This window comes from Chryseobacterium sp. HNCC26DJ238 (genome assembly GCF_057180465.1).
The window spans coordinates 57,672-115,342 of record NZ_JBXUGI010000003.1 but is presented as its reverse complement, the minus strand read 5'-3'; the positions used below and the strand labels follow the sequence as shown (position 1 = coordinate 115,342).

Below are 57,671 nucleotides of genomic sequence, written 5' to 3'. Positions count from 1 at the left end.
TTAGATAATTCATCAGGAAAAGGAAAACCGCAATTCCTAATGAGAGCAGAATATACATCCAGTGGATCTGCTCGGTATAAAATACGGCAATTACCAGAATTGCTCCAAGGTCATCTACTATTGCTAATGCAGCTAAAAATATCTTAATCGAATTGGGAACTTTTTTCCCGAGCATTGAGATGATTGCCAGAGAAAAAGCAATATCTGTAGCCATAGGAATTCCCCATCCGCTTCCGTATTCTGTCCCATAATTGAATACCGTATAGATAAGTGCCGGAACCAGCATTCCGCCGACCGCTGCAAATATAGGCAGCGAAGCATTTTTAAATGAGGAAAGTTCGCCTTCCACAACTTCTCTCTTGATCTCAAGACCTACCAGGAGAAAAAAGACTGCCATTAGTCCATCATTGATCCAGATACTGACAGGATATTTCAGGTGGAAAATATTAATTCCGATTTCTTTATCTAAAAAGTTCTGAAAGTTTTCAGCCAGAGAAGAGTTGGCAATTCCCAAAGCCATGGCAACGCAAAAGATCAATATGATTCCTGATGACTGACTGCTTTCGAAAAACTTCTTAAAGTAAATGCTTAATCTCAAATGTAGTTTCCTTTATAAGTTAAAATCATCCCGGATAGCCGGGAAAAGTATTTGATTTCCTGTGTTGTGGCTTCCAGTGTAATAATTTGATTTTATGCTTAAATCCTGATAACCTTGGAAACGCCGTTAATGTCTTTCAATTTCTTAAAAGTTTCATCAAGCTGGCTTCTGTTTTTGACCTCAAGGTTGATGTTCCCTGTAAAAACACCATCATTAGATTCAATCGACATGCTTTTCATATCCATTCCCATGGCTCCACTGATCACTGTTGTAATATCGTTGATCATACCCATTCTGTCAAGGCCTTCGATTTCTATTTTAATACGGTTTTTAAAGCTTTCTTCATTAACCCATTTTGCAGGAATTACACGGTAATCATACTGTGCCCTGAGATTAATTGCATTGGGACAGCTGTCACTGTGTACTTTTATTCCTTCTGAAATAGTAATGAAACCGAAAATTTTATCGCCGGGAATTACGGTACAGCATTTCGCGTAGCTGTAATTGAGCTTTTCCTCATCTTTTCCGAAAACAATCATGTCAAGATTGATTTCTTTAGGCTCTACATAATGCTGATTTTTATTGGAGCTACGTTTGAATCTTGAAATTAAATTGTTAAATACATTTTTACTCTCAATGTATTTTCTTAAGCTGCTTACATCCAGCTCATTCGTCTGGAATTTTAAAAATAATTCCTGAGAGGTCTTCAGATTGAAAAACTTTTGAAGTTTATTAATCTCCTCATCATTAAAGTTGATTTTTGCATGTCTCAGTTTTCTTCGCAGGATCTCCTTTCCTTCATCAACCAGGGAGTTTTTCTCGGAATTAAGGTAGCCTTTTATCTTTGATTTGGCTTTTGAAGTCACTACAAAATCAAGCCAGTCAAATTTCGGTTTTTGATTCTGGGAAGACAGGATATCTACCTGATCACCATTCTGGAGAACATATGATATCGGAACCAGTTTTCCGTTGATTTTTGCTCCCAGACATTTCATTCCCAAATCGGAGTGTACAGAAAATGCGAAATCCAAAGCTGTTGCATTGGTGGGAAGGATTTTAATCTCACCTTTTGGAGTAAAGACAAAAACTTCTTTTGAATATAAATTGAGCTTGATGTTATCTAAAAGTTCAGAAGTGGTAAGATTCTGCTGCTGCTCAAGAACATCACGGATTTCAGTTACCCATTTTTCAAAATTCCTGTCATCGCTGCTCTGCTTATATCCTTCTTTATATTTGTAGTGAGCAGCAACACCTTTTTCAGCAATGTCATCCATTCTGTCAGAGCGGATCTGGACTTCAATCCATTTTTTATCGGGACCTAAAACAGTAAGATGAAGACTTTCATAACCTGTAGAACGGGGCTGTGTGATCCAGTCACGCATTCTGGACGGGTTACTGTGATATACATCGGTTACAATCGAATAGATCTTCCAGGCCAGGAACTTTTCGTTTTTAGCGTCAGATTTATAAATAATTCTGATGGCATAATTATCAAAAACCTCTTCAAAGGTAACGCCCTGCTTCAGCATTTTCCTGTAAATAGAGGAGATTGCTTTTGCACGGCCTTTGATGGTTACGTTAAGACCTTCATCGGTTAATCTTTCTGAAACCTCTGTTTTAAATTCCTCTATGTAACGTTCCCTGTTTTCTTTGGCGAGCTCGAGTTTCTGAGTGATTTCATTAAAAACCTCCGGATTATTATATTTCAGTGAGAGGTCTTCCAGTTCAGATTTAATATTGTATAGGCCCAAACGGTGAGCCATAGGAGCATATATATAGACAGTCTCAGAAGCTATTTTTTTCTGCTTGTCAGGAGCCATACTTTCCAAAGTCCTCATGTTATGAAGACGGTCGGCAATTTTAATCAGAATAACACGAAAATCTTCTGAAAGCGTCAGCAGCAGTTTTCTGTAATTTTCAGACTGTACAGAAATGTTCTGATGATTCATGATCGATATTTTCGTCAGTCCGTTCACAATTTCGGCAATTTTTTCTCCAAAAATTTTCTTCAGATCCTCATAGCTGTAGTCAGAATCTTCAATCACATCATGAAGCAGTGCGCATGCAATAGACGTTGCTCCCAAGCCAATTTCTGTCGCAACAATTTTAGCAACAGCAATGGGATGGTAGATATAAGGTTCACCGGTCTTTCTTCTCTGGTCTTTGTGTGCATCTAATGCAATATCAAAAGCCTTTCGGATGAGTTTGTTATTCTCTTCATCCAAAGTTCTGTAGGTGTTAGAAATCAGGTCTTTATACCTCGCTAAGATTTCTTTATTTTCTTGTTCCAAGTCGTAACTCATTCGCGTAAAAGGCTTTGTTTAAACGAAAATACGAAAAATAAAGCTATTTTTCAATGCTAAAAATTAAAAATCCGCAGAAATAAATTCTGCGGATTCGGCTATAAGTTTTTTGTTGTTTGTTTAGGATTTCACTTCAGAATTTATTCCGTCATGCTGCATCTTAATTCTTACATCGGGACTGCTGTGAATTTCAGCTTTATTTCTTGCTTCGATGTATTTTTTGACCGTACTGTAGGATGCCTGATCAATCGTCATATTTTCAAAAACATAGGTTTTGACAACAGAATTCTCAATAAATATATTCTGTGCCGCCCTGTTTTGTTCGCTGTCTTTAACTTCTACACTTGCCATGTACTTTGAGTGATGATGATCATCCGTTAAGTATACGATATAATCAGAGTCTTTAAATCCGAAACTTTCAAGTTCCTGTTCAAGTCTCTTATAGTCACTGTGGCGTTCGAATATTCCTGCTAATATGCTTGACATGATAATTTTGTTTTGGTATTTAAAGTTAAAACAAAATTTTATAATATTGATAAAAATTTAATAAAAATGCAAATGTTTTATTTTATCTATAAATAATTAATGAAAATTAAGAAACTGTCTATTTTTTTTTAGAAATTATTTTTTAACTGCTTTTTACTTTATTTTACACCATTGTTGATGGTCCGTTAAATAATCAATCATTTCATAGAACTTTACAAGACTTAATGTTCCTCTTTCTCCATAGTCATGAATTGTCTTGGCCTTACCATTATTAAAAATAATTTGAGTTTGGATAGCGGGACAGTCATTACATTCAGTGCTAAAGTGATCTTGTAGCTTATTAAAATTTATATCATTGAGATAGTGTGATAAATGTTCAAAGCTTGAATCGGTAATTCCAAAATAGGTTCCCATTAATTTTTTAAAATAATCTGACTGAAGAATAATTGAATCCCTTTTTATTGTCAGCCGATATTCTGTTCCCGGCGCATAGCCTCCAATTTGAGTGAAAATTATCTTTTCAATTTTATGTTGATTTGTCGGTTCTGTAAACTCGGTCAGTTGATTGTCTTTAATCATTAAAGTGTCAGATTTCAAAATATCATCTTTATTTACAATAGATGTTTTAAAGCTTAATAACTGAATTAGATTTTTATTTTTGTGAGATATTATTTTCGCACCTACAATGTCATAAACCCTTCCTTTCCCCAGATTTAACAGCTGATAATCTTCTGTGCTGCTTAACAGTAAGAAATTGTGAAAGAAGTCCTCATCAAAAAAAACTTTTATAATATCATCTTTTTCAGTTTCAGCATATCGAAGATTGACTAAGTAATCCAACTTGCCGTCATTATTAAAATCAGCTTCGTAAATGGGTTTGAAATTTTCTCTCCTGACTGTTTCTTTAAAAGTTTTTATAGAATCAATGAAATCATAACCCTAAGTAAAATCTGTTTTAAACTGAAGGTCTTTGTATTTTTCCTGCGAATGGATTTTTGCTAAAAATTTCATTCTCACTAAGTTTTTTTTTCTCACAGGACTGCAGGAAAATTAGTACTGTTAGGAGATACATAAACTTCATGATTATGATTTTGGGTAGTAAAAGAGCCTGTTTGAATGTAAACAGGCTCTATATTTAATAAAATTAAATTCTCTCATTTTTAATTTCCTCTACAATTTCAGGATTCAGCAGGGTAGAAGTATCTCCGAAATTAGAAAAGTCACCTTCTGCTATTTTTCTTAAAATTCTACGCATAATTTTTCCTGAGCGTGTTTTAGGAAGTCCGGAAACGAATTGTATCTTATCAAGTTTAGCAATCGGTCCGATCTGATCTGAAATCAACTGATTGATTTCCTTAACAAGATTTTCCTGCTTTCTGTCTGATCCTGAATCTTTTAAAATAACAAAACCATACAAAGCACTTCCCTTGATATCATGAGGAAAACCTACAATCGCAGATTCTGCCACTGCCGGATGTTCATTGATGCTGTCCTCTATAGGTGCTGTCCCCAGGTTATGCCCTGAAACAATCACCACATCATCGACACGGCCTGTAATTCTGTAATAACCAACCTCGTCTCTTAAAGCACCGTCACCTGTGAAGTATTTTCCCGGGAACGCCGAGAAATAGGTTTCTTTATATCTTTGATGGTCACCCCAGATTGTTCGTGCAATTCCCGGCCATGGAAAACGGATGCACAGATTTCCGGTCACCTGATTTCCTGTAATTTCATTGCGCTTGTCATCCATTAAAACCGGCTGGATTCCCGGTAATGGAAGAGTTGCATAGGTGGGCTTTGTCGGAGTTACAAAAGGAATAGGAGAGATCATAATTCCGCCGGTCTCTGTCTGCCACCAAGTATCCACAATCGGACATTTCTTTCTTCCCACGTGATCGTTGAACCAATGCCATGCTTCATCATTAATGGGTTCCCCCACGGACCCGATCACCCTTAAAGAACTTAGATCATGTTTGTCAACCCATTCTGCACTTTCTTTGGCTAGAGAACGGATGGCAGTTGGTGCGGTATAAAACTGCGTGACTTTATGTTTTTCGATCACCTCCCAGAATCTGTCAGGTTCCGGATAGGTCGGAACACCTTCAAAAATAACGGTGGTTGCACCATTCAATAACGGTCCGTAAAGAATATAAGAATGTCCGGTAATCCATCCGATATCTGCAGTACACCAGTAAATATCATTTTCCTGATAATTGAAAACATTCTTGAATGTGTATGCGGAGTACACCATATATCCTGCTGAAGTATGAAGCATTCCCTTAGGCTTTCCTGTAGATCCGGAAGTGTATAAAATAAACAGCGGATCTTCGGCATCCATGATGATAGTAACAAAATCAGAAGAAGCATTCTCATACAGATCCTGCATCCAGAAATCTCTGCCTTCTTTCATCTTTACTTCGTTGTGGGTTCTTTTTACCACCAGCGTTTTCTCAATCGTAGGACATTTCTCCAGGGCTTCATCAATAATTGATTTCAGGTCTAAAACCTTATTTCCCCTGTAACTGCCATCGGAGGTGATCAGCATTTTTGCCCCGCAGTCATTTACTCTTGAAACGACTGCTGAAGCTGAGAATCCGGCAAAAATAACAGAATGAACTGCCCCTATTTTTGCACAGGCCAACATCGTTACAGCCAGTTCAGGGATCATTGGAAGATAAATACAGACTCTGTCCCCTTTTTCGATGCCCATATCCTTGAGAACATTGGCCGTTTTATTGACTCTTTCGTATAATTCGTTATAAGAAATGTGCTGGGCTTCTTCTTTTGGATCGTTAGGTTCCCAGATAATAGCTGTTTTTTCCCCTCTTACGGATAAGTGCCTGTCGAGACAGTTTTTGGTGATATTCAGTTTAGCATCTTTAAACCATGTGATTTTTGCCTCATTCATATCGTATTTTACCACCTTGCTCCATCTCTGATACCACACGAAATTCTGGTCAGCTACCTTATCCCAGAATTTCTTAGGGTTTTTAATTGATTTTTTGTACTCTTCAAAGTAGTGCGGTAAATCTTCTATCACGTAATTTCTCATACTTTTTCTTTTTAGAATTATTATATTATTTAATTTTTTATGTTTGAATTAACAGCTGGTTTTTAAAGCCAGTTTCGCTAAGATTTCATTTATATCAATCTGCATAATTTTCATTTGCAAAGCTATTTTATTCAGTAAAGGTCGATTTAAGAAATCATAATTTGAGTTCCATAACTGGTAAGAATCTATCCTTAATTGACGTTTCGACATGGCCTACTTTTATAAATCCGAAACTCTCATAAAATTTTTGTGCGTTCGGATCGGCATCCAGAATTATTCTTTTTGCTTTACTCTGTTTTATTTTTAACAAGAAATCTATCATTAATAGTTTACCATAACCTTTGCCGATATTTTCTGGCAAAACAAAAAGGTTATCAAGTCTCACAGTCTGTTCATCTACATTAAAATAAGAATAATAGGCTACGATTAAATCGTTGACCGATAGTTTGTAGACTTGATTGAATTGAATATAATCTGAGCTGACGGTTAATAAAGCAGACCATTTATTCATCTGTTCTTCAGAATATCCCCAATACGCCTTTGACTTTTTGGTAATTTCAGTTAACGTTTCATGCTCATTGGCATTTACCTGACTAATTTCTGTCATTACATATCATTTACTTTATCATGTTTTTTGTACTCTTCAAAAGAGTTATCTTACTTACGTAGGGAACAGATTCGTTTAGAAAACAATTTACAATTTAGCCGAGTTTCCAAGTTTATAATTTAGTTTTTGTGTTTCAAGACAAAAGAAAAACCTTCTCTAATCCAATAAGTTTAATCAGGATTTTTGTATTGATGAATTTTCTCTCTGATTTCATCGATAATTTTCTCATCATCAATCGTCGAAGGAATCTGAAATTCCTTATCATCAATAATCGTTCTGATGAGTTTTCTTAAAATTTTTCCTGAACGGGTTTTTGGAAGTCTTTTAACCACCATCACAGATTTCAAAAATGCAACAGCGCCGATTTTTTCCCTTACTTTGAGAATGATTTCCTTTTCAATATCTGTGTCTGAAATTTCAGCACCATTTTTTAAAACAACGGTTGCAAAAGGAACCTGTCCGCGCAAGTCATCATCAATTCCTACCACGGCGCATTCTGCAACATCTGGATGAGAGGAGACTATTTCTTCCATTTCTGAAGTGGAGAGCCGGTGTCCTGCAACATTGATGACATCATCAACCCTTCCCGTGATGAAAATATAATCATCTTCATCTTTTATTGCCCCGTCTCCCGAAAAATAATATCCTTTGTATTGTGACAGATAGCTTTTCTCAAAACGTTCATAATCATTCCAGATTCCCAACATCGCTCCCGGGGGAAGCGGAAGTTTAATAACTAAATATCCTTCTTTATGTTCGTTTAATTCGTAACCGTTTTCATCAAAAATTTTAATATCGTAACCGGGAATCGGTTTTCCCGCAGAAGCTCTCTTAATGCTATAATCATCATTGAAAGTCATCAGACCCAGCATCGGTGAGCCTGATTCTGTCTGCCACCAATGATCAATAGCAGGAACTCCGATGTGCTTTTCAAACCAGTCTAAAGTCGCCACATCACACCTTTCGCCTGCCAAAAACTGTTTTTTAAAACCTGTTAAGTCATATTGCTTTACCAATTCTCCATCAGGATCCTCTTTTTTTATTGCGCGAATGGCTGTAGGAGCTGTAAACATAGCAGATACTTTATATTCCGAGATAATTCTCCAGAAAGTTCCTGCATCAGGAGTCATAATAGGTTTTCCCTCAAAAATGATGGTGGTATTTCGATTAAGCAAAGGCCCGTAAACGCTGTAACTGTGACCAACTGCCCAGCCAAAATCGGAAGCTGCCCAAAATGTTTCGCCCGGCTCAATGCCATAAATATATTTCATTGAAAATTTCAGTGCCGTAGCATAACCTCCTGTATCCCTCGTGATTCCTTTCGGCTTTCCAGTTGTTCCGGAAGTGTAAAGAAGGTACAATGGATGATTTGACTCTACCGAAACACATGCTGCAGGCTCTGACTTCCCGACCAGTTCTTCATAATCAATAATGCCTGCAAACATTTCGTCCTGATTATCTGCTAATTTCCTGTTGAAAACAATAATATTTTCAACTTTATCCTGCGCCAGTTCAATTGCTTTTTCCACTAAAGGTAAATAAGGAATTCTTTTGGCAATTTCAATGCCGGCGGTAGCTGTGATCAATGCTTTCGGCTTACAGTCGTCAATTCTCACCACCAGTTCATGGGGTGCAAAACCACCGAAAACAACATTGTGAATTACCCCAATCCTTGCACATGCCAACATCGAAAATAACGTCTGCGGAATCATTGGCATATAGATAACTGCAGTATCACCTTTTTTCAGACCCAAAGAAACCAAACCTCCCGCTAATTTTGAAATCTCTTCCTTTACCTGATTAAAAGTATATTTTATTTTCTGATCAGTAACCGGAGAATCATAAATGACCGCAATTTCTTCCCCGAAACCATCTTCAATATGTTTGTCAACGCACAGATAAGACATGTTTAATTTTCCATCCTTAAACCATTGATTATAGCTGTTACCGTCTTTTGAAATAATCTGATCCGGAAATTCAAACCATGAAATTCCATGAGCCTGATCTTTCCAGAACTGCTCTCTGTCCTCTATGCTTTGTCTAAATAAATCGTCTGTATTCATAATTGTTGTGTTTGTTTTTAAACACTCATTGAAGTAATTTTTTTACGAATTTCACCGATCTTTCAACTGATTCGTTTACATCCGTATTAATATTTGTGTTTAATGATTAAGCAGTTCTTCAATCTGAGAAATCAGTTTTTTTATTGAATAAGGCTTTGTCACATACGCATCAGCGCCCATATCCATCCCTTTTTCAATATCTTTCGGATTGTTTTTAGCGCTCAGGAAAAGGACTTTCGTATCACTGAGTGCTTCATTTTTTTTAATTTCTTCCAGCGTACTGTAACCATCAAGATTCGGCATCATGATGTCAAGTAAAATAACATCAGGAATCAGGGTCTTCAGGAATTCCAAAACCTCCGTTCCATCCCTGGCAATAAAAACTTCGTACCCAATTTTTCTGAAACTGTATTCCAGCGACATTAATATTTTATGTTCGTCATCAGCAATTAAGATCTTTTTCATTTATTTTCCCTTTTTTATTTTAGAGAACCCAAAGGTTCAATTTCAACTGTCCTTAGATAAAACGATGACATTCTATAATTCATTTAGATTCTAAACCATGTTTTTTCAATAATTCCATGAACTCTCTTTCGTAGCTTTTATTCTTATGATGTTGTTTCTGTTTTTTTATATAATTAATCATCATTTCTTTCTCTCGGTATGAACAGGTAAACGCTCCGTAACCTCCCTGCCAACCGGTAAATTCAGGAAATAATCCCGATCCTTTAATCCATAAATTGCTCGCAACCTTAATGTCTTTTACCAGACTGCTGAGATTTACACCTGGATGCAAATCGCATAAAATATGGATGTGATCCGGCATTCCGTTAATTCGGTATAATTTACATTTTTTATTGTTTAAAATACCCCAAATATATCTGTAAAGTTCTAATTCATTCTTTTCATTAATCGTCGGTTTTCTGTATTTTGTCCCGAAAACGATATGATAAAATATTCGTCGATATGTTCCCATTTGTGTTTTTTTTATCTACTGTTGTTGAACCCTTCGGGTTCTGTGTCTCCGAGAGGTTTTACCTTCGGTTATTGCTGTTGAACCCTTCGGGTTCCTCCACAGGTTTTCACCTTTAGTTACTGTTGTTGAACCCTTCGGGTTTTGTGTCTCTGAGATGTTTTATCTGCGGTTACTGTTACTGTTGTTGATTCCTTCGGGTTCCTCTACAGGTTTTCACCTTTAGTTACTGCTGTTGAACCCTGCGGGTTATGTTTCTTCCATAAGTTTTTACCTTTAGTTACTGTTGTTGAACCCTTCGGGTTCTATGCTATCATCACCTCATCTTTTATCTGTCTTTGTCTTTGGCAGGATGATGGTAAAGGTTACGCCGAGTCCGCTGTTTTCTGCCTTTATGGTTCCATGATGCGCTTCAACAATTCTCCTTGATATAGCAAGACCAAGTCCGCTCCCCGTAGGTTTGATGATATTTTGATTTTTAGACTGGTAAAATTTATCAAAAATCATTTCTAAATCCTCTTCAGGAATGTTTTTTCCCGTGTTAAAGATTTTGATGACTAAAAAATCTTCTGCTTCGGAAAATTTTGTCTGTATTGTTCCCTGTTCATCTGTAAATTTTAATGCATTTCCCAGGATATTCTGAAACAGCTGAATCAATCTCGCTTCGTCGTATTCAAACACATAACGATTGAGCAGATCAACTTCACTCACATGAATTGATTTCTGGTGAATTAAATGCAGGATCGGGTTTAAAGATTTTTTATACGTCTCAATAATGTTATTTTCCTGAATGTTTAAAGCAATTTCTCCATGCTGAAGTTTATCCAGGTATAAAATATCATTAATGATTTCACTGAGACGGTCAGATTCAGTGATAATGTTATTTAGAAATTCCTTTTTGATCTCTAAGGGGATATCATCGTCATCAGCCAGAATTTCTCCGGCGGAACGAATTGCCGTAATCGGAGTTCTCAATTCATGCGCTACAGAATCCAGAAAGTCATCTTTCTGACGGTCCTTTACAATTAAATTTTCGTTTGCGGCACTCAGGTCATTGGAGAGCTGTTTCAGTTCTTCAGATTTCTCCGTGAGTTTTTTGTTTAACGTAATATTTTCTTTGGATTCTTCCAGGATATTTAAAACTTCTTTTAAAGATATTTTATCTTCTTTAGTTACGCCCTCAATAAGAATTTTCGCAGAAGCCGTTCCTATTCTTCCTGCCAGGAGATTTTCTGAAAATTTGATAAATCTTGAATCTGCAGTTTCGGTCTGTGAATCAATGTTGTATTTAATGTTGAAAATCCGCATAGCCTGCACGGTTTTCTTTTTGCCTAAAAACCGTTCCAGAATATTTTGGATATCAGATACATAGGCTGTACCTCTCCAGATAAACGCATTTTCATGATTTTGAATATATTTATCTATGTCAACATAGAGTTCAGCGAAATTTCTTTCCCTGTAGTTTCCTTTCATACTGACCGACAGTATCGTAAACAAACCTGTATTGACTAAAAGAGACCAAAAGAAAATTTCCGGAATTCTGCTGAGATACGGAATACTGAAAAAGTCGAAAACATCATACATATCACGCAAAACACCCTTTAAATCCGAATTATAGGAAAAATAATACTGCGGAATAATCAATCCGAAGTAACAGATGATCAATCCTGCCAGCAATCCTGTCACTGCACCCTTATAGCTGCCCCTTCTCCAGAATATTGCCCCGAAAAATGCGGGTGCCAGTTGGGCTATGATGACAAAGGAAATTAATCCTACTGAATCTAAAGAAGTCTTCAGTATAAAATATTTGTAAAACGCAAATGCCATGATAATTAATCCGAAAATCGAAAATTTACGGATATTAGTAATATTTCTGGTATTCCGAATCTCATTTTCAGCTTTGAATTTCCCCAGCAAACCGTAGGGAATGATCAGGTTATTTGAAAGCATAATGGAAAGTGTTATAGCTGATATGATAATCATTGATATACATGAGCTCAGGCCTCCCAGAAATACTAAAACGGTGATCAGCGTATTGTCAAAATACTGAGGGATCAGGATAGAGTAGAATTCAGGATTTACGTTCTGTCCGGCGAAAATCAATCTTCCGCCCCAGGCAATCGGAAAGATGAAAACAGTAAAAATTAAAAGATAGAGCGGGAAAAACCAGATCGCCGTTTTGATATGTTTCTCCTGCCTGTTTTCAATAATGGCAGTATGAAACTGTCGGGGAAGAATGCAGATGGCTGATCCTGAGATCATGCAGAGCACCATCCAGTTCATGGCGCCTTCAACTCCGTTGAATGTATTTTTTGCCTTGAAATCCGGAAATTTGGCAGCTTTCTGATAAAGATCAGAAAATCCGTCAAAGGCGTAAAAGATTACGAAGAATCCCAGAATAATGATGAAAAATAACTTTAGGAAACTTTCAAGAGCAATGGCTGAAATAATTCCCAGGCGTTTTTCAGATGCATCGACATACCTGGTGCCATAATACGAAGAAAATACAGCAATTAAAATCACGACAAAAGTAGCGCTGTCCGTCAGGATATTTTGAGAAACTTTTGTTTCGGTAACCAGGTGAAAAGTTTCAGAAATCGCTTTGATCTGTAATCCGATATAAGGAATAATTGCAAAAAGGCAAACCAAAGTGATGATCGCGCTGAAGCTTCTGCTGTTGCCGTAACGCAAAGAAATAAAATCTGCCAGACTGCTGATTTTATTGACTCTCGATATTCTAACGATTCTTGTATTGATGTAGATCCAGGCCGGAATGACCATGATCGGACCGATGTAGATCGGTAAGTAGTTGAGTCCGCTCGTTGCTGCCACGCCGATACTCCCATAGTAGGTCCATGCTGTACAGTATACGGCAAGGGATAATGCATAGATGTAAGGATTATTGATCCAGATCTTGCTCTTTTTCTTCTCTGCCAGGTGAGCAACTAAGAATAAGAGGGCGAGGTAAATAAGGACAACGATAAATAATGCGAAACTACTCATCATATTTTTTTACGATTACAAAGGAAATCAGGATAGAGATCATCCATACAGCAAACAGGTAAATTAAAATCATCGGATAACCAAAAACTTCCTTTTCACTGTTGAAAAGCAGCGAAACCGGAATGCTGAAAGCGATAAGGAGGCCTACGCTCAGAATGATCAGTTTTTGTTCGTGACGTTTTTTCATATTTGATTACTGGTAATTGATTGATTTGAATGTTTGATGATTCCTTAATTTAAAAACACCTTTGTTTTATGTATCTGAATCAACTAACTAAAATTTAAATCTCTGTAATTTTTCACTAAATGAGGTGCTGATGTTATTTCAATATGCTCGAAGTTAAATTAAAAAATAGGTTAGTCCTAATAAAAGATAATTGATGAACAGACCTCAGTCATTCATCAATTATCATCTATGATTTATATTTTATCTCTCATCAGAATATTCACCTGTTAAAGAATAATATCCGAAGATTGCCATCCCGCCTGTGACGATCGGAACCAATACAAAAAGTATGATGATACCGAATACCAGGTCTTCCTGTTTTCCTGAGGTTATTTTAGGAATTCCCATCACTGTAATTCCGAAGTAGGCTACTACAAGGGCAACCAGAATCCATACAATGCCTAATATTTTTTTTAATCCGTTCATTTTAGTAGATTTAAAATTAGTAAATTTTTAAGTGATTATCCCTATTAGTCGTGGATATTGTTGTTCTTGTTTTTAAGGTAGATCAATCCGATCACTAAGCAGACTGCGGCAACCCCTATCGGATACCAGAGTCCTTCCAGATACCATGTGGGATGACCTGCGTCTTTTCCTGAAGTTACCAGATACGTAGCAACCGCGGGAAGCAATCCTCCAAAAACCCCATTACCAATGTGATAAGGTAAAGACATTGAGGTGTAACGTATTCTCACCGGGAACATTTCAACTAAAAATGCTGCAATCGGACCGTACACCATAGTTACAAAAATTACCTGAATAAATACCAGGAATACCAGATACCATCTTGTATCGTCGTTCAGGGTAATGGCTGTGGTAACTTTTGGCTCTTCTGCTTTTCCGTCTTTCATTACAGGACCTGTGGCTGACCAGTGTACAATACTGTCTTTTTTGATTAATGTTCCGTCTGTAAAAGCAGTTTCTTTGTGAAAACTTATTAAACTGTCTGATGCAATAGTTTTGTGGACAGTTGAAGTTCGTGTTTCTTTGATACCCTCACCGGCTACAGTTTTAGCTTCAATGTTAACACTTTTGTACATGGCGTCGTAAATAGGTCTGTAGGCCAGGATCGCAACCAGCATTCCTGTCATCATAATTGCTTTCCTGCCGATTTTATCAGAAAGCCATCCGAAGAATACAAAGAATGGTGTTCCCATCAATAATGCTGTTGCCATAAGGTAATCAACCTGCATCGAATTGATGTTCATTACTTTTTGAAGGAAACTCATGGCGTAAAACTGCCCTGTATACCATATAACTCCCTGTCCCATTGCAGCTCCGAATAACGCCAGTAACACAAATTTAAAATTGAACTTATTTCCGAAGCTTTCTTTTAAAGGATTTTTAGACGTTTTCCCTTCACTTTTTGCTTTGGCAAAAAGTGGAGATTCCTTCATGTTTTTTCTGATAAAATAAGAGACTCCAACCATCAAAATAGAGATCCAGAAAGGAACCCTCCATCCCCATGAATCAAATTCTTCTGCAGAAAGTGTATTCTTGGTAATTAGAATTACAATCAGGGAAATAAATAATCCAGCTGTTGCAGTAGTCTGTATCCAGGAAGTCCAGTATCCTCTTCTATGGGGCTGTGAGTATTCTGCTACGTAGGTTGCAGCACCTCCATATTCTCCACCTAGTGCCAGTCCCTGTAGTAATCTCAGGATCAGAACCAAAACCGGAGCCATAAATCCTATGGTCTCATATCCCGGAATACATCCGATCAGGAAGGTCGAAAATCCCATGATTAATAAAGTTACAAGAAAAGTATATTTTCTTCCGATAATATCTCCCAGCCTGCCAAAAAACAGAGCTCCGAAAGGTCTTACTACAAATCCGGCAGCAAAGGTTGCCAGGGTAGATAAAAATGCTGCGGTAGGATTATCTGAAGGGAAGAATTTTGTCGCCAGTACAACGGCTAAACTTCCAAAAATATAGAAATCATACCATTCTATCAAAGTTCCGAGAGACGATGCAGTGATGACACTCCAAATGGTGCGGTTTTTCTGCTTATCGGTCATATTCTCGTAAGCATCATGGTGTTGTTCGCTCATATCACTAGATTTTTTTTATTAATTATTAAATGGATTTTGTTTTTATAAGTAAATCTGAAGTTGTATAATAAACTCTCCCTTGGATGTAGGGCTTTCAGTTGGGCTTGTGTAAACAGGTCTTGTTGAATATTGAGTGGTGATTTTTGCGTGATGACCGTCTAGGAACCAATTGGCTCCAATGTCGAGTTGTGAAGAAGGTTTGTCAAACGCTTCGAAATCTTTGTAGGTATATGCGGCAAAAGGCTGGATTCTGATCTTCGGTTTCTCTGACTGGTTCGGCAGAAGTAAGCCTGCCTGAGCGTAAACAACATTTCCTGTTCCGATCATCGGCTGTAGATTTCCAGGACCTGCCAAAGCTCTCTGGCCGGTGAAATTAGGATCGTTGGCAGCGATGTTCATAGTTCCTAAATTTCTTATATAATTGGGCCCGAAATTATAATTATAAAATCCTGCATAGGCAGAAACGGCCATTTTGTTTTTGGCTTCACCAAGCGGAATGTCTGCAAAAGCATCTACAGAAAGCAGGGTAATGTCATGTTTTTCAATACTTGAATTCACTGAAGTTCGGGTACCTTCAGCCTGATGATAAAATCCTGCGCCGATATTGAATACTTTTTTTGTTCCTAGGTAGGATCCTACTTTAAAAGGAAGGAGATTGGATTCTGTATCTAAAAACTGGTATTCAAAATATCCGGCCTTAGACCAGTTAGGATTTCCGTTATTGTCTACTGCGACTTCATTTCCGGGAATTAAAGTGTTGACCGGAGCCAAATCTGTTGCGAAAGGTTTGTTTAAGCTCATCCGGTATTCAAACTTTCCGTATTTACCTTTGGCAAAAACTCCCATCTGTCTTGCAAACTGATCTGAATTATCAATCAGTGGCCAGCTGAAAACCGGAGAATCTAAAGTAAGAAAGTTAAGGGTTGATGCCATCGTCATCCGTGAAAGTCCCATATAGTAGTGAAGTCCGCCTCCTAAGGTTAAGCTGAATTTTCCTGCTTCACCCGGCATTACCACTGCATATTCATTCCATGCATCATGAAAGAACAGCTGTGGTTTCTTCCCATTACCATAGCCACCGGTTCCTGTGCTTCCTGTTGCGCCTCCGTTGATAAAAGTTTGATTATTGATTCCGATATGTGTCAAAATCATATAACGCTTCGTGATTTGAGCATATGCCAAAATACGTGCTCTTCGGTTTCCTACGTTCCATGTATTATCTGTGGCTTCACCACCAACCATACTTCCCGGGTTCATTTCTGTATTTCGTATCCAGAACTGATCCCATAAAATAAATCTGACATATTTATCTCCGTCCGGATTAAGATTTATTTTTAAACCATTTCCATAATCCGGAGAACCCTGACCATATACAGAACTGCTGATTAAAGCTAATCCAATAAAACTTAATATTTTCTTCATAAATTATTAATTTTTTGGCTGTTATTTTGTGAAAGCCAAATTGTAATTAATAATTTAGGTATGAAAATTTAATATATATTAGTGGTAATAGTATAGTTATTTGATAATCCTTTGATTTTATTAAGTCCTTTCGGGTTTCATATTAAGTAAGCATCATTAAATGGTTGCAGAAAAATTTTCCGTCTGATCTTCGCTGATAAAGAATGAATCTCCTGTGGCTAAGACTTTTTAATGAAATGTCTGAAGTTTTCGAATCCGGCGGCTGAGGTTCTCAAATTTTGGCAGCTGAGGTTCTCGAATCCGGTAGCTGAGGTTCTCGAAGCTGGTGGCTGACACTTCGAATCCATTGATAAGGCTGTTGGATCACTTGGCTGAGGTTTTTCAATCTGGTGTGTGATATTCTCGAATCTGGTGTGTGAAGCTCTCAAACCTGGTGGCTAAGTCTCTCAAATCTAGTGTGTGATGTTCTCGAAGCTGGTGTCTGACACTCTCGAATCTGGCAGCTGAAACTCTCGAATCTGGTGGCTGAGGCTCTCAAATCTGGTGGCTGAGGCTCTCGAAGCCCCGTTATTTCTTAAACCTCTCCCATTTAATCAGCATATACTTGTCTGCAAACTGAGTGATAATCAACCCTGAGTCTTTGATGTTTTCTTCTCTGGAAATATATTCGATCAACTCGTTTTGTTTTAAAACTTTATATACCGGATGGAATTCGGAATGCGGAGGTCTGGTGATGTTATATTTTTTGATCCATGAGCTGACGGTAACATGAGAAACACCGATAATACGCTCTATTTCACGGAAACTCAATCCTTCGAGATAGAGTTGGAGTGCTTTGGTGACGTAGTAGTCATCTATTTTTTTTCCTAATTTTTTTACGGTGAAATAATAGTTACAATCTTTACAAAGGAATCTCTGCTTCTCATTGATGATGCCGCTTTTAACGACCTTTTCACTTCTGCATTTCGGACATAGATTTTCCATATATATTATTTTAGCAAATATATAACAATTTAGCAAATTGGTATTTTAATATTAAGATATATTATCTTTAAATAATAGTTAATACGATAAAATTATCTTTTTTATTTGCATTTTAAAGTTATTATGTTTTAAATTTGCTGAAAAATTCAGATAAATAGATGGAAATACAAGTTTCCTCATGCGAACACTTAGTGTATGTGAGTGAAATACAGCAGGAGATGTATGATTCTGCTCAGCGTCGGGGAACGGGGATCGCAAAACGTTCTGTCGAATATTTAAGTAAAAAAATTTCAGAGGGCAACGCAGTGGTGGCTACTGAAAACGGAGCGTGGGTAGGATTTTGTTATATAGAAACCTGGTCACATGGTCAGTTTGTAGCTAACTCCGGTCTTATCGTATCTCCTGATTTCAGGCACCGGGGAACGGCAACGCTTATTAAGGAAAGGGTGTTTGCATTATCACGGGAAAAATTTCCCAATGCAAAAATATTTGGTTTGACTACGGGACTTGCGGTGATGAAGATCAACAGTGATTTAGGGTATAAGCCTGTCATTTATTCTGAATTAACTCAGGATGAGGATTTTTGGAACGGCTGCAAAAACTGTGTAAACTATGAAATTTTAATGAAAAAAGAACGTAAAAACTGTCTCTGTACAGCGATGCTTTTCGTTCCTGATAATAATAAAGTAAATGAGTTGGTGAAAGATCAACCCGAAAATGAATATAAAAATGAGCAAGAAGGTAATCTTAGCATTTAGTGGAGGGTTAGATACTTCCTACTGTGCTAAATATTTGAGTGAGACTCTTGGCTATGAAGTCTATGCAGTTACTGTAAACACCGGCGGTTTTTCTAAAGAAGATGAAAAAGAACTGGAAAGGAAAGCCCTGAATCTTGGGGTGAAACAATACAGGTGTGTAGATGCTCAGGAAGATTACTATAATTCCTGTGTGAAATATCTGATATTCGGAAATGTATTGAAAAACAATACTTATCCTTTATCTGTAAGTGCAGAGCGCACCATTCAGGCTCAGGAAATAGCAAAGTATGCCATTGAAACAGGTGCTGACGCTATAGCTCACGGAAGTACAGGAGCCGGAAATGATCAGGTTCGTTTTGATCTTATTTTTCAGGTGATGTGTCCGAATGTAGAAATTATCACACCTATCCGTGATCAGGAACTGTCACGTGAAGAAGAAATCGAGTTTCTGATAAACCATGGTTATGAAATGGAGTTTCATAAAGCACAGTATTCAGTGAATAAAGGACTTTGGGGAACTTCAGTAGGAGGAAAAGAGACGCTAACTTCAAGAAATTATCTGCCTGAAGAGGCGTTTCCTTCTCAGGTTAAAGAAACTCAATCATCAGAACTCGAAATTGAGTTTGAGAAAGGAGAAGTTACAGCGGTAAATGGAGAAAGTTTTGAGCATCCTGTTTATGCGATCCAGAAAATTGAAGAACTGGCATCGGCTTATGGCATCGGACGTGATATTCATGTCGGAGATACGATTGTCGGAATTAAGGGCAGGGTAGGATTTGAAGCGGCAGCGGCATCCGTTATTATCAAAGCCCATCATTTACTGGAAAAGCATACCCTTTCGAAATATCAGCAAATGATGAAATCCCAGTTATCCGATTGGTATGGTAACTGGCTTCATGAAGCACTTTTCCTGGATCCTGTAATGAGAAATATCGAATCATTTTTAGTGGATTCTCAAAAATCGGTAAGCGGAAAAGTTTTTCTGACCCTTCATCCTTACAGGTTTATCTTAAATGGAATTGAATCTCAACATGATTTAATGTCTGACAAATTCGGAAGTTATGGAGAGGCCAACAAAGCATGGACGGGTGATGATGTGAAAGGTTATACAAAAATTGTTAGCAATTCCCTGAATATCTATCACCAGATCAATTCAGGGTTATGACAGACCATACAAAGGTTCAATAAAGTTACTACAGATATTGCCCGTGAAGGTGAATTTAATCCTTCAAAAAACCCGTAGGGTTCAATAGTAGTAACCATAGGTGGAAACCTATGGATAAAGCATGAAACTCCAGAGGGACCAATAGTTATATCCTATGTGTATGAAATCTAGTAGGTCATCTACCAACAAACCCGTAGGGTTCAATATACTGACGGCGGATGAAACCTGTGGATAAAGCAACGAACCGGGAGGGTTCAACTATAGTAACGACAGGTAAAACCTGTAGATAACAGGTAAAACCTGTACAGAAGAAAAATGAAAAAACAAATAGGAATCATCGGAGCCAACGGTTATACAGGAAGTGAACTGGTACGCTTACTGGCTTTTCATCCCCATGTGACATTGAGTTTTTTATATAGTCGTTCGAATTCGGGGACAAAAATTTCGGATTTGTACCCGGATTTAACGACGGTTTGTGAAATGGTTTTGACTGATAAGCCCGAAGAGGTAGATGTTCTTTTTTTATGTCTTCCGCATAAGGAAAGTCAAAAGTGGTTAACTGAAAATTCAGTTAATGATGAGACTCTGGTTATTGATCTGGGAAATGATTTCCGTTTAGAAGGGAATTTGGAAAACAGATATTTTATCTATGGATTGCCTGAAGTTAATAAAAAACAACTGGCAGGCGCAAAAAGTATTGCCAATCCGGGATGTTTTGCAACAGCCATTCAACTGGCTTTGCTGCCATTAGCAGAAAAAGGACTGTTGCAGGAAGTCTTTACTACAGGGATTACGGGCTCTACAGGTGCCGGACAGTCTTTGCAGGCAACGACTCATTTTACCTGGAGAAATGATAATGTTTCGGCGTATAAAACTTTAACTCATCAGCATGTAGATGAGATTTTACAACAGCTGATTTCATATAATAATAAAGAAGTAAATCTGAATTTTGTTCCATGGAGAGGCGATTTTGCGAGAGGAATTTTTACGAGTTCCACAATGAAGACGGATCTGGAGTTGAAGGAAATAGAACAATTGTATCAGGATTTTTATGCAGAGGAGCCTTTTGTTACGGTAAGCAGCAGGGCGGTTGATTTAAAGCAGGTTGTCAATACCAATCGCTGTGTGATTCAGATCGAGAAGAGTGGAAATGTTGTTGTTATTCACTCAGCGATTGACAATTTGTTGAAAGGGGCTTCCGGACAGGCAGTACAGAATATGAATCTGGCCATGGGCTGGGAAGAGAATGCAGGCCTGAATTTGAAGCCAATAGCCTTTTAAATTGACAATAAGTAATTGAGAATTTTAAACAGGAAGTACATCCGACTTAGGAAAATGGGGGCAGTAGAAAATTAATTCTATGAGTGTTAAGAGAATTTTACAGTTTGAAGTGCAGGGAGAATAAGAATTAAAGAGTGCCTTCGGATTTTGTGCAAGTTTTAGAATTTTTTAGAGAGCAGAACTAATTTTTAGCGGAAGTTTCCAGGTTTTGAACTTCGGTTTCTTTTGAGACAAAAGAAAATTTTTTAAAAAACAAAAAATGAATTTATTCAACGTATATCCATTATTCAATATCAACCCGGTCAAAGCTCAGGGATCATTTCTTTGGGATGATAAAGGTATTAAATACCTTGATTTTTACGGGGGGCATGCGGTCATTTCAATCGGACATAATCATCCACACTATCAAAGTCAGCTGAAGAATCAGTTAGATAAGATATCTTTTTATTCAAACTCTGTTCAGAATGATTTGCAGACAGAGCTGGCTGAGAAATTGGGAAAACTTTCCGGCTGTGAAGATTACAGCCTGTTTCTATGTAACTCCGGAGCGGAAGCCAATGAAAATGCATTGAAACTGGCTTCCTTCCATAATGGGAAAAGCAAAGTGCTGTATTTTTCAGGTTCATTTCACGGCAGAACTTCGGCAGCGGTCTCAGTGACCGACAATCCAAAAATAGTAGCTCCTGTGAATTATGACGAAAGATTTATCAGGTCTGAATGGAATGATATCGGACAGCTTGAAGAAGTTTTTGAACAACAGGGAGATGAAATTACTTCTGTGATCATCGAAGGAATCCAGGGAGTTGGAGGAATTATGATTCCGACAGTTGAATTTTTAACTAAAGTAAAAGAATTATGTGAGAACTATAACGCTGTTTTGATTATGGATGAAGTCCAGTCAGGTTACGGAAGAAGCGGATATTTCTTTGCTCATCAGGAATTTGGAATTGAAGCGGATATTATCACTACAGCAAAAGGAATGGGAAACGGTTTCCCGATCGGAGGTGTGTTGATCCACCCGAAATTCCAGGCAAGTTATGGATTATTGGGGACAACTTTTGGTGGAAACCATCTGGCGTGTGTGGCTGCAATCTCTGTTCTGGATGTTATGAAAGAGGAGAAGCTCATCGAAAATGCTCAGGAAATGGGAAGGTATATTGAAAATGAAATTAAAGATTTCGAACATATAAAAACAATTCGGAGGAAGGGTTTAATGATCGGAATCGAACTCGACAGGGACTGTTCTGAAGTGAGGAATAACCTGTTGTACAATCATCATATTTTTACAGGAAACTCCAATGATAAGGCGGTATTGAGAATTCTCCCGGCGCTTAACATTAAAAAAGAAGAAACCGATCTGTTCATCGGTGCTTTAAAAACTGTTTTAGAAAATCTCTGAATTTAATGAACCACAAAGTCGCAAAAGTTGATAGGCTTTGAAGAAATGATAAACATTTTAATAGGGTAAAGCTTATCGAAAATCTTTGATTTTCACCTTAGGTTCTCCTATTTCGAAGTTTTTAAACTTAAATCCAATGTGACTTCTGTGTTAAAAACTTCTGTGCTAAAAACAAATAGAAAATGAAAAAATTCACCTCTGTAAGTGACGTTAAAAACGTACAGGAAATTATAGAAAAAGCTTTACATATTAAAGCAAATCCCCTTTCGGAAACCGGGAAAGGAAAAGGGAAGACCATAGGACTTGTTTTTTTAAATTCAAGTCTGAGAACCCGTTTAAGCAGCCAGATTGCAGCGCAGAATTTAGGATTGAATGTTTTGACCCTGAATGCTGCACAGGAAGCCTGGAATCTAGAATTTGCGGATGGAGCGGTAATGAACGGTGATACGGTAGAGCATATCAAAGATGCTATTGAAGTTTTAAATCAATACTGTGATATCATCGCTGTAAGATGCTTTGCCGGAATGAAAAATAAAGAAGACGATGTCAACGAAAGTATTTTAAGCCAGTTTGAGCAGCATGCAAAAGTTCCTGTGATCTCTCTGGAATCGGCAACGCGTCATCCTTTACAGAGTCTCGCAGACTGTATTACCATCACAGAACACTGGAAGCATTCAGACGGGCACAGCGGGAAACGAAAACCAAAAGTGGTTCTCACCTGGGCCCCTCACATTAAGCCGATTGCTCATGCGGTAGGAAATTCTTTTGCTGAATGGATGCAGGAAATGGATGTGGAACTGGTTATTGCCAATCCCATCGGGTATGATCTGGATAAAAATTTCACAAAGGATGTACCGGTAGTTCATGATCAGGATGAAGCGTTGAAAGATGCCGATTTTATTTATGTGAAAAACTGGTCGTCTTTTGATGATTATGCTGAAATGCCTCAAGTGACGGAAAATTGGATGCTGACCAACGAAAAATTAGCCAATACCCGTCAGGCAAAGGTGATGCACTGCCTTCCGGTACGTCGGAATGTAGAATTGAGTGATGAGGTACTGGACGGTGAGAATTCCATTATCTACCGACAGGCCAAAAACAGGATTTTCTCTGCACAGGCTGTTTTCTCTGAAATTTTGGACGAATTGAATTCGAAATAAATTCCTCAGATAAACCTGAAGATTGAATACGCTAAAAACTAACTATAGTAAGATCAATGTTTGTTCTGAAAGAGTGATTTAGCAGGAAATCCTATCCATTCATTATATAACATACGATGAAAGATAAAATATACATTATTAAAATAGGGGGGGCTTTAATCGATGATGAGGAATTACTGAACGAATTTTTGCAGCAGTTTTCTGAAATAAAAGAAAGGAAAATTCTTGTTCACGGAGGAGGAAAATTAGCAACAACGCTGGCTGATAAACTGGGGATAGAACAGAAATTAATCAATGGTAGACGGATCACCGATAAGGATACCCTCGACATTGTCGCAATGGTGTATGCAGGAGGGATCAACAAAAACATCGTGGCAAAACTTCAGCAGAAAAAATGCAAAGCCATAGGTTTTTCAGGCGCAGATGCCAATTTAATTAAAGCAAAAAAAAGAGTGCATCCCGAGATCGATTTCGGTTTTGTGGGAGATATTGAAAAGAAAAGTATAAACAGGAAGTTGATTTCAAAACTGATCAGACTTAAGCTGGTGCCTGTCTTTTCAGCCATCACCCATGATAAGAAAGGAAACCTTTTCAATACGAATGCCGATACGATTGCTTCTGTTATTGCCCAGTCTCTGTCTTCAAAATATGATGTTGAATTACTGTATTGTTTTGATAAGCAGGGGGTACTGGAAAATGTGGATAATCCCGAATCTGTCATAAAAAATATTTCTGAAAAAGAATTTTCAGTGTTGAGAAATGAAGGGAAACTTCACAAAGGAATTTTGCCTAAACTGGAAAATGCTCTTGAAGCCGTAAAAAATAATGTCAGTAAAGTATTTTTGATCAAAGAGACACAACTTAAAAAACACATAGAAAATCATCATGCAGGAACTGAAATCTGTTTATAGAAAAGAAGAATTACTGGCTCATGCTGTCGAACTGCTGAAAAAATTAATCGAAACTCCCTCATTCAGCAAAGATGAATTCAATACGTCTGTGGAGATTGAAAAATTTTTTACGAAACACCAGATCCCCACAAAACGTTTTAAAAATAATATATGGGCAGTCAGTAAAAATTTTGATCCCCTGAAACCGTCAATTTTACTGAATACCCACCATGATACGGTAAAGCCTAATAAAGCATATACGCTTGATCCTTTTGTTCCGATCGAAAAAGACGGGAAATTATTCGGGTTGGGAAGTAATGATGCCGGAGCTTCTTTAGTTTCTCTTGCGCAGGTATTTTTATATTTCTACGCTGAAGAAAATTTAAAATACAATCTTGTGATCGCCTTGACTGCTGAAGAGGAAATTTCCGGGTTTGACGGGATCGAAGCTTTATTTCCACAGCTTCCGGATATTGAATTTGCTATAGTAGGAGAACCAACGCAGATGAATCTTGCGATTGCAGAGAAAGGTCTGTTGGTCATTGACGGGGAAATGAAAGGAACAGCCTCGCATGCTGCACATCCCAATAATGATCATGCAATTGTAAAATGTATGGAAGATCTGCAGCATATACTGGATTTCAGGTTTCCCAAAGTTTCGGATTATCTCGGAGAGGTTAAAATTACGCTGTCTGGAATTCATGCAGGCGTTCAGCATAATGTAGTCCCGGAAGCCTGCAAGTTTACTTTGGATGTGAGGGTTACTGATGAATATTCTAATAAAGAAGCATTTGAAATTATCAGTTCTGAGATGAAGTCAGAGCTGACGGCCAGGTCGTTCAGGCTTAATTCTTCAAAAATAGAAATGGATCATCCGTTTGTTCGTGCCGGTCTTGAAATCGGGAGGACAACTTATGGTTCTCCGACTTCATCTGATCAGGCAATTATTCCATGCACCTCAGTAAAAATAGGTCCGGGTGACAGTACACGTTCACATACCGCAGATGAATTCATCTATATAAAGGAAATAGAAGAAGGAATTGAGATCTATATTAAAATCTTAGAAAAGGTTTTATAGGCTTGAAGCTGAAAGAGGGATGACGGGAGTTTATAAAATTTTAGCCGGAGTTTCCAGTCTTGAATTTTTGTTTCTTTTGTTTCAAGACAAAAGAAAATTTTAAAATTAAAAAGAAAAATTATGAAAAAAATATGGCAGAAGGATGACCATGCTACCAATACATCAGTCAATAAATTTACAGTAGGCAAAGACCTTGATTTTGATGAACGTCTGGCAAAATATGATGTAAAAGGTTCAATGGCGCACTGTACAATGTTAGCGGAAGCCGGAATTATTTCCGGTGAAGAATCAAAACAGATGCTGTCTGTTTTGGAAGGAATTTTAAAAGATATAGAGAACGGGACTTTTGAAATTGATAAAAGTGCGGAAGATATTCATTCGCAGATCGAAGCTATCCTAATTGACAAACTAGGCGATACAGGAAAAAAAATCCATACAGCACGTTCGAGAAATGACCAGGTTTTATTGGATATCAAACTGTATTTATTGGATGAGATCCGTGAAATAACAGCATTGACAGATCAATTCTTTCGGATTTTAATCCAGCTGGCAGAACAGCATAAAAATGTACTGCTTCCCGGTTACACCCATTTACAGATTGCAATGCCCTCATCATTTGGGCTGTGGTTTGGCGCTTACGCAGAAGCATTGGTGGATGATGTCGAAATGCTGTTTTCGGTAAAAAATATCATTAATAAAAATCCTTTGGGTTCTGCGGCAGGCTATGGTTCGTCTTTTCCAATAGACCGTGAAAGCACTACCTATAACCTGGGATTTCAGGCAATGAATTATAATTCGGTGTATGCGCAGATGACCCGTGGGAAATCTGAGAAAATGCTGTCGATGGCTATGGCAACGTTAGCGGGAACTTTAGGGAAATTTGCGTACGATGTCTGTTTATATTTAAGCCAGAACTTTGATTTCATCAGCTTTCCAAAAGAATTTACGACCGGAAGCAGCATTATGCCACATAAGAAAAATCCTGATATTTTTGAACTGGTCCGTGCACGATGTAACAGAATTCAGTCTTTGCCGAATGAGTTTATTCTTTTGACCAGCAATCTTCCTTCGGGCTATCATAGAGATATGCAGCTTACGAAAGAAATTCTTTTCCCGGCGATTGATTCTTTAAAGGAATGCCTGGAAATTTTAACGTACACATTACCGAATATCCAGGTTAAAGATGGAATTTTGGAAGATGAAAAGTATCAATATCTTTTCAGTGTTGAGAAAATCAATGAAGAGGTAAAAAACGGAAGTTCGTTCCGTGATGCCTATGTGAAGGTAGGGCAGGAGATTGAAAATAACGAGTTTGATTTTGAAATCAAAAATCTCAATCATACCCATCAGGGAAGTATCGGAAATCTTTGTTTAGATAAAATTGAATATCAGTTTAATAAGTTGAAGAATAAGTTGTTGGGATAGTCAAAATGATCATCTTCCTGCATCATTTTTCCAGTTCTTCAATCTTATAATTTTTCAATCCTTCAATTCTTAAATCTTTCAATCCTTTAATTTAATACAAAATTCATTAATTCAGAAATCAAATAGTATCTACCCCAAATCAATCTTAAACTTGGTAGACTTTTTCACTTCATGAAGAACAATAGAACTGTGATACTGCCCAATATTCGGAATATTTGAAATCACGTTAACAGCAAAATCATTATAAGAATTGATGTCTTTGGCAACAATCTTCAGCATATAGTCGTATTCACCGGAAAGACTGGTGATTTCCTGAACTTCATCGTATTTTCCAATGTTCTTTTCGAACATTTCAAGAACTTTCTGAGACTGTTCTTTCAGTCGGATATTGCAGTAGACAACGAGATTGAGGCCTAATTTTTCCCGATTCAGAATACCTACATATTTCTCAATAACTCCCTGTTTTTCCAATTGCTTGATACGTTCATAGGTGGGAGTAAAGGTCAGTCCTATTCTCTCAGAAATTTCCTTTACCGAGAAAGTAGAATCTTCCTGAATGATGCTGAGAATTAACCTGTCTTTTGCGTCCATAAACTGTATTTGTATGTTAACAAAAATATTAAGAAAAAATGAGAATAACCAATGAATGAAGTTTTTTAATTTTTTTAAATTTTGACTTTGTCATGTCGCTGAAATGATATATCTTTGCACCTAATGAATAACACAGTATTTATATCATTAGAATTACCGGGCGTAGACGCCCTTTACGATATTTATTTATTTTAAGCGAAGATATTTTCTTCGCTTTTTTTTTGTGAAAAATTAAGAGATTATGTTTACGATTACTGAACTAAGTACAGAGAAAATCAACAGGATACTGACAGAAGCTTTAGCTTTTGCGAATGGGAAAACTGCAAAAATCGAAGGGGAAGTTTTTTGTTCAAATCTATTTTTTGAAGACAGTACCAGAACAAAAACAAGCTTTGATATCGCAGAAAGAAAACTGGGCTTGCAGGTCGTTCCGTTTGATGCATCTCACAGTTCTGTCAATAAAGGTGAAAGTTTATACGATACTGTAAAAACAGTAGAAAGTATAGGAGTAGACCTGGTGGTAATCAGGGATAAAAAAGACAGGTATTTTGAAGAGTTAAAAAATATAACGATTCCTGTCATCAATGGCGGTGACGGCACGGGGAATCATCCTTCGCAGTGTATGCTGGATCTGCTGACTATTTACCAGGAATTTGGGAAGTTCGAAGGTCTGAAAATAGGAATTGTCGGAGATGTAAAGCACAGCCGTGTAGCCAACTCCAATGCAGAGGCTTTGAGAAGGTTGGGGGCTAAAGTGTATTTTTCGGGTCCTGAACAGTGGTTTGACGAAGGAGCGCTGATCAACGGAACCTATCTTTCTGTCGATGAAATGATTCATGATGTGGATGTTCTGATGCTGCTGAGAATTCAGCATGAAAGACATGATTCCAAAGCGAGTTTTTCAGCTTCTGAATATCACCGTAAATACGGACTGACAAAAGAGAGAGAAAAGACCATGAAGAAAGAGGCCATTATTATGCATCCTGCTCCGATCAACAGAGGGGTAGAGATTGATACAGATTTGGTGGAATGTGAACGTTCAAGAATTTTTAAGCAAATGCAGAACGGAGTTTTCGCAAGAATGGCAATTATCAAAAATGCCCTGGAAGAAAAAGGATTTACATTTAAATAAAGGAGATTCGGATTACGGATTTTCCAATTAAGGAAAAAAACTCAATTTCCCTCCTCTGGAAGGTTGGCAAAAATTCAAAGGATTTTTTGACGGGTGATTAAGTGAGTAGAAAAAAGTAGAAAATAGAAATAAAGATAAAAGTTAACATGAAGAAAAAATTAATACTGGAGTCCGGTGAAGTATTTCATGGAGAAGGTTTCGGAGCAGAATTGGAAACAGCAGGAGAGGTGGTTTTCAATACCGGAATGACGGGATATCAGGAATTGATTTCTGACCCGTCATACTGTGGTCAGATTGTCTGCATGACGTATCCGCTGATAGGGAATTACGGGATCAACCGTGATGATTACGAAAGCATTGAGCCTGCAATCAAAGGTCTTATTGTAAAGGAAATCTGCGATTTACCTTCCAATTTCCGTACACAGATTACGTTAGACGAATTATTTAAAAAGAAAAACCTTTCCGGAATTTCGGGTATTGATACCAGAAGACTGACCAGAATTCTTCGTAATTCAGGGGTGGTAAAAGGAAAAATCGTTAATGCTGATGCAGACGAAAACACGATTGTTGAAGAATTAAAATCGACGACTTTCCCTACGAACCAGGTGGAGCAGGTTTCTACAAAAACCTCTTACGCAAATCCGGGAAGAGGACTGAAAGTAGTATTGGTGGATTTTGGATCTAAATTAGGGATTATCAGGGAATTGTCACAAAGAAACTGTGATATTATTGTCGTTTCACAGGATACTACAGCAGAAGAAATCCTGTTGATGGATCCGGACGGAATAATGTTATCCAATGGTCCCGGAGACCCTGAAGACAATCAGCAGGCTTTGGAAATGATCCGTGGATTATTAGGAAAAGTTCCCATCTTCGGAATCTGCTTAGGACACCAGCTGATCGGTTTGGCCTGCGGTGCGAAAACCTTTAAGTTGAAATTCGGGCACCGTGGAGGTAACCACCCGGTTTTAGATCTGGAGAAAAACAAAGTGGCAATCACTTCTCAAAACCATGGCTACGCCGTTGATCAGGAAAGTCTTAAAGATACAGATTTGATTGAGACTCATATCGCATTAAATGACAGGACAAATGAAGGCTTGAAACACAAGATTCATCCTTGCTTCTCAGTTCAGTATCATCCTGAAGCGAGCCCGGGACCTGAGGATGCTAATTATTTATTTGATGATTTTATCCAGTTAATGGAGGATTTTAAAAAATAATTTAGATTTCAGATAGTAGACATCAGATAACAGACATCAGATGACAGACATCAGATAACAGACATCAGATACTAGACTTTTTATATGCATAATTTTGAGAAATTAATTTTTTGGCAGAAATCAATAGAACTTGCAAAAGAGGTCTATATTATTTGTGCTGATTTACCAAAAGATGAAAAATTTGGTTTGATTTCTCAGATTAAAAGATCTGCAGTTTCAGTTCCGTCAAATATTGCGGAAGGAGCAGGAAGAAACAGTGACAGAGAATTTTATCATTTTCTTGGAATTGCCAATGCTTCCTCATTTGAATTACAAACTCAATTAATCTTAATTAGAGAGCTCAATTTACTAAATGCAGAAAAAGTCAACAGTTTAATATCAAATCTAAATGAAATTCAAAAAATGATTTACTCATTTAAATCTAATCTAAAAAAGTAAACACCATATTGGAAGTCTAAAATCTGAAATCTGACATCTAATATCTAAAAACAAAAAAATGGCAAAACGTACAGATATAAAAACAATTTTAGTAATCGGTTCAGGACCAATCATTATCGGTCAGGCAGCGGAATTCGATTACGCAGGAACGCAGGCTTGTCTTTCATTGAGAGAGGAAGGATACAAGGTAATTCTGATCAATTCAAACCCTGCAACGATTATGACAGATGTTGAAATTGCAGATAAAGTATACATCGAGCCGATTTCACTTCAGTTTGTCAGTCACATCATCAGAAAAGAACGTCCTGATGCGCTTTTACCGACTTTGGGCGGTCAGACGGGTCTGAACATGGCGGTGGAGCTTGAAAAATCGGGAATTCTTGAAGAATGTAAAGTGGAAGTTTTGGGAACAACACTTTCAGCCATTAACAGAGCGGAAGACAGAGATCTGTTCCGTGAATTGATGAGAGAACTGAACGAACCGGTTCCGGAATCTGATATTGTCAATACAGTTGAGGGAGCGATTCGTTTTGCTGAAGAAATCGGATATCCTGTGATTGTCCGTCCTGCCTTTACGATGGGGGGAACAGGTGGTGGAATTGCTGGCAATGAAGCTGAACTGAAAGAAATTGCTGAATTGGGATTAAAATACAGCCCGGTGACGCAGTGTCTGATTGAAAGATCGATCGCAGGTTTCAAAGAAATAGAATATGAGGTAATGCGTGATGCGAACGACAATGCAATTGTGGTTTGTAACATGGAAAATATAGATCCGGTTGGAGTTCACACCGGTGATTCAATCGTAGTGGCACCTTCCCAGACGCTTTCGGACAGAGAATATCAGCTGTTGAGAAATGCTTCACTGAAGATCATCAGAGCCTTGGGGATCGAAGGAGGATGTAACGTACAGCTGGCTTTAGATCCGCATTCATTTGATTATTATATCATTGAGGTTAATCCAAGGGTTTCCCGTTCATCAGCTTTGGCAAGTAAAGCGACCGGATATCCGATTGCAAAAATTGCTGCAAAAATTGCGGTAGGACTTACTTTGGATGAAATCATGAATCCGGTTACAGGTAAGACGTACGCCTGTTTCGAACCGGCTTTGGACTATGTAGTAACCAAATTCCCAAGATTCCCTTTCGATAAATTTGAGACGGCAGACAGAAGACTTTCAACTCAGATGAAAGCAACGGGAGAAGTCATGGCAATCGGAAGAAATTTCGAGGAATCTCTCCAGAAAGCGGTGCGCTCCCTGGAAACAGGATTGAGACATTTAGGTTTAAAAACAAAACAGGCAGCAGCGCTGACCGATGAAGATATAGAAAGAAGAATCCGGGTTTGTGATGATGAAAGACTGTTTATCATCTGTGACGCTTTAAGAAGAGGATATGACTGGGAGCAAATTGTGGAATGGAGTAAAATCGATAAATTCTTCATCTGGAAATTAAAAAAATTAGTTGATTTCGAAAAAACAATCGCAGCGAACAGATTCGACAGAGAAATTTTAATTCAATCTAAAAAATTAGGTTTCTCCGATCAGAATATTGCTCATTTATGGGAATCTACTCAGAGAGAAGTCTACAACTTCAGAAAAGAAAACGGGATCATTCCGGTTTATAAGATGGTAGATACCTGTGCGGCTGAATTTGAATCTGAAACCCCTTATTTCTACGGAACTTACGAGGAGGAAAATGAATCTGTAGTTACCGATAAAGAAAAAATCATCGTATTAGGTTCCGGACCTATCAGAATTGGCCAGGGGGTTGAGTTTGATTACGCAACCGTTCATTCTGTTTGGGCGATCAAAGAGATGGGGTATGAAGCGATTATCATCAACAATAATCCTGAAACCGTATCTACCGACTTCTCGATTTCAGATAAACTATACTTCGAGCCTTTAACGGAAGAAGACGTGATGAGCATCATCGATCTTGAAAAGCCAAAAGGGGTTGTGGTACAGTTTGGAGGGCAAACGGCAATCAATTTAGCAGATAAATTAGCTGCTTACGGCGTTCAGATTTTAGGAACTTCTCTCGAAGACCTGGACAGAGCTGAAAACAGAAATAAATTTGAGAAGGCACTGCAGGAAATGAATATTCCGCAGCCTTTAGGAAAAACTTCGACTTCAAAAGAAGAAGCGATCGTGATTGCGAACGAAATTGGTTATCCGGTTTTGGTACGTCCAAGCTATGTTTTGGGAGGAAGAGCGATGGAAATTGTTTATACTGAAGCAGAGTTGGCGCATTATATGGAATTTGCGGTAGATGCAAGTCCTGATCAGCCGGTTTTGGTTGACCGTTATATCACGGGAAGAGAAGTGGAAGTAGATGCGATCTGCGATGGTGAAACTGTTATTATTCCCGGAATCATGGAGCACATCGAAAGAGCAGGAGTTCACTCAGGAGATTCAATTGCCGTGTATCCGCCACAGAATGTTTCTCAGGCAGAAATTGATACGTTGGTAGATTATACCGAAAGACTGGCTAAAGGATTGAATGTGATTGGTCTGATGAATATCCAGTATGTTCTTTCTGAAGGGAATGTCTATGTGATCGAGGTAAACCCGCGTTCATCCAGAACGGTTCCTTTCCTTTCAAAAATTACCGATGTTCCGATGGCCAACTTAGCGACAAAAGCTATTTTGGGACAGAAACTGAAAGATTTAGGTTACAAAAACGGATTGGTTCCTAATAAAGAGGGCGTTTTCGTTAAAGTTCCTGTGTTTTCTTTCTCCAAATTAACGAAAGTGGATATCTCCTTAGGACCTGAAATGAAGTCTACCGGAGAAGTGATGGGGAAAGATACCACTCTGGAAAAAGCTTTATACAAGGGATTGGTTGCAGCAGGAAGAAAAGTTCCGATGCACGGATCTATCCTATTCACAGTAGCCGATAAACACAAGCAGGAAGCTGCTGACCTGGCAGAAAGATTCCATGAAGTTGGTTTCAGAATCTGGGCAACGGAAGGAACGGCTAAATTCTTCGAAGAAAAAGGCATTCCATGCAAAATAGGATACAAAATCGGAGAGGAGAGTGTGAATTTAATCGACCTAATCCAAAAAGGAAAAGTACAGTATGTTGTCAACACGATGACGAAAGGAAAACAGTCTGAAAGAGATGGTTTCCAGATCAGAAGAATGAGTGTTGAAAACGGTGTTCCCTGTTTAACATCAATGGATACGGTTGAAGCAATTTTGAAAGTGATTGAAAGTATGAGCTTTAAGATGGAGACGATGTAGTTCAGATTAAAATAAAAGTAAAAGCGGAAGATTTTTTCTTCCGCTTTTTTTATGAGTATTTTTCAGGATTTTGAAATGTATGAAAAACTCTTGTAATAACAATAATCTTAGCTACGTTATCTACTGTATAAAATATTAAGAATGGAAATTTCTTCATCAGTTTTCCGTGAAAATCTTCAAACCAAATTTTAAAATAGGGATTTTTAGAAATTGTTCCTAAAGTGGATTTGAAATCTTTGAAGAATTGATCGGTAACTTTTTGATTTACTTAAGTTTTACAGTAAAGATAAAAATGTTCGATATCTGCTTTTGCTTCATCAGAAATGCTCATCTTAAATTTAATATTTTGAACTCATTTAATTAAGAAAAGTGTCAATTTCAGTGTATTGTTCATATGATCTTTTTTTTATTTTCTGAAGACCTTCTTTTTGTTCATCAGAAAGCTTAAAACCACTGTTTTCTTCTTCCAAAATTTCTTCAAGATATTCCTAATATTCTCTCCAAATATTTTCTGGAGCGTCTTTAAGAATTTGATTAATGTTTTTTAGGGTTGCAGATTCCATCTTTTTTTGTTCTAAACAAATTTATAAATTTATTTGAATTTGAATAAAATTATAATCATATTTATCACAAACTCCTATCCAAATGTACATACCCTCCATCCACATGAATCAGTTGCCCTGTCGTGTGCGAAGATTTTTCGGATAAAAGAAACGCAGCCATATTCGCAATTTCTTCAGAAGTTGTCATTCTGTTTTCTAAAGGTATTTTTGAAGTAATACTCTTCAGCTTTTCTTCCGGATTTTCAAAAGTAGAGATCCACGATTCGTAAAGAGGAGTCCATGCTTCTGCCACAATAATCGCATTCACACGGATGCCGTAAGGTAAAAGTTCCACAGCCCATTCTCTGGTCAAAGCGTTCCTGGCTCCGTTTGCAGCGGCATAACCGGAAGTTCCGCCCTGTCCGGTTTCTGCAGTCTTACTTCCGATATTCAAAATTGAACCTTTACTTTCCTTAAGATACGAGAGCGCATGATGCACCAAAAGATAATAATGCACCACATTTTTATGATAGGATGAAATAAAACCTTCATAAGAACCATTTTCCAATCCAACACCATCGTTGACACCAGCGTTGTTGACAATTCCATCGATTTTACCGTATTTTTTCACGACTTCATCAATGGCTTTTTTACATTCTTCAGGTTGGGAAAGTTCGGCAGTTACAAAATCAGCTTTGCCACCATTTTCAACGATTTCCTGAACAGCTTTTTTGTTGTCTTCTGCATTTCTTCCAATAATGATTGGAACTGCATTTTCTTCTGCTAAAATTTTAGCAATACCGTTTCCGATGCCTTTGGCACCGCCACTTACGATGATTATCTTATGGTCTAAATTTAAATTCATAATGTTTTTTTTAACGCAAAGTGCGCAAAGATTTTTTTAATATTATACTGAATATTTGACGTCCGCAAAGGCGTTTCACTCAGCAAGACCAAGTCTTTAATTTATCACATTCTCCCAACAGAAATCTTTGATTTTTAAAACTTATGTGTTCTAAATATTTTCAAAGCATGAAACTTAAATCTAATGTGACTCATGTGTCAAAATTTTTTGTAACTTTTTACTACGTCGAATCCTTGATTTGTAGTTGGAAAATCATAATTTTTAAAACTTATTTATGTATTCTAAAATATTCTCAAAGCATGAAACTTAAATCTAATATGACTTATGTGTCAAAATCTTTCGTGCCTTGTGACTACGTCGAATCCTTGATTTGTGGTTAGAAAATCATAATTTTTAAAACTTATGTGCTCTAAATATTCACAAAGCATTAAACTAAAATCTAATGTGACTTATGTGTCAAAATCTTTCGTGCCTTGTGACTACGTCGAATCTTTGATTTGTAGTTGTGAAATCATAATTTGTAAAACTTGTGTGCTCTAAATATTCACAAAGCATTAAACTTAAATCTAATGTGACTCATGTGTCAAAATCTTTCGTGTCTTGTGACTACGTCGCATCTTTGATTTGTAGTTTGAAAATCATAATTTGTAAAACTTATGTGCTCTAAATATTCACAAAGCATTAAACTAAAATCTAATGTGACTTATGTGTCAAAATCTTTCGTGCCTTGTCAATACGTCGAATCCTTGATTTGTAGTTGGAAAATCATAATTTTTAAAACTTATGTGCTCTAAAATATTCTCAAAGCATGAAACTTAAATCTAATGTGACTTATGTGTCAAAATCTTTCGTGCCTTTTGATTACGTCGAATCCTTGATTTGTGGTCGGAAAATCATAATTTTTAAAACTTATGTGCTCTAAAATATTCTCAAAGCATGAAACTTAAATCTAATGTGACCTATGTGTCAAAATCTTTCGTGCCTTTTGACTACATCGAATCTTTGATTTGTAGTTTGAAAATCATAATTTTTAAAACTTATGTGCTCTAAATATTCACAAAGCATTAAACTAAAATCTAATGTGACTTATGTGTCAAAATCTTTCGTGCCTTGTGACTACGTCGAATCTTTGATTTGTAGTTGGAAAATCATAATTTTTAAAACTTATGTGCTCTAAAATATTCTCAAAGCATGAAACTTAAATCTAATGTGACTCATGTGTCAAAATCTTTCGTGCCTTGTGACTACGTCGAATCTTTGATTTGTAGTTGGAAAATCATAATTTGTAAAACTTATGTGCTCTAATTATTCCCAACGCATTAAACTAAAATCTAATGTGACTCATGTGTCAGAATTCTCTATGGTTTAAAAATCATAGTCTGTAAAATTTCACAGCATTTCCAGAAAAAAAATGTTCCTGTTCCTCTGTTGAAAATTGTTCCAAATATTTAGAAATCAGTTCCATCCACAAAGCATAATTTCCTCCCAAAAGCATCACTGGCCAGTCGCTTCCAAAAACCAACCTTTTAATTCCAAATTTTGCAAAAACAAAATCTAAGGCTTCAAAAATAGCTTTTTCATCAATTAAATTCCAGTTTCCTTGTGTCAAAAGTCCTGAAATTTTACAAAAAACATTTGGGTTTTGAGCCAATGCTGTAATATTCTGTTTCCAGTCTTTTAAGTTATTTGTTGTTAAATCCGGTTTTCCGCAATGATCTAAAATGAAAGGTTGATCGGGTAATTTTTCGGAAAGTTTTACTGCATCAGAAAGTTGATTTTGTCTTAGCAAAATGTCAAAAGTATAATCAAACTGATGAAGCTTCGAAATTCCATTAAGAACATTTTCTTTTAATAAAAAACCAAGATCTTCTCCTTCAGCGACGTGCCTAAAACCTTTGATTTTTTCAGACTGATAATTTTCGAGCGAATCTTCAAGTCTTTCAGAAGTCAAATCAATCCAGCCCACAACTCCTTTGATAAAAAGATTTTCTTTCGCCGAATTCACCAGAAAAGCCGTTTCCTCAACACTTTGACTCGCTTGAACCGCAATGCAGCCATCAACCTGATTTTCATTTAAATAAATTGAAAAATCCTCCGGCAGAAAATCTTTTTGAATAGCATTCATTTCATCCGTAATCCATGCATCCCGAACCGGATCAAACTTCCAAAAATGTACGTGAGAATCAATAATCATTTTTAATTATTTTTACTAAAATGTAATTTACAGTGAAAATATTTTATCCATCAACCGCCACTTTTCTCCAGGCTTCGAATTGGGCAGCTGCTGTTGAAATTTCCACATCAGTTCCTCCCATTCCTGCACTTTTGAATTGTTTTTATCAGTCTCATTTTTAGTTGCGAAAGAAAAGTTTTCATCAGCCTCTATCATCATCAGTAATCTGTTCTGTACGCGGTATATTTCCATATGTATAATTCCCGAATCCAAAATACTCTGTTTCACTTCAGGCCATACATTTTGGTGATACGTGTCGTATTCTGCAATCAATTCAGGATCATCAATCAGATCGAGGGCAAGACAAAATTTATTCATTCACCGTAAGCTTTTACGTTTTGTTTACTGCTTCCCAAACCGTCAATTCCCAATTCTACCACATCTCCCGGTTTCAGGTACCAGGGCTCGGGTTTTTGTCCCAAACCGACACCGGCAGGTGTTCCTGTACTGATAATGTCTCCCGGTAACAGGGTCATAAACTGACTGATGTAACTCACTATAAAAGGCACATCAAAAATAAGGTTGGAAGTATTTCCGTCCTGTAAGATCTGTCCATTGACTTTAAGCCACAGACGCAGATTATGAACATCTTCAATTTCATCAGGCGTTGCAATGAAGGGGCCTATCGGCGCAAAAGTATCGCAGCTTTTTCCTTTTACCCACTGTCCGTTTCGTTCCAACTGAAAGGCTCTTTCACTGTAGTCGTTATGCAAAACGTAACCTGCAATGTGTTCAAGCGCGTTTTCTTCAGAAACATAGCTTGTCTTTTTTCCGATGACGATGCCTAATTCAACTTCCCAGTCGGTTTTTGTACTGTTTTTAGGAATAATCAAATCATCATCAGGACCTGTGATTGCAGTTGTAGCCTTAAAAAATAAAATAGGTTCCTGTGGAATCGGAGCATTGGTCTCAGCGGCGTGATCTTTATAATTAAGCCCGACACAGATGATTTTGGAAGGTCTTGCCAAAGGCGGTCCCAATCTTTCATCAGGAGAAATTTCGGGTAAATTCTGGGTGTTTATTTCAGATTTCAAATTTTCCAGGGCATCTCCTGAAAAAAAGTTTTCATCATAATCTTTGATGAGGTGGGAAACGTCATATCTTTTTTCACCAATGATTACTCCAGGTTTTTCGTATCCCGGTTTTCCGAATTTTATCAATTTCATTTTAATCTTTTGTTTTTATATGAATATTTTAATCTTTTAAAGCACAGTTCACAGAGACATTTGACTGACGTCGAAATAACAATCATCAGCTAAAGGAAGATGATCTTCGATTTCATTCAGCTGAGATCATAGAGTTTATATAACTTAAGTTGTTTATGATTAAAAAAGATCGTTAATCTTTAATTGTTCAGAGTTGTAAAGCCCCCGTCGATAGGATAATCTACACCGGTAATGAATGAAGCTTCGTCACTGCATAGGTAAAGAGCTAAAGAAGCAATTTCCTCAGGTTGGGCCATTCGCCCGATAGGTTGGGTTTTTGACAGTTTTTCAAACATTTCTTCGACATTGTCCGGATAATTATTTTTTAAAAATCCGTCAACGAAAGGGGTGTGTACCCGTGCCGGAGAAATCGAGTTACAACGGATATTTTCATTAATATAATCTTTGGCAACACTCATCGTCATTGCCTTCACTGCGCCTTTGGCCGTACTGTACGCAAAACGGTCAGGAATTCCAACCAGTGCGGCAATGGAAGCCATATTGATAATCACACCGCCGCCCGATTTTCTAATCTGAGGAAGGGCGGCGAAGAGACAGTTATAAACGCCTTTGATATTGACATTATAAATTCTGTCGAAATCCTCTTCTGAAGTGGTATCTGCTTTTCCGATGTGGGCAATTCCGGCATTATTGACCAGGATATGGATCGCTCCGACCTTATCGAAAACGGCTAAAACATCTTTCTGTTTTGAAACATCACAGGCATACACAGCAGCATTTCCCCCGGAAGATTGTATTTTTTCCAGCGTTCCCTGTCCGTATTCTTTTGTAATTTCGAGAATGTGAACTTCTGCTCCGTTCGCTGCAAGCTGAACCGCAATAGCCTGTCCAATCCCGCTTCCACCGCCTGTGACAACAGCTTTTTTATTTTTTAGTGAAAACATGTATATCTTTTATTTACTATTTTATTACTCATCTTAGTTTTGGTGATTTTGTTTTTAAGCCACCCCTCCAAAAGTGGAATTAATGGGCGTTTTACTTTTAACCTGATTCTTTTTACTTTCAACTCGGCTTCCCTTACAGACTCACCCCTCTCTTCCAGGGAATGAAATCGTCCTGATTCAAGGCAACCGCCTTAGGAATTTTGTTTCCGCTGGCAACTTCAATACAGAAATCCAAAATATCTTCTCCCATTTCCTGAATGGTTTTTTCTCCACGCACCACTGCCCCAGTATCAATATCTATGATATCCGGCATTTTCGTCGCCAGTACCGTATTGGTTGACACTTTGATGACCGGGCAAACCGGATTTCCTGTAGGAGTACCCAGACCGGTAGTAAATAAAATTAACGTGGCACCTGATGCTGCCTGTCCTGTGGTGGCCTCGACATCATTTCCCGGTGTGCAGACCAGGCTTAATCCCGCTTTTACTGCGGGTTCGGTATAATCCAAAACATCTGCAACAGGGGAGGAACCTCCTTTTTTTGCGGCGCCTGCAGACTTAATGGCATCCGTGATCAATCCGTCTTTAATGTTTCCCGGTGAGGGATTCATGTAAAATCCTGAACCTACTGCGTGGGCGAGTTCATCATATTCTGTCATCAGCCTGATGAATTTTTCTGCGGTGGGCTGATCTACAGCTCGGTCGATCAATTCCTGTTCGGCTCCGCATAATTCTGGGAATTCGGCAAGTAAAACTTTTGCTCCCAAAACGGAGAGAATATCTGCAAGATGCCCGACAGCCGGATTTGCCGATATGCCACTGAAACCATCGCTTCCGCCACACTTCACACCAACACAAAGTTTGCTGATCGGTGCATCTTCACGCTCGATTGTATTAATTTCCTGAAGTCCTTTCAGTGTTTCAAAAATCGCATTTTTGATCATGGTTTCTTCACTGACCGCTTTCTGCTGTTCAAAAACGAGTAAAGGTTTATCAAAATCAGGATTGCGGTTATACAAATCCCGTTTGAAATTATCGATCTGAAGATGCTGACAGCCGAGGCTTAACAAAGTTACTCCTGCCACATTGGGATGGTCTGCGTAAGCTGCCAAAAGTTTGCTCAGGGAATCTGAGTCCTGCCTTGTTCCGCCGCAACCGCCGGTGTGATTCAGAAATTTAATGCCGTCCACATTTTTAAAAACTTTCTCTTTTTCCGGAATATTCGAAGGCGAAAAATCAAGTTCATCCAAATTATCTCCTTTGGAAATCGCTTCTACAAGTTGATGCGTGTAATCTTTGTATTTTGCATCGACAGCGTATCCCAAACTGTCATAAAGTGATTCTTTGATAATATCAAGATTACGGTTTTCGCAGAAAACAGTCGGAATAAACAGCCAGTAATTGGCCGTTCCCACATCACCATTTGAACGGTGGTACCCTTTAAAAGTTTTATGCAAAAATCTGGAAACGTCAGGTTTTGTCCACTGATAATCCACATCACGGTAGTAAAACGGATCAGCAGCATGTTTTGTATTATCCGTTGTCATTCTCGTTCCTGATGCCAAATCATATTGAACTTTTCCCACCAAAACACCGTACATGAAAATTTCATCGCCCTGTTTCATATCATTCATAAAAAATTTATGTTTGGCAGGGATGGCTTCCAAAGTGGTGTATGAATTTCCTTCAAAGAGAATTTCAGTTTCCGCAGGAATATCCTGAAGCGCAACCAAAACGTTGTCTTTTGGATTTATTTTTAAAATTAAATTGCTCATTTTTAGTTAAAATTGAATGTCTGTTGTGTTGTTTTTTGAACACAAAGTTCTCTAATTTTTTTTTCTACTTACTGTCTTTTAGTTTCACAAAGGCGTTTCACTTAACCAAGATTATAGATATTTTTTTACATTAATTATATTGCAGACTTTTTATTTCTGAATCGTAATGAAAATAGAAATACAATGATAAAACAGAGTAGAGGAACTGCATAAGAAAAATGAATATTCCCCGAAATATCTGTAATCTTGCTCGCAATCGGTGGAATAATCGCGCCTCCAACAATCGACATAATCAGTAAACTTGAAGCAGGTTTTGTATCTGATCCAGCACCTTCAATTCCCAAAGCGAAAATCGTTGGGAACATGATGGACATGAAGAACGTCAAGCCAACCAACGCGTACAAAGTCGAAATTCCTGATCCAAAGATGACCCAAACCGTAAGAGCAGTGCTGATCACGCTGTAAATTCTTAATAGTTTTTGTGGCGAAATATATTTCATCAGAAAAGTTCCTGCAAAACGGCCGACCATAAATAAAAATCCTGCTACACCCGCATAATATTTAGCTTCCTGACCTTTCATATCAATAGCATCTTCGGCAAAAACCAAAAGGAAACTGAAGATGTAAATCTGCGCACCGATGTAAAAAAACTGTGCTAAAACTCCCCATCCTACATTTTTCACGCTTAAAACCTGAAAGTAGTTCTTTGTAGATTTCTCATCGCTTTCTGTCACCTCAGGCAGTTTGATAAAGAGAAACAGAAAGATGACCAACAAAAGAATTAAGCCTAAAATAATATAAGGTCCTTTTACCAGTGAAGTTTCAGCCTGAATGTAAGCTAATTTTGCTGCCTGACCGAATTTCACAAGTTCTTCCTGCGATTTCGGTTCTTCACTCAAGATGAAAATTCCGCCAACTATTGGAGCAATCGAAGCTGCCAAACCGTTGAAAGACTGTGCAAAGTTTAATCTCTGTGTGGCTTTTTCAGGAGGTCCTAAAACAGTGATGTACGGATTGGCTGCCGTCTCTAAAATGGCCAGACCACAGGATAAAACGAATAAAGCCCCAAGAAAAAATGGGTAACTGACTGTATTGGCCGCTGGAACAAACAGAAAACATCCTGCTGCGAAGAAGAATAACCCGACCAGAATTCCTGTTTTGTAACCGTATTTCTGAATAATCATTCCTGCCGGAATTGCCAGTAAAAAGTATGCAGCAAAAACTGCAGAATCTACTAACGAAGCCTGGAAATGATTTAACTGAAATGCACTTCGCAAATGTTTGATCAGAATAGGATCCAGATTATGAATAAATCCCCAAAAGAAAAACAAACTCGTAATAAGAATGAGAGGGAAACTGTAGTTTCTCTTTTTTGATGAAGGAGAAAATGAGTTCCCGAAATCTGTTTTATTCATTGATTCTGTTAATTTTTTATGATTGCTTTACAGCTTAGAATTAAAATCTTAATCGGACAGATACTGTTTATTTTGAATGCTATATCTGACGGATTTTTCTTTTAAACTTTAACTTCTTCTGAAATTTAAATGTATAATAATTTTTCGAATAAAAAATTGACAGAGCAGGATAGTACAAGATAGTGTCATTATTCCTGTAATTTATTGATGATTTGTTATTTATTTTGGGTGTTTAATGAAATTATTTCATTATAAATTTGAGAAAGTAATAAGTAATTAAGGTTAGAATCTGAAATAGAATAAAAACGAAAAAAAAATCTTCCGCTTTTTTGACAGATGCTTCGGTGGATTTTGTGAAGCATAAAAAATTACAGTTATTCTTATGTATTCAGCTCTGCTAACGCTCCAAAATTTCAAAAAAATATTTCCTGATGGACTTTATGCACAATCTTCAAAATACAAATTGATTTTGACCCTTAATTGACCTTATAGAAAGGTTCATTAAAATGCTTACTTGCTTTAATGTACACCTTATTTCTTTCTGCATCAAAAATCCAGTTGAACCTTTTCAACAGATCTGCACCGAAATAATTTCGTTTTTGTAATTTAAGATCTCCGGTAAAAAACCCTGCACTGACGTCTTTTAACAGAAAACTTCCCACCTTCATGAAAGGTAAAATTCCCTGTTTGGTAACAACACTTTGTCCTGCTGAGTTTTTCATTGTTTTTTCACCCGTTACTTTCAGTTTTTTATACAGATACTTTCCGTCTGTAAATGCATTGCTGTAAATCAATCCACCGGAATATCCCGACTGCAGGAGAAAATAAACTTCGTGCTGTTCATTTTCAATCACATTATCTGCCACGATATAGAACTGTCCGTTTTCTGAGAATAAAGGAATGGCCTCGTAACCTGCGACATCCGGCATTTTATCGTAAATAACAAATTTGTTATGATCATAATCGATTTTAAACGTTTTTCCTTTAAAAATTCCGGTTCCGATTTTTCCGTCAGCTTCATGACCTGTCAGTTCGCTGTTAAAAAATCTGATGTTTTTATATTTTTTATTTCCGATTTTTACTGTATTATCATCACTGATTTCATCTTTAAAGAGAATATGATCTGCTTTTCTGATTCGTTCAGGCGAAACTGAAGCATCCTCCATCGCAATCTGAAACATCAGATGGAGAGAATCGGTATCATTTACTAAAGCTTTAACAATAATGTTATTATGTTTTGTGATTCGGAACGGGATGGTTTCCTGAGACTTAGCAAAAATATGAGCAGACAGAAAAAGGACCAGACTAATTTTATTAAACATTCTGTAATAGGTTAGGAGAGAGGTTTAAAGATAAAAAATTACCAGATATTTTAATTAATTTAACCTGAGTTCGGGATAAACAATTTTTTAAATAATTGATTTTCAATATAATGCTATTTTATCGCAAAGAAAAACAAAGAAATTCTACTTTTGAAACGCTTTTAAGTTAAACAATGCCACTTCGTTTATCAAAGCTATGCAAGAATTTTGTATTACCTTGATAAGTTTCACGCCTTTGTCTATCATAAATCTTAGAAAATCACGTAATTACTATTTTTGTTTAGCCTTGCGTTTTACAGAGCCTTATCCTGAACTGAGGTTAATTTAAAAAATTATTATCAGGATTATGATTCAAAAATTATTGGAAAGTGATATTTTTTCTCAAAAAAGAAAGTTAGCAAGAAATGAATACTTAAAAATTGCAGGAAGTATCGATACCAATATTTATTTTGTTGAAGATGGAAGCCTTCGTATTTTCATCATGGATGAAAATGAATAACGGGTTATCAGATTTGGATATGCTGGAAATATTACTGGTTTCATTCGATTCTATAGAGCAGTAAGTGAATTTTTCAGTCATACAGAAGCACTATGAAGAACACAAAAATTATTGAACCCGGAGAAGGCTATTTTGTTTTGATTTTGTATTTTTATCAAAATTTAAAAAAGTGAAAAAATTACTATTTGCAGTTTGCATTTCAGCTTCAGCTTTCAGTTTTGCGCAGGATTATTCTGTACCGGCTGCAAGTCCGCGTCAACAGGTAGAACAGCAGTTTTCTATGTCTAAAATTACTATTGATTACGGTAGACCCGGCGTAAAAGGACGTAAGATATTCGGAGAACTGGTTCCTTATGGTCAGGTGTGGAGAGCAGGGGCTAATTCTTCTACAAAAATTACTTTCGGACAGTCTATCAATTTCGGAGGAAAAATTGTTGCGGCAGGCACGTACGGTCTGTTTATCGTTCCTACAGAAAAAGAATGGAAAGTCATCTTAAATAAGGATTTCCAGCAGTGGGGTGCGTATACCTACGATCCAAAACAGGATGTGGTAGATGTTACCGTACCTGTCAATAAACTGGCAGACAAACAGGAGTGGTTTGAAATTACTTTGAATCCAACCGATGAGAACTCCGGAAATTTAGTGATCAAATGGGATATGAATCAGGCTGAAGTTGCTTTGAAACCGGCAAAACCTGAAGCGGTAACCAAGATCGCCGAAAAATTAAAAGAAATCAAGAAAATAGAATCTGACGCAGCGAAAGCAAAGAGCTAAGAAATAATTTTATCAAAATGAATTTCTCTATTCAACCTGTTTTAGAAAACACAGAATATCAACTGATCCCCTTACAGCAAGGGGATTTTGAATTGTTGTATGAAGTTGCTTCCGATCCAAGGGTCTGGGAACAGCATCCGAATAAAGACCGCTACAAAAGGGAAGTATTTGAAACATTTTTTAAGGGGGCCATGGAAAGCAAAGGTGCTTTTAAAATTGTTGAAAAATCAACCGGAAATATATTGGGCAGTACCCGTTTCTACGATTTTGATGAATCCAAAAGCAGTATTTTTATCGGTTACACCTTTTACGGAACCGATTCCTGGGGAAAAGGCATCAATCCGCAGATTAAAAAGCTGATGCTGAATTATATCTTTCAGTTTGTCAATCATGTCTATTTCCATATCGGAAAGGAAAACTTCAGGTCGCAGACTGCTCTGGAAAGAATAGGCGGACAAAAAATCGGCGAAGAAGAAGTTGCTTATTTTGGAGAGGCTGCGAGGACTAATTTTGTGTATGAGGTGAGGAAGGGGGAGTGATGTATCAATGGGATCAATGTAACAATGTAGCAATGGGTGTTAATGTAGCAATGTAGCAATGGTGTTAATGTATCAATGGGGGTTAATGTCTCAATGTAATTTAATGTAGTAATGTAACAATTTATCAATGTTGGTATGGTAGTAATGTGATAACCTTTCAATATATCAGTGTAATACAGTGGTTTATTTGATAATTTAAATTGATATAATACAAAAAGACAATATACTAATTGATGAGTTATTGGTAAATTATAAGATTGGTAAATTTTTCACATTATTGAATTATCAGATTGCTGAATTGTTACATTAAAAACATTACTACATTGATACATTATCTAAACAGATAGTTTCTTTTGAAAAGGAAGGTTTTGATAAGAAAGAAGTGAAGCTGGGGAAGAATTTCAATGCAGTATTTCTTTTAAATATTCTCTTTGGAGGGGTGATCGGTGTTGGAATCGATGCCGCTACAGGGTCACTGACGAAATATTCTCCGAAAGAGTATCAGGTCGAACTGGAAAGCAAATAATCAGGCGGTAAAAAGTTTTAAAAAAAACGCTTCGGTTCAATGAGAGACCGAAGCGTTTTTTATTTATTTTAAAATTTCCTGTAAAAACATCAGCGTATGATTCCATGCTCTTTTTGCCATTACGGGATTGTAATCCGCAGATTTGGGATCGGTAAACGTATGCTTTGAGTTGGCATAGGTAATGATCTGCCAGTCTGCTTTTCCGTCTTTCATCTCCTTAACCAGATTGTTGTAATCTTCAGGCGTTACCCCCGTATCTTCGGCAGGATTTTCTACCAGGATTTTGGTGGAGATCGCGTCATTGGGTCTTGACTGGTCCTTTCCGATGCTTCCGTGAATGGAAACAACCCCGACAACCGGCAGTTTTCCTCTTGCTGATTCTAAAGCTCCTGTTCCGCCGAAGCAATATCCGATCACGGCAATCTTTTCAGGAATGGCTCCGTTTTTTTTCAGCTGCTCTAACGCCAGAGAAATTCTCTTCTGGTAGGCCTGGTAATCTTTTTTATAGAAACCGGCCGTTTTTGCTGCAGATGCATTGTCCGTTGGAATATTTCCTTCACCGTAAATGTCGGCGATAAAGGCAACATAGCCCTGTTTTTCCAAATCAGCCGCTGCAGTTTTTGCTTCGTCATCAATTCCTTTCCATGCGGGAAGGATCAAAACTCCGGGAAGTTTTTTTCCTGCATTGGAGGTAACTAATCCGTTTAACTTCTGTGAACCGTCCTGATAAGACACTTTTTTAAGGTTCTGGCCGAAAGCTGATGCAGAGGCAAGAAGAATCGTGGTAATGAAGATTGATTTGATCATATTTTTGTAATTGTTTAGCACAGATAATACGCATCATTTTACATGCCACTGTTGATGATGGATATTTGAAGGGGTAAAGAATGTGCTGTTGGCTGTGAAAACTTCATCGCTTATGTAGCGAAAACAGATTTAGGTAATGTAATAAATCAGTGCATTTCAATCATATCACGGTCTGTAAAACTGGTATTCCCCATTTTCGTAAAAGGCATTGATATGCTGCAGACCATTCGTTAAAACGATTTCTGAGGCACCGATAATGGAGTTGTAGCGGGCGGTCTGTTCGAACGTTTTTTCAGTCAGTTTAATTTGCGGAGCTTTGCATTCGATCAGGATTTTTGGCTGTGCTTTTTCCGTTACCAGAAGGTCAATTCTTTTGGTTAAACCATTCAGGACTATCTTTTTTTCGGTAACAAGGGCAGATACAGAATACGATTTTACAGTAAGGTAATAATGGACCCAATGCTGCCGCACCCATTCTTCAGGCGTGAGCAAAAGATACGTTTTGCGTATGAGGTCATAGATAAAAAACTTATCTTTGTCTTTCTTGAATTTAAAATCAAAAGTTTCCTGAAAATTCAGTTTGGGAAGTTCCATTAATTAAGATGAAAGAATTAGATTTAATCCTCAAAAATATTAAAAATAAAGAAGTTTTACCGATTTATTTTTTCCACGGAGAAGAACCTTACTTTATTGACGTTGCTGTAAAAGCCCTTGAACACGACTTTTTGGAAGAAGACGAAAAAGCTTTCAATCAAACCGTAACCTACGGTAAAGATACGACCTATCAGGAAGTGCTTTCGCTGGCAAGGCAGTTTCCGATGATGGGTGACAAACAGGTGATCATTGTCAAGGAAGCCCAGGATTTAAAATTCAATGATGAGGAAAGCAGGGCTCTGGAAGCGTATGTTGAAAATCCGGTTCCTTCCACGGTTCTGGTTTTTGCGCACAAACATAAAAAGTTAGACAGCAGGAAAAAAGTGACCAAAACGTTGGCAAAGATCAATGCGCTTTTTCTGAGTGAGTCTTTTAAGGATCACAATCTTCCGAAATGGATTGCTGATGAATGTATCAGGCTTCAGATCAAAACAGCCCCGAATATTTCCCATCTTTTAGCAGAGTATCTTGGAAATGACCTTTCCAGAATTTCGAATGAACTGGGGAAACTGAAAATTATTTTGAAAGAAGGGCAGGTTTTGGACGGAACGATTGTCGAAAATCATATCGGGATCAGCAAGGAATTCAATGTGTTTGAACTTCAGAAAGCCTTAGGGACAAAAAACGCAAACACTGCCTTTAAGATTGCTCATTTTATGGGCAAGAATCCGAAAAACAATCCGTTTGTGATGTTGCTGTCGAGCCTTTATAATTATTTCTCAAATGTAATTATCTACAGTACAATGATTGGTCAGTCCCCGCAGCTGATTGCCTCGCAAATGGGCGTGAACCCTTATTTTTTGAAAGATTATGCTGAAGCAGCAAGACTGTATCCGTTAAAACATTCTACAAGAGTAATTTCGATTCTCAGGGAATTTGACATGAAAGGGAAAGGCCTGGGAGCGGTCAACATGAGTGAGGCTGAGCTGATCAAAGAGTTAGTCTACAAAATTATCAATGTTGATAAAATTAAAATGAAAGTGTAGAGGGTGAATGGTAAGTAGTCAATTTTGCGGAGCAGGTGGATTTTTTTATGAAATTTACAGCATCACTGAATCAGGAATATTTACGATTGACAGTTGACATATTTAATATTGAAAACTATCATTAATTTAACTTTAATAAAACATTAAAAATTACGAACTTTGTCGTCTTAAAATTAAAATCTTTTTGAAAAGAGAATTATGGAAGAAAATATTTTAGATTGTGTGATCGTAGGATCCGGGCCTTCTGGTTTTACCGCTGCAATTTATGCCGCAAGAGCAGACCTGAAACCACAGTTATATACTGGTTTAGAGCCGGGTGGACAATTGACGACAACTACTGAAGTTGATAATTTCCCTGGTTATCCTGCAGGAATCACAGGTCCTGAAATGATGATGGATCTGCAGAAACAGGCAGAAAGATTTGATACCAAAGTACATTACGAAATGATCACCAAAGCTGAGTTTTCTCAGGAAGTGGGAGGGATTCATAAGTTGTATGCCGGAAATAAAGAGATTTTTGCCAAGTCTGTTATTATATCAACTGGTGCAACGGCAAAATATTTAGGTTTAGACGACGAAAAAAAATATAACGGAGGCGGAGTTTCTGCATGCGCTACCTGCGACGGGTTTTTCTACAGAGGAAAAGATGTTGTCGTGGTAGGAGCAGGAGATACTGCTGCTGAGGAAGCAACATATCTTGCAAAGCTTGTGAATAAAGTAACGATGCTGGTAAGAAAAGACGAGTTCAGAGCTTCAAAGGCAATGATTCACAGAGTGTCCAACACCCCGAATATCGAAGTGAAATTTCACCACGAACTGATCGGGATTGAAGGAGAAAATAATCTGGTTGAAAGAGCCGTGGTGATCAACAACCAGACTCAGGAAAAGTCTACCATTGACGTACACGGAATTTTCATCGCTATCGGTCACAAACCGAATACGGATATTTTCGCAGGTCAGATCAATCTTGACGAGAACGGATATATCCAGACTGAGAAAGGTACTGCAAAAACAAATCTGCCGGGTGTTTTCGCAGCGGGGGATGTTCAGGATCACATCTACAGACAGGCGATTACAGCAGCAGGAAGCGGATGTATGGCGGCTATGGATGCAGAAAAGTATCTGGCAGAACTGCCTTAATCTAACTTAAACATAATGAAGCGCACCCCATCTGGTGCGCTTTTCAGTTACCATGAGAAATATACTGTACATTTTTCTGGGTGGGGGAGCCGGGAGTATTGCCCGGTACCTGATTTCACACTACACACAAAAACTGTGGACGGTTAATTCATTTCCGCTAGGTACTTTCCTTGTGAATATTTCCGGATGCCTGATGATCGGATTTCTGACCTCTTATTTCATGAAGACGGACACTTACCTGAAATATCTTCTGATCACAGGATTTTGCGGTGGTTTTACAACCTTCTCGACGTTTTCTGTAGAAAGTTATTCCTTATGGCAACAGCAGGATTATATGACCTTATTTTTGTATCTGATACTCAGTGTGGGAATGGGTTTTGCAGCCGTAATCCTCGGAATGAAGCTCGAAGCATTGTCCTGAATGAAATCCTGTAAATTAATTCACCTGATTTTTAACGGATTAATCTCAGACTGAAAATTTTTTGAAATAATATTTTGTCAGAATTGAAAAACAGTCTATATTTGCACCACTGAAAACGCAGATGATATCTGAGTTAAGGAGAGATGGCAGAGTGGTCGATTGCGATAGTCTTGAAAACTATTGACTGTAACAGGTCCGGGGGTTCGAATCCCTCTCTCTCCGCAAGTCGGGGAACCAAAATAAGCTAAAACGCGCTAAACATCAATGTTTACCGCGTTTTTTGTTTTAGCGCTAGTATCAAAAAAAATCAAAATAGGTCACGATTTATATGACCTAATCCGTGACCCATCTGAAAAATTTGAAAATGGGTCACGAAAAATTCAGGGAAACCCGACCAATAGGCAGTCTAACGATTGTACATCTTGCAAAAAGTGGTAACAAAAACTAAATTATTAAACAATTAAAGTTACCACACAATGAACAGAACATTCAACCTGTTATTCTTTATCAAAAAGAATAAAATCAGAACCAACGGAACCGCTCCAATCTACTTGCGAATCACGATAGACGGCAAGGCAGCGGACATTGCCGCTAAAAGGTACATCGACCCGAAGAAATGGGATGTTAAAGCACACAAGGCACTAGGTAATTCGCAAGAAGCCAAAACATTGAATCTTTATCTTAAAACTTTGGAACAGCAAGTTTACGATTCTCACTACCAGATGCTGAAAGAAGAAGATTTTGTAACATCAGAAAGTTTAAAATCTAAACTACTTGGAACCGATATTTCCACAAGAATGCTCATTCCTATTTTTCAGGATCACAATGATAAAGTAGAAGCACTGGTAGGTCAGGATTTTGCGCCCGGAACATTGGAGCGTTATAAAACATCGTTAAAGCATACGCAGGAATTTCTAATCTGGAAATATAAAACTTCTGATATTGACATTACAAAGATCGACCACGCCTTCATAATGGATTATGACTTCTGGCTTCGAAGTGTGCGTAAATGCGCAAACAATACTGCGGTAAAGTACATCAAGAATTTCAAAAAGATCATTCGGTTATGTATGGCAAATGGATGGCTCTCAAAAGATCCTTTTCTAAGCTACAAAGCAAAGCTTAAGGTAGTAGAACGTCCATATCTTACCAAGGAAGAAATTCAGGCGATTTATGAAAAGGAATTTGCATCAGAAAGATTGAACCAAGTTCGTGATATTTTTCTTTTCAGTTGCTATACCGGTTTGGCGTATGTTGATGTAAAGAAATTGACGAAATCTAACGTCAATATTGGAATAGATGGCGACCAATGGATATTCACATATCGTCAGAAAACGGATACCTCAACCAGAATTCCATTATTACCTTTAGCTCAGGAACTGATCTTGAAGTATGAGGACCATCCGGAATGTGTAAATTCAAATGTCTTGTTTCCCGTACTCAGTAATCAAAAAATGAATTCCTATCTCAAAGAAATTGTGAACGTTTGTGGAATTAATAAAGAGTTGACATTTCATATTGCAAGACATACATTCGCCACTACTGTTACATTGTCTAATGGTGTACCCATTGAAAGTGTTAGCAAAATGCTTGGTCACACCAATATAAAGACGACACAGCATTATGCTAAGATCTTGGATAAGAAAGTAAGCGATGATATGAAACTTCTCAGAGAGAAACTTCAGCCATAGAAAAATTAATTTAATTATCTTTTCTTAACAACAATATAAAAAAAGTCAAAAATCTATTTCAAATATAAACCTATCCATCTAGTTTGTAATTAGATGATATTAATGAAAGTATTATAGTAATTCTAGAGAAATTATGATTAGGAAATTAACGATATTATGAATAGTAATTATAGTATTACTCTTGTGTGTGCCACAAATTAAATTTCATCAAAATAAGCTTCGTTTGTTTGAATATTTAAATTTTGCTCTAAATATTTTGCTTGGTTATAGACATATCCTTTATATCCTACACTCTTTAAAACTAATTTACTGATTAAAGTAAATAGTTTTGCTGATACATAGGCCATGTACAAGTTCGTCTTATCCTCGTCTATTTCGTCATCCTTTTTCAAAAGAATATTGCCGTGAAGCAAATCATTACGATGTTCAATGATAACAATATCATGCAAGCTTAATGGTATTCCAAGTTGCTCAAAAGGACGGGTTAATTTTTCATTGTTTGTCAAATGTGCTTTATTGATAGGTTTATTAATTTCATTAAGTCTTCTTTTCAGTTTTAACGTATTTGTATTGCTCAAATTTTGAGAATTTGTATCAATGACTTCGTGTAATTCTTTTAAAATTTTATCAAAAAGTTTGGGTTGGCTTATTGGTTTTTCGAGTCCAATTTCTTCCAAGCTTAAATGCTTAGATAGTTGCTCAATGATACAAGCAAATGAACTAGGAATTATCAATAAAGATCGAATCGATGTTGCTTCTAACAGAACCAAAATTGCTGCAGAAAACTCTGGTTCATTATGTATCTTGCAGACAAGTTTTGAAAAAGTAGCTAGAGTTATTCTTGTTAATTTATTTAAATAAAGGTCAGCAATATTTCTTTCAATATCTAAATAGGAATAGGGATTTGTTATAATTGGGTTATACATACCTCTTAGAGTTGGTCTGATATAATTAGAATAATAACAATTTCCAGCTTGATCAAATGTGAATTTTTCTCCTCCTACCATTAATTTATTAATAAAGCCAATTGCTTGTTGAATGGAAAAGCAAATACTTGAAAAATCATCGTAAGTATTTTCTTGTAAGCACTCAAAAACATAGAATCCTTTTCCATTATATTTTACTTGTACGACATCAAAATCTTTTTCATTCACACTTACGCGAATACAGTTGTAAGCATATTCGTCACCGTCACTTTGATAGGTCACGGTTTCAAATTCTCTATGAAATGTATTAATATCTTTTATATCAGTTTCGAAGAATGCTTTGTAACAACCTTTTTGTTTAAATTTTTCTGATTTAAAACTGTTAAGTTCAACTATTGTTTCAAAACTGATAGATTTGTCAGCTTTTAATTCTGTATGATTACTTGTGTTTCCAATATTATCTGTTTTATAAATATTACCATCAATAAAGATAATAGCTCTGTATTATCAAATTCATGATCAATCAATCTTGCATTAATTAGTAGTGAAACTTGACCTTTCGTCTTTGTTAAAAATGCGTCGGTTTGCTTATCGTCAACTATATCAATTTTTAATTTATTTAAAGAATTTATATTGTCAATGAATATTAATTCTTTTTTTAAAGATTTATTATTTTCTATACGTCTTGTTAAATTATGCATCTAATATTAAAGTTTGAGTATTAAGGATTCGATGTTGATGAAACTGAAAAATACCCAGTGGAAAAAAAATACAATAAATTCTCCAGTTTCATATTTTAGAAATATTATTCAGGTTGGTGTTTTTGTATTACAGATATATCTTGAACGAAAATCTTTAGACCCGTGTAACCATTTACTTCTTTAATTGTATTGATTAAACAATATTTGGCAATATTTGATTGACTTAACTCTATTTTTTCAGAAGCTTTTTTGCCTACAAATGTTTTGTTATTATTGTTATATGCCATAACAAAATTTAAATTATAAATTGGATTATTTACTTTTTCAAAAATAGAATCAAAATCAATTTTCTTCTTTGAGCTTAAATTATATTTTTCAATCGTATTTCTAAAGTATGTGCTTCCATTAATATTCTTAATATCATTAATAAATCTTTTTGCAGACAATTTAACTTGAAGGGCTAAATCTCTCATACTGGCTGAAAAACTATTTTTTACGTGAACAAAGTAGATGTCATTTCCCTCAATGATCAATAGATCACATAATTCTATATTGTCAAGTATCTTTTTGTCAAAAACATAATAATTATCACCGATATGACTTTTGTTATAAGAGTCTTCATTATCATCTTCATTCCAACTATTTAAAATGGTTTTCTGTAGTTCATATTTCTCATACAATTCTTTAGCTTCACCATTTAATTTTTCAATGAATGAATTTTCTAAATAATACCAAGATTTGTCAATTCTAAAATACTTTAAACCTTCAAATGTAACTTCTGCTGTAATATGATTAAGTAGACTTTCTACCGTATGAGGCTTTTCTTTTCCATTGACAAAACTTAATATTTTTGTTCCTTTAATTTTTTTTGTCATATTATCATAATCAGCGATATTTTTTAAAGTCCTGTAAATGGATTGAATAGCTTTTATATAAATCTTTTTTCTATCGATTATGTATTCAATATCATCACTTTTTTGATATGGGATTTTTACTTGATATTTATCTGCTTCATAAAATAGATCTATCTGCGAGGGATGTATAAGTTCTATTACATTATTCGTCAGATGATAGGCTACTTGCTCGTAAAGAGCAATATCTTGCATAATCAATTCTAATAAATGATAATCTAATTTTTCATATAGTGTATCATTTTTAACTTTCTGGAATAACGAAAGTTGTATGTAATTTCCATTGTTCTTTATTTTATCAATTTCAATAATCAGCATTTTAAGTTCATCAAAACTGATTTTTTTTCTAATTGAAAAGTAGGAACCAACTTCCATAAGTGTTTTTTCTTTTTCCTCAATTAAGTCTCTGAATATTGATTTTTTTAATTCTTCACGTATTACAATTTTAAGTTTTGTGGGTATTTCAGAATAATCTAATGTTTCTAAAAGTGTCTGATTAAAGTTATAAACATTGTTATTTTGCGAAATATTAGTTGTTATACTTCTTTTGCCACCTTCAATCACAATATCTTCATCTGGTTTGGCAATTCCAGAATAGATATCAATTCCGAACTTGGTATCAATGTACTTTCTTATTACACTGGCTCCACTTCCACCAATAGAACAATATATATTATCATTGTAGTAAATAAACAATACAAATGAAAATTCAATAATATCGAATTTATGCTTCTCAGATATTTCGGGAGGTAGAAATGTTTTCCAGTAGAAATTGTCTTGTGGTAAATGAAATCCATAAGATAATATTTTAAAATCCCCATCTGTATTAGTTTCGAAAGTTCGTGATGCTAATTCATAATCTTTATATGTAGCTTTTAGAAAGCCTGTATGATTATCTATTATTTTTGCTACTTTTTCTTCGAAGCTAAGATTTTTTAAATCAGAATTATTTTTATCAATGCAGAAAATTTTTAGTTTAACTTTTTTGTTCATCAGTTATAGTTTTTTTAGAAATTGATATCGAGAAGCAAACAAACCAAAGTTTATAATAATCCTATTAATGTTGTTTTAGTTTTCTTTTAAATATTTCCCATTTTTCAAATAGAGAATGCCAGTTTGTTTCTATATCTATTATTTTAGATGATTGTTCTTCAAAATGGTTGATTAGAAAAATTAATTGTAAATAGCTTTCTTCACTGATAACTTTTACTTGTTTAAGTAAAAAATCAATCACTTCATCTATAGTGGGTCTGCTTAATGATTGTATTGACAGCATTTCTCTTATAAAATTTATATAAACTTTATCTATGTCAAAGTTCCCAGATTCTATTTTACAGCCATTTGCTACCCATTTTATCCAATGTTCATCTCTAGTCCATTTTTTTGAATTCCCATTTTGTGGTTCGGGCCAATAATCACTTATTTTAATACCGATAGGATGATAACCATTTGTTAACAATTCAAAGAAAATTATTCCTATTGCAAAAATGTCAGTAGCAGAATTTAAATCAGTTTTGTTCCATTGTTCAGGTGCCATATATGGTTTTGATCCATCGTGTATATTGATATCAGTAAAACCATTTGCAAGTCCAAAATCAGCAACTATTGCCAAATTGTAGATATCTAAATCTGGCAAGTCTTTAAATTGCTCTTTAACATTTTGAATAAATATGTTTGAGGGCTTAAGATCTTGGTGAGAAACTAATCCCTTTTTATAGCAGTGCCTTAGTCCTACGCATGTATAAACAAGTAATGAAAGTTTTGTTAAAATTGAGGCTTCTGTGGCTTTTATTAGTTTTGCCAAATCACTACCCCAATATCTAAAAGATACCACGGGAGTATTTAGAAGAATGTCAAAATCAGAAGGCCAATGAACAAATTTATGGTAATAGAAAGATAACTGAAGTTGCATCTCCCTAACAAATCTTTTTCCAGTCTCCTCATTGGAAGTATTTTTGAGTGGCTTTGGTATCTTAATACAAGAATAACGAGGATATGTATTATATCCGTGATCAAAAACAAATATTTTACCACACATGCCCCCGCTGACCTCAATACATTTTGCACCGTTCTCAAAATTTTCGAGCAACTTTATTTGATCTTCTTTTTCTAATTCAAAAAACATTTTATTTTTTATCGTGTTTTTGTTTAGTTCTAAAATTATTGTTGAATGGAAAAATGATATTTAAACAAAAAATAGTCTATTTGTTTAAATATCAACTTTATAACAGTTTTAAACAGTTTTAATATTACTGATTATTTATACGTTTCAATACTTCTTCTAAAGGAAAATCAGGAGGTAGAGGCTTAAATTCCTTACTCGTGTTTATTGATGACTTTACTCTTTGAAAATTTCTGAGTTTTTCAATTTCAATCTGTCCTACTAAAATAGTATCGTTAAGACCGCCTTTTAACTTCAATAGATCTTTTGTGGCTGTGTCTTTTGGCTGTGTTAATCTTGTGTCACCATATATGCTGGTATTGACTTGCGCAACAAAACAATGCAAATCTCTAGATGTTGCCTCAACAATATTTGAAAAATATGGTGTATCCTTATTCCATTCGACTCCTATAAGTAAGTCAATTTTCGCTTTTAATTTTTCTCTATGACTAATATTTGCTAACTCGAAACAGTAACATACCGAAAAATAAATATTTCTGTAATTAATAATATCGTATCGAGAAGGTTTTGGTTTTGGTACTGCAAAATAATGGCTGTTAATTAAATGTTCTTCACCAGGTGAATAATTATTTTTCAATCTAAAAATAACAGTAGCATCATTGATTCCATTTATTTTTTGTGGCAGAAAAGATGCAACAAAATTAAATGATGTATTATTAATTGTAAGATGTTCAATACCGGATACTGTCATTATTTGATTATCTGTGGAAAATCTTCCCAATGCAGAGATTAATCGCATCGGTATAAAGTTTTCAGGAAAAAGTAACAAATCAGCTTCTGATTTCCTTGCTTTAGATAATATTTTAGATAATTTATTTATACGTTCATTTGATAGAATTGGTGAATCTAATACGCTAGATAAAATATTTTCCTCTAAAACATTTGTATTTGCAAATGCAATTTTAGGATTATGTAATTTATTATCTTCATTAACCGTAAACTTATTTAATAAAAAATCCCCTTCCTTTCCACTTAAATTTTGTAATTGATAAAATTGATCTTTAAGGTTTTGATTTAATTCGTGGCTGGGTCTATGGTTCGAATTCCCTGTGCAGTACAACTCAAACGCAACATCTAAATAATTTTTTTTTCTGTAAGCAACAGTA

Annotated in this window: 50 protein-coding genes and 1 tRNA gene (2 of these 51 cut by a window edge); 21 read left to right on the top strand and 30 right to left on the bottom strand. The window is 36.5% G+C overall.

The window, feature by feature from the left end:
* The 15 genes from nhaA to AC2A07_RS03535 all read right to left on the bottom strand — a co-directional run.
* On the bottom strand, positions 1-598 hold the 5' portion of the coding sequence (nhaA, locus tag AC2A07_RS03605) for a Na+/H+ antiporter NhaA (RefSeq protein ID WP_484049249.1). The gene continues 581 nt to the left of window position 1, outside the view; the window shows 598 of its 1,179 coding nt (coding positions 1-598); it begins with the start codon at positions 596-598; its stop codon lies off the left edge, out of view.
* Positions 599-696: 98 nt separating this feature from the next.
* Entirely contained in the window at positions 697-2,901 is a 2,205-nt protein-coding gene (locus AC2A07_RS03600; protein WP_484049248.1) for a RelA/SpoT family protein, read from the bottom strand.
* 120 nt (positions 2,902-3,021) lie between these two features.
* The gene (locus tag AC2A07_RS03595; protein WP_484049247.1) at positions 3,022-3,387 is read right to left on the bottom strand and encodes a hypothetical protein; all 366 of its coding nucleotides are present in this window, start codon (positions 3,385-3,387) and stop codon (positions 3,022-3,024) included.
* A 153-nt stretch (positions 3,388-3,540) separates the two neighbouring features.
* Positions 3,541-3,966, bottom strand: a complete 426-nt coding sequence (locus AC2A07_RS03590; RefSeq protein WP_484049246.1) for a DUF6438 domain-containing protein — start codon at positions 3,964-3,966, stop codon at positions 3,541-3,543.
* A 565-nt stretch (positions 3,967-4,531) separates the two neighbouring features.
* A complete protein-coding gene (gene acs, locus AC2A07_RS03585) occupies positions 4,532-6,439 on the bottom strand; it encodes an acetate--CoA ligase (protein ID WP_484049245.1) in 1,908 nt (635 codons plus the stop codon).
* A gap of 154 nt (positions 6,440-6,593) precedes the next feature.
* The gene (locus AC2A07_RS03580; RefSeq protein WP_484049244.1) at positions 6,594-7,046 is read right to left on the bottom strand and encodes a GNAT family N-acetyltransferase; all 453 of its coding nucleotides are present in this window, start codon (positions 7,044-7,046) and stop codon (positions 6,594-6,596) included.
* 170 nt (positions 7,047-7,216) lie between these two features.
* Positions 7,217-9,109, bottom strand: a complete 1,893-nt coding sequence (locus AC2A07_RS03575; protein ID WP_484049243.1) for an AMP-binding protein — start codon at positions 9,107-9,109, stop codon at positions 7,217-7,219.
* Positions 9,110-9,208: 99 nt separating this feature from the next.
* Positions 9,209-9,574, bottom strand: a complete 366-nt coding sequence (locus tag AC2A07_RS03570) for a response regulator transcription factor (protein ID WP_484049242.1) — start codon at positions 9,572-9,574, stop codon at positions 9,209-9,211.
* Positions 9,575-9,653: 79 nt separating this feature from the next.
* Positions 9,654-10,085 (bottom strand): IS200/IS605 family transposase, encoded by a 432-nt coding sequence (tnpA, locus tag AC2A07_RS03565; protein ID WP_484049241.1) that lies wholly within the window; start codon positions 10,083-10,085, stop codon positions 9,654-9,656.
* 318 nt (positions 10,086-10,403) lie between these two features.
* On the bottom strand, positions 10,404-13,085 hold the full coding sequence (locus AC2A07_RS03560) for an ATP-binding protein (protein WP_484049397.1): 2,682 nt from the start codon (positions 13,083-13,085) through the stop codon (positions 10,404-10,406).
* A complete protein-coding gene (locus AC2A07_RS03555; protein WP_314496113.1) occupies positions 13,078-13,272 on the bottom strand; it encodes a hypothetical protein in 195 nt (64 codons plus the stop codon). Before AC2A07_RS03555 ends, AC2A07_RS03560 begins: the two co-directional genes overlap by 8 nt.
* A 240-nt stretch (positions 13,273-13,512) precedes the next feature.
* A complete protein-coding gene (locus AC2A07_RS03550; RefSeq protein ID WP_484049240.1) occupies positions 13,513-13,737 on the bottom strand; it encodes a DUF6814 family protein in 225 nt (74 codons plus the stop codon).
* 44 nt (positions 13,738-13,781) lie between these two features.
* A complete protein-coding gene (locus tag AC2A07_RS03545) occupies positions 13,782-15,362 on the bottom strand; it encodes an MFS transporter (RefSeq protein ID WP_484049239.1) in 1,581 nt (526 codons plus the stop codon).
* Between the two features lie 42 nt (positions 15,363-15,404).
* Positions 15,405-16,784, bottom strand: coding sequence for a porin (locus AC2A07_RS03540; protein ID WP_484049238.1), 1,380 nt, complete (start codon positions 16,782-16,784; stop codon positions 15,405-15,407).
* A gap of 567 nt (positions 16,785-17,351) precedes the next feature.
* Positions 17,352-17,768 (bottom strand): IS1/IS1595 family N-terminal zinc-binding domain-containing protein, encoded by a 417-nt coding sequence (locus tag AC2A07_RS03535; RefSeq protein ID WP_484049237.1) that lies wholly within the window; start codon positions 17,766-17,768, stop codon positions 17,352-17,354.
* A 158-nt stretch (positions 17,769-17,926) separates the two neighbouring features.
* Between AC2A07_RS03535 and AC2A07_RS03530 the strand changes: the two genes are divergently transcribed.
* The 8 genes from AC2A07_RS03530 to argH all read left to right on the top strand — a co-directional run bounded on the left by AC2A07_RS03530 (position 17,927) and on the right by argH (position 26,924).
* On the top strand, positions 17,927-18,526 hold the full coding sequence (locus tag AC2A07_RS03530) for a GNAT family N-acetyltransferase (protein ID WP_484049236.1): 600 nt from the start codon (positions 17,927-17,929) through the stop codon (positions 18,524-18,526).
* A complete protein-coding gene (gene argG, locus AC2A07_RS03525) occupies positions 18,498-19,691 on the top strand; it encodes an argininosuccinate synthase (protein ID WP_484049235.1) in 1,194 nt (397 codons plus the stop codon). Before AC2A07_RS03530 ends, argG begins: the two co-directional genes overlap by 29 nt.
* 315 nt (positions 19,692-20,006) lie before the next feature.
* Complete coding sequence (gene argC, locus AC2A07_RS03520) at positions 20,007-20,972, top strand: N-acetyl-gamma-glutamyl-phosphate reductase (protein ID WP_484049234.1); 966 nt, start codon at positions 20,007-20,009, stop codon at positions 20,970-20,972.
* Between the two features lie 259 nt (positions 20,973-21,231).
* Complete coding sequence (locus tag AC2A07_RS03515; RefSeq protein ID WP_484049233.1) at positions 21,232-22,371, top strand: aspartate aminotransferase family protein; 1,140 nt, start codon at positions 21,232-21,234, stop codon at positions 22,369-22,371.
* Between the two features lie 182 nt (positions 22,372-22,553).
* Positions 22,554-23,531, top strand: a complete 978-nt coding sequence (locus tag AC2A07_RS03510; protein ID WP_484049232.1) for a Rossmann-fold NAD(P)-binding domain-containing protein — start codon at positions 22,554-22,556, stop codon at positions 23,529-23,531.
* A 116-nt stretch (positions 23,532-23,647) separates the two neighbouring features.
* Positions 23,648-24,442: an acetylglutamate kinase gene (gene argB / locus AC2A07_RS03505; protein WP_484049231.1), complete on the top strand. Its 795-nt coding sequence runs from the start codon at positions 23,648-23,650 to the stop codon at positions 24,440-24,442.
* A complete protein-coding gene (locus AC2A07_RS03500; protein ID WP_484049230.1) occupies positions 24,417-25,499 on the top strand; it encodes a M20 family metallo-hydrolase in 1,083 nt (360 codons plus the stop codon). The genes argB and AC2A07_RS03500 overlap by 26 nt, the downstream gene beginning before the upstream one ends.
* Before the next feature lie 120 nt (positions 25,500-25,619).
* Entirely contained in the window at positions 25,620-26,924 is a 1,305-nt protein-coding gene (gene argH / locus AC2A07_RS03495) for an argininosuccinate lyase (protein WP_484049229.1), read from the top strand.
* A gap of 129 nt (positions 26,925-27,053) precedes the next feature.
* On the opposite strand, the gene AC2A07_RS03490 is transcribed toward argH, so the two are convergent.
* Positions 27,054-27,515, bottom strand: coding sequence for an Lrp/AsnC family transcriptional regulator (locus AC2A07_RS03490; protein ID WP_484049228.1), 462 nt, complete (start codon positions 27,513-27,515; stop codon positions 27,054-27,056).
* A 241-nt stretch (positions 27,516-27,756) separates the two neighbouring features.
* Between AC2A07_RS03490 and AC2A07_RS03485 the strand changes: the two genes are divergently transcribed.
* From AC2A07_RS03485 to carB, 4 genes are all read left to right on the top strand, one after another.
* The gene (locus AC2A07_RS03485; protein ID WP_484049227.1) at positions 27,757-28,647 is read left to right on the top strand and encodes an aspartate carbamoyltransferase catalytic subunit; all 891 of its coding nucleotides are present in this window, start codon (positions 27,757-27,759) and stop codon (positions 28,645-28,647) included.
* Between the two features lie 146 nt (positions 28,648-28,793).
* Entirely contained in the window at positions 28,794-29,867 is a 1,074-nt protein-coding gene (locus AC2A07_RS03480) for a carbamoyl phosphate synthase small subunit (RefSeq protein ID WP_484049226.1), read from the top strand.
* Between the two features lie 84 nt (positions 29,868-29,951).
* Positions 29,952-30,305 (top strand): four helix bundle protein, encoded by a 354-nt coding sequence (locus AC2A07_RS03475; RefSeq protein ID WP_484049225.1) that lies wholly within the window; start codon positions 29,952-29,954, stop codon positions 30,303-30,305.
* A gap of 58 nt (positions 30,306-30,363) precedes the next feature.
* A complete protein-coding gene (gene carB, locus AC2A07_RS03470) occupies positions 30,364-33,546 on the top strand; it encodes a carbamoyl-phosphate synthase large subunit (RefSeq protein ID WP_314496065.1) in 3,183 nt (1,060 codons plus the stop codon).
* A gap of 627 nt (positions 33,547-34,173) precedes the next feature.
* Here carB and AC2A07_RS03465 read toward each other — a convergent pair.
* From AC2A07_RS03465 to AC2A07_RS03430, 8 genes are all read right to left on the bottom strand, one after another.
* Positions 34,174-34,953, bottom strand: coding sequence for an L-fucose dehydrogenase (locus AC2A07_RS03465; protein ID WP_484049224.1), 780 nt, complete (start codon positions 34,951-34,953; stop codon positions 34,174-34,176).
* Positions 34,954-36,325: 1,372 nt separating this feature from the next.
* On the bottom strand, positions 36,326-37,147 hold the full coding sequence (locus AC2A07_RS03460; protein ID WP_484049223.1) for an amidohydrolase family protein: 822 nt from the start codon (positions 37,145-37,147) through the stop codon (positions 36,326-36,328).
* A gap of 27 nt (positions 37,148-37,174) precedes the next feature.
* Positions 37,175-37,504 carry an L-rhamnose mutarotase gene (locus AC2A07_RS03455; protein WP_484049222.1) on the bottom strand — a complete coding sequence of 110 codons (330 nt, stop codon included), beginning with the start codon at positions 37,502-37,504 and terminating at the stop codon, positions 37,175-37,177.
* A complete protein-coding gene (locus AC2A07_RS03450; protein WP_484049221.1) occupies positions 37,501-38,352 on the bottom strand; it encodes a fumarylacetoacetate hydrolase family protein in 852 nt (283 codons plus the stop codon). Before AC2A07_RS03450 ends, AC2A07_RS03455 begins: the two co-directional genes overlap by 4 nt.
* Positions 38,353-38,531: 179 nt before the next feature.
* The gene (locus AC2A07_RS03445; protein ID WP_484049220.1) at positions 38,532-39,296 is read right to left on the bottom strand and encodes an SDR family NAD(P)-dependent oxidoreductase; all 765 of its coding nucleotides are present in this window, start codon (positions 39,294-39,296) and stop codon (positions 38,532-38,534) included.
* 133 nt (positions 39,297-39,429) lie between these two features.
* Complete coding sequence (locus tag AC2A07_RS03440) at positions 39,430-41,070, bottom strand: UxaA family hydrolase (protein ID WP_484049219.1); 1,641 nt, start codon at positions 41,068-41,070, stop codon at positions 39,430-39,432.
* Between the two features lie 134 nt (positions 41,071-41,204).
* A complete protein-coding gene (gene fucP, locus AC2A07_RS03435) occupies positions 41,205-42,485 on the bottom strand; it encodes an L-fucose:H+ symporter permease (protein ID WP_484049218.1) in 1,281 nt (426 codons plus the stop codon).
* A 476-nt stretch (positions 42,486-42,961) separates the two neighbouring features.
* Entirely contained in the window at positions 42,962-43,807 is an 846-nt protein-coding gene (locus AC2A07_RS03430; RefSeq protein WP_484049217.1) for a hypothetical protein, read from the bottom strand.
* A gap of 346 nt (positions 43,808-44,153) precedes the next feature.
* On the opposite strand from AC2A07_RS03430, the gene AC2A07_RS03425 reads away from it, so the two are divergent.
* The 4 genes from AC2A07_RS03425 (at position 44,154) to AC2A07_RS03410 (ending at position 46,146) form a co-directional block, all read left to right on the top strand.
* A complete protein-coding gene (locus AC2A07_RS03425; RefSeq protein WP_484049216.1) occupies positions 44,154-44,306 on the top strand; it encodes a hypothetical protein in 153 nt (50 codons plus the stop codon).
* A gap of 169 nt (positions 44,307-44,475) precedes the next feature.
* The gene (locus AC2A07_RS03420; RefSeq protein WP_484049215.1) at positions 44,476-45,081 is read left to right on the top strand and encodes a DUF2911 domain-containing protein; all 606 of its coding nucleotides are present in this window, start codon (positions 44,476-44,478) and stop codon (positions 45,079-45,081) included.
* Between the two features lie 17 nt (positions 45,082-45,098).
* Entirely contained in the window at positions 45,099-45,620 is a 522-nt protein-coding gene (locus AC2A07_RS03415) for a GNAT family N-acetyltransferase (protein WP_484049214.1), read from the top strand.
* Positions 45,621-46,002: 382 nt separating this feature from the next.
* A complete protein-coding gene (locus tag AC2A07_RS03410; RefSeq protein WP_484049213.1) occupies positions 46,003-46,146 on the top strand; it encodes a hypothetical protein in 144 nt (47 codons plus the stop codon).
* 63 nt (positions 46,147-46,209) lie between these two features.
* Here the strand turns inward: AC2A07_RS03410 and AC2A07_RS03405 are convergent, their stop codons facing one another.
* The gene (locus AC2A07_RS03405) at positions 46,210-46,953 is read right to left on the bottom strand and encodes a dienelactone hydrolase family protein (protein WP_484049212.1); all 744 of its coding nucleotides are present in this window, start codon (positions 46,951-46,953) and stop codon (positions 46,210-46,212) included.
* 165 nt (positions 46,954-47,118) lie between these two features.
* A complete protein-coding gene (locus AC2A07_RS03400) occupies positions 47,119-47,547 on the bottom strand; it encodes a type I restriction enzyme HsdR N-terminal domain-containing protein (protein ID WP_484049211.1) in 429 nt (142 codons plus the stop codon).
* A gap of 8 nt (positions 47,548-47,555) precedes the next feature.
* Between AC2A07_RS03400 and holA the strand changes: the two genes are divergently transcribed.
* The 5 genes from holA (at position 47,556) to AC2A07_RS03375 (ending at position 51,845) form a co-directional block, all read left to right on the top strand.
* Positions 47,556-48,593: a DNA polymerase III subunit delta gene (gene holA / locus AC2A07_RS03395; protein ID WP_484049210.1), complete on the top strand. Its 1,038-nt coding sequence runs from the start codon at positions 47,556-47,558 to the stop codon at positions 48,591-48,593.
* 198 nt (positions 48,594-48,791) lie between these two features.
* Positions 48,792-49,733, top strand: coding sequence for a thioredoxin-disulfide reductase (gene trxB, locus AC2A07_RS03390; RefSeq protein WP_484049209.1), 942 nt, complete (start codon positions 48,792-48,794; stop codon positions 49,731-49,733).
* A 52-nt stretch (positions 49,734-49,785) separates the two neighbouring features.
* A complete protein-coding gene (crcB, locus tag AC2A07_RS03385) occupies positions 49,786-50,154 on the top strand; it encodes a fluoride efflux transporter CrcB (RefSeq protein WP_484049208.1) in 369 nt (122 codons plus the stop codon).
* A 137-nt stretch (positions 50,155-50,291) separates the two neighbouring features.
* Positions 50,292-50,376 (top strand) — tRNA-Ser (locus AC2A07_RS03380).
* Between the two features lie 254 nt (positions 50,377-50,630).
* The gene (locus tag AC2A07_RS03375; RefSeq protein WP_484049207.1) at positions 50,631-51,845 is read left to right on the top strand and encodes a site-specific integrase; all 1,215 of its coding nucleotides are present in this window, start codon (positions 50,631-50,633) and stop codon (positions 51,843-51,845) included.
* Between the two features lie 197 nt (positions 51,846-52,042).
* Here the strand turns inward: AC2A07_RS03375 and AC2A07_RS03370 are convergent, their stop codons facing one another.
* From AC2A07_RS03370 to AC2A07_RS03355, 4 genes are all read right to left on the bottom strand, one after another.
* Positions 52,043-53,053 (bottom strand): hypothetical protein, encoded by a 1,011-nt coding sequence (locus AC2A07_RS03370; protein WP_484049206.1) that lies wholly within the window; start codon positions 53,051-53,053, stop codon positions 52,043-52,045.
* A 523-nt stretch (positions 53,054-53,576) separates the two neighbouring features.
* The gene (locus tag AC2A07_RS03365) at positions 53,577-55,376 is read right to left on the bottom strand and encodes a DUF6119 family protein (protein WP_484049205.1); all 1,800 of its coding nucleotides are present in this window, start codon (positions 55,374-55,376) and stop codon (positions 53,577-53,579) included.
* Positions 55,377-55,440: 64 nt separating this feature from the next.
* On the bottom strand, positions 55,441-56,508 hold the full coding sequence (locus AC2A07_RS03360) for a protein kinase domain-containing protein (RefSeq protein ID WP_317739366.1): 1,068 nt from the start codon (positions 56,506-56,508) through the stop codon (positions 55,441-55,443).
* Positions 56,509-56,632: 124 nt separating this feature from the next.
* Positions 56,633-57,671, bottom strand: partial view of a reverse transcriptase domain-containing protein gene (locus AC2A07_RS03355; RefSeq protein ID WP_484049204.1) — the end only. It continues 2,285 nt past the right edge of the window; only the last 1,039 of its 3,324 coding nucleotides appear in the window; its start codon lies beyond the right edge, outside the window — the gene reads right to left on this strand; its stop codon occupies positions 56,633-56,635.

Coding starts and splice junctions, on each gene's coding strand:
- AC2A07_RS03590 (WP_484049246.1), bottom strand. CDS start 3,966: ATGATTAAAGACAATCAACTGACCGAGTTTACAGAACCGACAAATCAA.
- AC2A07_RS03500 (WP_484049230.1), top strand. CDS start 24,417: ATGCAGGAACTGAAATCTGTTTATAGAAAAGAAGAATTACTGGCTCAT.
- AC2A07_RS03415 (WP_484049214.1), top strand. CDS start 45,099: ATGAATTTCTCTATTCAACCTGTTTTAGAAAACACAGAATATCAACTG.
- AC2A07_RS03400 (WP_484049211.1), bottom strand. CDS start 47,547: ATGGAACTTCCCAAACTGAATTTTCAGGAAACTTTTGATTTTAAATTC.
- crcB (WP_484049208.1), top strand. CDS start 49,786: ATGAGAAATATACTGTACATTTTTCTGGGTGGGGGAGCCGGGAGTATT.
- AC2A07_RS03545 (WP_484049239.1), bottom strand. CDS start 15,362: ATGAGCGAACAACACCATGATGCTTACGAGAATATGACCGATAAGCAG.
- AC2A07_RS03480 (WP_484049226.1), top strand. CDS start 28,794: ATGAAGAAAAAATTAATACTGGAGTCCGGTGAAGTATTTCATGGAGAA.
- AC2A07_RS03450 (WP_484049221.1), bottom strand. CDS start 38,352: ATGAAATTGATAAAATTCGGAAAACCGGGATACGAAAAACCTGGAGTA.
- tnpA (WP_484049241.1), bottom strand. CDS start 10,085: ATGGGAACATATCGACGAATATTTTATCATATCGTTTTCGGGACAAAA.
- AC2A07_RS03535 (WP_484049237.1), bottom strand. CDS start 17,768: ATGGAAAATCTATGTCCGAAATGCAGAAGTGAAAAGGTCGTTAAAAGC.
- argG (WP_484049235.1), top strand. CDS start 18,498: ATGAGCAAGAAGGTAATCTTAGCATTTAGTGGAGGGTTAGATACTTCC.
- fucP (WP_484049218.1), bottom strand. CDS start 42,485: ATGAATAAAACAGATTTCGGGAACTCATTTTCTCCTTCATCAAAAAAG.
- AC2A07_RS03560 (WP_484049397.1), bottom strand. CDS start 13,085: ATGAGTAGTTTCGCATTATTTATCGTTGTCCTTATTTACCTCGCCCTC.
- holA (WP_484049210.1), top strand. CDS start 47,556: ATGAAAGAATTAGATTTAATCCTCAAAAATATTAAAAATAAAGAAGTT.
- carB (WP_314496065.1), top strand. CDS start 30,364: ATGGCAAAACGTACAGATATAAAAACAATTTTAGTAATCGGTTCAGGA.
- AC2A07_RS03360 (WP_317739366.1), bottom strand. CDS start 56,508: ATGTTTTTTGAATTAGAAAAAGAAGATCAAATAAAGTTGCTCGAAAAT.
- AC2A07_RS03540 (WP_484049238.1), bottom strand. CDS start 16,784: ATGAAGAAAATATTAAGTTTTATTGGATTAGCTTTAATCAGCAGTTCT.
- AC2A07_RS03510 (WP_484049232.1), top strand. CDS start 22,554: ATGAAAAAATTCACCTCTGTAAGTGACGTTAAAAACGTACAGGAAATT.
- AC2A07_RS03430 (WP_484049217.1), bottom strand. CDS start 43,807: ATGTTTAATAAAATTAGTCTGGTCCTTTTTCTGTCTGCTCATATTTTT.
- AC2A07_RS03490 (WP_484049228.1), bottom strand. CDS start 27,515: ATGGACGCAAAAGACAGGTTAATTCTCAGCATCATTCAGGAAGATTCT.
- AC2A07_RS03405 (WP_484049212.1), bottom strand. CDS start 46,953: ATGATCAAATCAATCTTCATTACCACGATTCTTCTTGCCTCTGCATCA.
- AC2A07_RS03365 (WP_484049205.1), bottom strand. CDS start 55,376: ATGAACAAAAAAGTTAAACTAAAAATTTTCTGCATTGATAAAAATAAT.
- AC2A07_RS03445 (WP_484049220.1), bottom strand. CDS start 39,296: ATGTTTTCACTAAAAAATAAAAAAGCTGTTGTCACAGGCGGTGGAAGC.
- argC (WP_484049234.1), top strand. CDS start 20,007: ATGAAAAAACAAATAGGAATCATCGGAGCCAACGGTTATACAGGAAGT.
- AC2A07_RS03575 (WP_484049243.1), bottom strand. CDS start 9,109: ATGAATACAGACGATTTATTTAGACAAAGCATAGAGGACAGAGAGCAG.
- argH (WP_484049229.1), top strand. CDS start 25,620: ATGAAAAAAATATGGCAGAAGGATGACCATGCTACCAATACATCAGTC.
- AC2A07_RS03460 (WP_484049223.1), bottom strand. CDS start 37,147: ATGATTATTGATTCTCACGTACATTTTTGGAAGTTTGATCCGGTTCGG.
- argB (WP_484049231.1), top strand. CDS start 23,648: ATGAAAGATAAAATATACATTATTAAAATAGGGGGGGCTTTAATCGAT.
- AC2A07_RS03440 (WP_484049219.1), bottom strand. CDS start 41,070: ATGAGCAATTTAATTTTAAAAATAAATCCAAAAGACAACGTTTTGGTT.
- AC2A07_RS03475 (WP_484049225.1), top strand. CDS start 29,952: ATGCATAATTTTGAGAAATTAATTTTTTGGCAGAAATCAATAGAACTT.
- acs (WP_484049245.1), bottom strand. CDS start 6,439: ATGAGAAATTACGTGATAGAAGATTTACCGCACTACTTTGAAGAGTAC.
- AC2A07_RS03465 (WP_484049224.1), bottom strand. CDS start 34,953: ATGAATTTAAATTTAGACCATAAGATAATCATCGTAAGTGGCGGTGCC.
- AC2A07_RS03375 (WP_484049207.1), top strand. CDS start 50,631: ATGAACAGAACATTCAACCTGTTATTCTTTATCAAAAAGAATAAAATC.
- AC2A07_RS03580 (WP_484049244.1), bottom strand. CDS start 7,046: ATGACAGAAATTAGTCAGGTAAATGCCAATGAGCATGAAACGTTAACT.
- AC2A07_RS03550 (WP_484049240.1), bottom strand. CDS start 13,737: ATGAACGGATTAAAAAAAATATTAGGCATTGTATGGATTCTGGTTGCC.
- AC2A07_RS03515 (WP_484049233.1), top strand. CDS start 21,232: ATGAATTTATTCAACGTATATCCATTATTCAATATCAACCCGGTCAAA.
- AC2A07_RS03530 (WP_484049236.1), top strand. CDS start 17,927: ATGGAAATACAAGTTTCCTCATGCGAACACTTAGTGTATGTGAGTGAA.
- AC2A07_RS03425 (WP_484049216.1), top strand. CDS start 44,154: ATGATTCAAAAATTATTGGAAAGTGATATTTTTTCTCAAAAAAGAAAG.
- AC2A07_RS03600 (WP_484049248.1), bottom strand. CDS start 2,901: ATGAGTTACGACTTGGAACAAGAAAATAAAGAAATCTTAGCGAGGTAT.
- AC2A07_RS03455 (WP_484049222.1), bottom strand. CDS start 37,504: ATGAATAAATTTTGTCTTGCCCTCGATCTGATTGATGATCCTGAATTG.
- AC2A07_RS03485 (WP_484049227.1), top strand. CDS start 27,757: ATGTTTACGATTACTGAACTAAGTACAGAGAAAATCAACAGGATACTG.
- AC2A07_RS03595 (WP_484049247.1), bottom strand. CDS start 3,387: ATGTCAAGCATATTAGCAGGAATATTCGAACGCCACAGTGACTATAAG.
- AC2A07_RS03570 (WP_484049242.1), bottom strand. CDS start 9,574: ATGAAAAAGATCTTAATTGCTGATGACGAACATAAAATATTAATGTCG.
- AC2A07_RS03555 (WP_314496113.1), bottom strand. CDS start 13,272: ATGAAAAAACGTCACGAACAAAAACTGATCATTCTGAGCGTAGGCCTC.
- trxB (WP_484049209.1), top strand. CDS start 48,792: ATGGAAGAAAATATTTTAGATTGTGTGATCGTAGGATCCGGGCCTTCT.